This is a genomic window from Hymenobacter metallicola, assembly GCF_004745645.1.
In the GTDB taxonomy this organism is placed as follows: domain Bacteria; phylum Bacteroidota; class Bacteroidia; order Cytophagales; family Hymenobacteraceae; genus Hymenobacter; species Hymenobacter metallicola.
The window spans coordinates 573,452-631,122 of sequence record NZ_SRMB01000003.1; the positions used below are offsets into that span (position 1 = coordinate 573,452).

General features: G+C 59.0%; 40 protein-coding genes (1 of these 40 cut by a window edge). 7 read left to right on the plus strand and 33 right to left on the minus strand.

What is annotated here, in order from left to right; genetic code table 11:
* Positions 1-222 carry the 3' end of a DUF2939 domain-containing protein gene (locus E5K02_RS17670; protein ID WP_135396525.1) on the plus strand. The gene continues 399 nt to the left of window position 1, outside the view, so 222 of the gene's 621 nt are visible here — the last part of the coding sequence; the start codon falls outside the window, past its left edge; it ends in the stop codon at positions 220-222.
* Between the two features lie 97 nt (positions 223-319).
* On the opposite strand, the gene E5K02_RS17675 is transcribed toward E5K02_RS17670, so the two are convergent.
* The 5 genes from E5K02_RS17675 to E5K02_RS17695 all read right to left on the minus strand — a co-directional run bounded on the left by E5K02_RS17675 (position 320) and on the right by E5K02_RS17695 (position 7,652).
* Positions 320-604, minus strand: a complete 285-nt coding sequence (locus E5K02_RS17675; protein WP_135396526.1) for a PLD nuclease N-terminal domain-containing protein — start codon at positions 602-604, stop codon at positions 320-322.
* Between the two features lie 114 nt (positions 605-718).
* Positions 719-1,363, minus strand: a complete 645-nt coding sequence (locus E5K02_RS17680) for a rhomboid family intramembrane serine protease (RefSeq protein WP_135396527.1) — start codon at positions 1,361-1,363, stop codon at positions 719-721.
* A 135-nt stretch (positions 1,364-1,498) separates the two neighbouring features.
* Positions 1,499-2,470 carry a polyprenyl synthetase family protein gene (locus E5K02_RS17685; protein WP_135396528.1) on the minus strand — a complete coding sequence of 324 codons (972 nt, stop codon included), beginning with the start codon at positions 2,468-2,470 and terminating at the stop codon, positions 1,499-1,501.
* Positions 2,471-2,834: 364 nt separating this feature from the next.
* Positions 2,835-5,387, minus strand: coding sequence for a ribonuclease R (gene rnr, locus E5K02_RS17690; RefSeq protein ID WP_135396529.1), 2,553 nt, complete (start codon positions 5,385-5,387; stop codon positions 2,835-2,837).
* Positions 5,388-5,750: 363 nt separating this feature from the next.
* A complete protein-coding gene (locus tag E5K02_RS17695) occupies positions 5,751-7,652 on the minus strand; it encodes an ABC transporter ATP-binding protein (RefSeq protein WP_135396530.1) in 1,902 nt (633 codons plus the stop codon).
* Positions 7,653-7,775: 123 nt separating this feature from the next.
* Here E5K02_RS17695 and E5K02_RS17700 point away from each other — a divergent pair, with 123 nt between their 5' ends.
* Positions 7,776-8,762: an aldo/keto reductase gene (locus tag E5K02_RS17700; RefSeq protein ID WP_135396531.1), complete on the plus strand. Its 987-nt coding sequence runs from the start codon at positions 7,776-7,778 to the stop codon at positions 8,760-8,762.
* Between the two features lie 155 nt (positions 8,763-8,917).
* Here the strand turns inward: E5K02_RS17700 and E5K02_RS17705 are convergent, their stop codons facing one another.
* The 4 genes from E5K02_RS17705 to E5K02_RS17720 form a co-directional block, all read right to left on the minus strand.
* Positions 8,918-9,556 carry a lipoprotein signal peptidase gene (locus E5K02_RS17705; protein ID WP_135396532.1) on the minus strand — a complete coding sequence of 213 codons (639 nt, stop codon included), beginning with the start codon at positions 9,554-9,556 and terminating at the stop codon, positions 8,918-8,920.
* A gap of 264 nt (positions 9,557-9,820) precedes the next feature.
* Positions 9,821-13,327, minus strand: coding sequence for an isoleucine--tRNA ligase (gene ileS / locus E5K02_RS17710; protein ID WP_135396533.1), 3,507 nt, complete (start codon positions 13,325-13,327; stop codon positions 9,821-9,823).
* Between the two features lie 164 nt (positions 13,328-13,491).
* Positions 13,492-15,918, minus strand: a complete 2,427-nt coding sequence (locus tag E5K02_RS17715; protein WP_135396534.1) for an efflux RND transporter permease subunit — start codon at positions 15,916-15,918, stop codon at positions 13,492-13,494.
* Between the two features lie 221 nt (positions 15,919-16,139).
* Positions 16,140-17,663 (minus strand): glycine--tRNA ligase, encoded by a 1,524-nt coding sequence (locus tag E5K02_RS17720; protein ID WP_135396535.1) that lies wholly within the window; start codon positions 17,661-17,663, stop codon positions 16,140-16,142.
* Positions 17,664-18,086: 423 nt separating this feature from the next.
* On the opposite strand from E5K02_RS17720, the gene E5K02_RS17725 reads away from it, so the two are divergent.
* Positions 18,087-19,487: an inorganic phosphate transporter gene (locus E5K02_RS17725; protein WP_135396536.1), complete on the plus strand. Its 1,401-nt coding sequence runs from the start codon at positions 18,087-18,089 to the stop codon at positions 19,485-19,487.
* 199 nt (positions 19,488-19,686) lie between these two features.
* Here the strand turns inward: E5K02_RS17725 and E5K02_RS17730 are convergent, their stop codons facing one another.
* The 17 genes from E5K02_RS17730 to E5K02_RS17800 form a co-directional block, all read right to left on the minus strand.
* Positions 19,687-20,172, minus strand: a complete 486-nt coding sequence (locus E5K02_RS17730; protein ID WP_135396537.1) for a hypothetical protein — start codon at positions 20,170-20,172, stop codon at positions 19,687-19,689.
* 78 nt (positions 20,173-20,250) lie between these two features.
* Entirely contained in the window at positions 20,251-20,742 is a 492-nt protein-coding gene (locus tag E5K02_RS17735) for a DUF4385 domain-containing protein (RefSeq protein WP_135396538.1), read from the minus strand.
* 290 nt (positions 20,743-21,032) lie between these two features.
* The gene (locus tag E5K02_RS25605; protein ID WP_167856473.1) at positions 21,033-21,206 is read right to left on the minus strand and encodes a hypothetical protein; all 174 of its coding nucleotides are present in this window, start codon (positions 21,204-21,206) and stop codon (positions 21,033-21,035) included.
* A gap of 202 nt (positions 21,207-21,408) precedes the next feature.
* Entirely contained in the window at positions 21,409-22,314 is a 906-nt protein-coding gene (locus E5K02_RS17740) for a MauE/DoxX family redox-associated membrane protein (RefSeq protein ID WP_135396539.1), read from the minus strand.
* Positions 22,315-22,540: 226 nt separating this feature from the next.
* Complete coding sequence (locus tag E5K02_RS25610; protein ID WP_167856474.1) at positions 22,541-22,705, minus strand: hypothetical protein; 165 nt, start codon at positions 22,703-22,705, stop codon at positions 22,541-22,543.
* 477 nt (positions 22,706-23,182) lie between these two features.
* Positions 23,183-24,382, minus strand: a complete 1,200-nt coding sequence (locus E5K02_RS17745; RefSeq protein ID WP_135396540.1) for a site-2 protease family protein — start codon at positions 24,380-24,382, stop codon at positions 23,183-23,185.
* A gap of 10 nt (positions 24,383-24,392) precedes the next feature.
* Positions 24,393-25,859 carry a prenyltransferase/squalene oxidase repeat-containing protein gene (locus E5K02_RS17750; RefSeq protein WP_167856475.1) on the minus strand — a complete coding sequence of 489 codons (1,467 nt, stop codon included), beginning with the start codon at positions 25,857-25,859 and terminating at the stop codon, positions 24,393-24,395.
* A gap of 1,820 nt (positions 25,860-27,679) precedes the next feature.
* A complete protein-coding gene (locus tag E5K02_RS17755) occupies positions 27,680-29,314 on the minus strand; it encodes an Ig-like domain-containing domain (RefSeq protein ID WP_135396542.1) in 1,635 nt (544 codons plus the stop codon).
* Positions 29,298-29,609: a hypothetical protein gene (locus E5K02_RS17760; protein WP_135396543.1), complete on the minus strand. Its 312-nt coding sequence runs from the start codon at positions 29,607-29,609 to the stop codon at positions 29,298-29,300. Before E5K02_RS17760 ends, E5K02_RS17755 begins: the two co-directional genes overlap by 17 nt.
* Before the next feature lie 3 nt (positions 29,610-29,612).
* Entirely contained in the window at positions 29,613-30,506 is an 894-nt protein-coding gene (locus E5K02_RS17765; protein ID WP_135396544.1) for a class I SAM-dependent methyltransferase, read from the minus strand.
* A gap of 85 nt (positions 30,507-30,591) precedes the next feature.
* Positions 30,592-31,002, minus strand: coding sequence for a hypothetical protein (locus E5K02_RS17770; protein WP_135396545.1), 411 nt, complete (start codon positions 31,000-31,002; stop codon positions 30,592-30,594).
* 15 nt (positions 31,003-31,017) lie between these two features.
* The gene (mnmG, locus tag E5K02_RS17775; protein WP_135396546.1) at positions 31,018-32,886 is read right to left on the minus strand and encodes a tRNA uridine-5-carboxymethylaminomethyl(34) synthesis enzyme MnmG; all 1,869 of its coding nucleotides are present in this window, start codon (positions 32,884-32,886) and stop codon (positions 31,018-31,020) included.
* A gap of 211 nt (positions 32,887-33,097) precedes the next feature.
* Complete coding sequence (locus E5K02_RS17780) at positions 33,098-33,826, minus strand: GNAT family N-acetyltransferase (protein ID WP_240737339.1); 729 nt, start codon at positions 33,824-33,826, stop codon at positions 33,098-33,100.
* 183 nt (positions 33,827-34,009) lie between these two features.
* Positions 34,010-34,501 (minus strand): rRNA maturation RNase YbeY, encoded by a 492-nt coding sequence (gene ybeY, locus E5K02_RS17785; protein WP_135396547.1) that lies wholly within the window; start codon positions 34,499-34,501, stop codon positions 34,010-34,012.
* Entirely contained in the window at positions 34,498-34,956 is a 459-nt protein-coding gene (locus E5K02_RS17790; RefSeq protein WP_135396548.1) for an ATP-binding protein, read from the minus strand. Before E5K02_RS17790 ends, ybeY begins: the two co-directional genes overlap by 4 nt.
* A 41-nt stretch (positions 34,957-34,997) precedes the next feature.
* Positions 34,998-38,387 carry a DUF4175 family protein gene (locus tag E5K02_RS17795; RefSeq protein WP_240737340.1) on the minus strand — a complete coding sequence of 1,130 codons (3,390 nt, stop codon included), beginning with the start codon at positions 38,385-38,387 and terminating at the stop codon, positions 34,998-35,000.
* 386 nt (positions 38,388-38,773) lie between these two features.
* The gene (locus tag E5K02_RS17800; RefSeq protein ID WP_135396550.1) at positions 38,774-41,815 is read right to left on the minus strand and encodes a M16 family metallopeptidase; all 3,042 of its coding nucleotides are present in this window, start codon (positions 41,813-41,815) and stop codon (positions 38,774-38,776) included.
* A 322-nt stretch (positions 41,816-42,137) separates the two neighbouring features.
* Here E5K02_RS17800 and E5K02_RS17805 point away from each other — a divergent pair, with 322 nt between their 5' ends.
* Positions 42,138-43,859 carry a M28 family metallopeptidase gene (locus tag E5K02_RS17805; protein ID WP_135396551.1) on the plus strand — a complete coding sequence of 574 codons (1,722 nt, stop codon included), beginning with the start codon at positions 42,138-42,140 and terminating at the stop codon, positions 43,857-43,859.
* 158 nt (positions 43,860-44,017) lie between these two features.
* Complete coding sequence (locus tag E5K02_RS17810; protein WP_135396552.1) at positions 44,018-44,425, plus strand: hypothetical protein; 408 nt, start codon at positions 44,018-44,020, stop codon at positions 44,423-44,425.
* A gap of 9 nt (positions 44,426-44,434) precedes the next feature.
* Here E5K02_RS17810 and E5K02_RS17815 read toward each other — a convergent pair whose 3' ends face one another.
* From E5K02_RS17815 to E5K02_RS17845, 7 genes are all read right to left on the minus strand, one after another.
* Positions 44,435-45,532 (minus strand): glycosyltransferase, encoded by a 1,098-nt coding sequence (locus E5K02_RS17815; protein ID WP_135396553.1) that lies wholly within the window; start codon positions 45,530-45,532, stop codon positions 44,435-44,437.
* A gap of 222 nt (positions 45,533-45,754) precedes the next feature.
* A complete protein-coding gene (locus E5K02_RS25945) occupies positions 45,755-47,383 on the minus strand; it encodes an MFS transporter (RefSeq protein ID WP_240737341.1) in 1,629 nt (542 codons plus the stop codon).
* Between the two features lie 52 nt (positions 47,384-47,435).
* Positions 47,436-49,280, minus strand: a complete 1,845-nt coding sequence (locus tag E5K02_RS17825) for an alpha-amylase family glycosyl hydrolase (protein WP_135396554.1) — start codon at positions 49,278-49,280, stop codon at positions 47,436-47,438.
* 119 nt (positions 49,281-49,399) lie between these two features.
* The gene (locus E5K02_RS17830; protein ID WP_135396555.1) at positions 49,400-50,107 is read right to left on the minus strand and encodes an SDR family oxidoreductase; all 708 of its coding nucleotides are present in this window, start codon (positions 50,105-50,107) and stop codon (positions 49,400-49,402) included.
* 50 nt (positions 50,108-50,157) lie between these two features.
* Entirely contained in the window at positions 50,158-50,535 is a 378-nt protein-coding gene (locus E5K02_RS17835; RefSeq protein ID WP_135396556.1) for a GxxExxY protein, read from the minus strand.
* Positions 50,536-50,597: 62 nt separating this feature from the next.
* Positions 50,598-52,535 carry a glycoside hydrolase family 13 protein gene (locus tag E5K02_RS17840; protein ID WP_240737343.1) on the minus strand — a complete coding sequence of 646 codons (1,938 nt, stop codon included), beginning with the start codon at positions 52,533-52,535 and terminating at the stop codon, positions 50,598-50,600.
* Positions 52,536-52,669: 134 nt separating this feature from the next.
* Positions 52,670-54,124: a hydrolase gene (locus E5K02_RS17845; protein ID WP_135396557.1), complete on the minus strand. Its 1,455-nt coding sequence runs from the start codon at positions 54,122-54,124 to the stop codon at positions 52,670-52,672.
* 411 nt (positions 54,125-54,535) lie between these two features.
* On the opposite strand from E5K02_RS17845, the gene glgP reads away from it, so the two are divergent.
* A complete protein-coding gene (glgP, locus tag E5K02_RS17850; RefSeq protein ID WP_135396558.1) occupies positions 54,536-56,185 on the plus strand; it encodes an alpha-glucan family phosphorylase in 1,650 nt (549 codons plus the stop codon).
* A gap of 121 nt (positions 56,186-56,306) precedes the next feature.
* Positions 56,307-57,365, plus strand: coding sequence for an alpha/beta hydrolase (locus E5K02_RS17855; RefSeq protein ID WP_167856476.1), 1,059 nt, complete (start codon positions 56,307-56,309; stop codon positions 57,363-57,365).
* The last annotated feature ends 306 nt before the right edge of the window (positions 57,366-57,671 follow it).

Sequence of the window (57,671 nt, forward strand, 5' to 3'; positions counted from 1 at the left end):
AGCACCGATAGCAAGTTCAAAGACATCAAGTATGTGAACGAGCAGGGCGAGCAAGCCTTGGTGGGCATTGAGATTACTCAGCCCAAATACGACACCACGATGGTGATAGAAGTGAAGATGCAGGACAAAGGCGACTACTGGCAGGTGAAGGAAATCACCAACACTGGCGAGCTGCTCAAGCACGTAGCGCGTCTGGAGAAAGACCGGCTGCTGAAGCGCTAGAAAGAATACCGCACAGCGAGTAGCTACTCAGTACAACAGAAAGCCCCACCACATTGCTGTGGTGGGGCTTTCTGTTGTTGGTATAACAGCGGGGCGGTTAAGCAATATTTGATTTGCCTCGACCAGCCAGCAGGTAATACAGAATCAGGCCAAGTACGGGCAGGAACCAAATGATAGCTACCCAGAGGATTTTCTTACCAAGCGACCAAGGCTGACGGAAGACATCAATCAGGGCCAGCACGTCGAGGACGAGAATGATAATGCCCCAGAGAGAGAGGTTACCATTGCCGTTGAAACGGCTGCAGGCAGTAGTCGTCAGGGTCAGGGCCAGTAGGATGGCCGCAACCGGAATCCGGTTGGCAAGAGCAGCAATCTTATTCATGTGAAGTCAGGTGTTGGAAGAGTGGAACGAGAGTATGCCGCTCTTTACGCACGACTTTCGGAATAGATATAAATAGCAAGATGCTGTTAATACAAAGCTTTGATAATCAATTATTTAAAATACAAACCGTTGGATTTCGCTCCAAAAGTGCGGTGCTGCTTCTGGTAAAAAGATGAGTGTCAGGACAATACCGTAGAGCGCACCGTAGAAATGAGCATCATGGTTGATGTTATCACCACGTCGCCGGCCCATGTAGTAGGAGTAGCCTAGGTACAGGAAGCCGAAGATGAAGGGCTTGATAGGGAAGGGAATTGGGAAAACAATAATACCCTGGCCTTCGCCCCCGACGGGGTTGAACAGGATGCTGGCAAACAACACGGCCGCCACGCCACCTGAAGCGCCCAGACTACGATAATCGGGGTCGTTGCGGTGCCGGAAGTAGGTTGGCAGATCGGAGACAATGATACCGCCCAGGTAGATGGCAAGGAATTGCAAGAGCCCGGTGGTAGTACCGCTGTTGGCTACCAATACGTCCTGCACTACCTGCCCAAACGAGTAGAAGGCAATCATGTTGAAGATAAGGTGCATCCAATCGGCGTGCAGGAAGCCGGAGGTGAGCAGGCGGTACCATTCGCCATGCTTGCGGACCCGCACTGGATTCAGAATCCAACTCTCCATCAGATCTTGGTTAGACCAAGCATAGATGGAAATACCGGCGGTAAGCAGCAGCAGTACAATGGGAACATCGAGGTTGAGCATGAACAGTGAATGCGAAACAAGGGTGAAAAGATGATTTAAAGGCTTCTGACGCTTTTATAGCCCCTAGAACGCACAAAGACTTAGCCTGACCGACTAAGTCTCTGTGAAGGGCTTAAAACGGGCTATTTGGCAGGATTAGTTTTCTCGCTCCATCAGCTGTAAAGCCAACTGTCGCAGCGGCTCTTTGCGCTCAGCTGCTACTGGCACCCGCTCTAGGTGGTGAAGCGCATCTTGGAAGTACTGGTTTATGAGAGCCTCCGTCTGCGGACGGATATGCAATTCGTCGTAGACAGCGCGCACGGCTTGCACTTTGGCCTCAGCATTATCCGTAGGCTGACCAATGTGCCGGGCCAGGGTAGCGCGCTGCTCGGCATTGGCCTGCGCCTGGGCCGTAAGCAGCAAAAAGGTTTTCTTATCGGAAACTATGTCGCCACCGACGCGCTTACCGAAAGTGGCTGCGTCGCCGTACACGTCGAGCAGGTCGTCGCGGAGCTGAAAGGCCAGGCCGATGTCGGTGCCGAACTGGCGCAGGTGGTCGGCAGCCTCGGCCGAAGCCCCGCCGAGCAGGGCGCCCAGCTCCAGGCAGAAGCCCAGCAGTACGGCCGTCTTGAGGCGGATCATATCCAGGTACTGCGCGATGCTGACCTGCTCGTCTTTCTCGAACAGCATGTCCCACTGCTGGCCTTCGCAGACCTCAGCGGCCGTCTGGCTGAACTTGCGCAGCACGGTAGCCAGCAGTTCGGGCCGCACGCCGAGAAACAGCTCGTAGGCCCGCACCAGCATCACGTCGCCGCTGAGAATGGCCACGTTGGCGTTCCACTTTTCGTGCACCGTGGGCTGGCCGCGGCGCAGCGGGGCCTGGTCCATAATGTCGTCGTGGAGCAGGGTGAAATTGTGGAAGACCTCGGTGCCGATGGCCGGCTTCAGGATGGGGTCCAGGTCGTCGGTGAAGAGGTGGGCGCCGAGCAGCGTGAGCAGGGGCCGAATCCGCTTGCCGCCCAGGGCCATGATGTAGCGGATGGGTTCGTAGAGAGCCTCGGGGGCGGCGCCGTAGCGCTGCTGCGCCAGGGCAGCAGTGATTTTATCGGAAAAGAAAGACAGGTTCACAGAGCATCAAAAAGGTGCAGCGGAAAGGTACGCACGGTGAAATTGTGAAAGGGTGAGATGGGGAGTTTTGTTGTGGAGCTTGGGTTGATACACAACGTATCCTGGACCAAGCGCTACCCCTTCGCCAATTCGAAACCAGACTTCGGGGCAGAAGTTGCCAAGTCAAATAGCTAGTCTAGTACCCCTGCTAACGTAGCCAAAGCAAGCTATCTTCTGAAATGTGCTGAGTGCCCTTAACTGAAAAGCCCCTACGTCAGTGCAGACGTAGGGGCTTTCCGGTAACAGCTCAGGTCGTACTTCGCAGAGGACGGATGGCTTCAGCCTTTCGGCTTCGCAATGACATGGCTCTTCCTGCTTGAGCCGCTTAGCGCCGGCGCTTGTCGCCACTGCCGCTGCGGCTGCTGCCACCGGGCCGGCCACCGCCTTTGCCGCCGCGGCCACCGCCGGGCTTCTCGCCGCGCGGGCCCCGGTCAGACCGGTCACCACCGCCGCGGCTGCCCCGGCTGCTGCGCCGCTCTTCCTGCTCCCGGCTTTTCTCGTAGTCGGGGCGGTTGTCGACGACCTCGAAGTCGATGGTGCGGTCGAGCAGGTTGGCGGCTTTGACCACCACCTGGATTTCGTCGCCGAACTGGATGATCTTCTTGTTGCGCTGCCCGATGAGGCGGTAGTTGTCCTTATCGAGCTCGTAGAAGTCGCCGGGCAGGTCGCTCAGGCGGATCATGCCTTCGCACTTGTTCTCCTCGATTTCGACGTAGAGCCCCCACTCGGTGAGGCCCGAGACGACGCCCTTGAACTGCTCGCCAATAACGTCCTGCATGAACTCGACCTGCTTGTACTTGATGCTGGCCCGCTCGGCATTGGCAGCTATTTTCTCCCGCTCGGAGGAGTGCTTGCACTCTTCTTCCACGGGCTCCACCTTCACGTTTTTGCCACCCTGCAGGTAGTGCTCCAGCAGGCGGTGGGCCATCATGTCGGGGTAGCGGCGGATAGGCGAGGTGAAGTGCGAATAGTGCTCGAAGGCCAGGCCGAAGTGCCCCAGCGGCTCGGTGGTATACTTGGCCTTGGACATGGTCCGCACGGCCAGGGTCTGGATGACGTTCTGCTCGGGGCGGCCAATGACTTCCGTGGACAAATCGTTGAGCTCGGTGCTGAGCTTTTTCGGGTTCGTCAGGTCCAGGGTGTGGCCAAACTTCTGGGCGAAGAGGGCGAAGTTCTGGAGGCGGTCGGCGTCGGGCGCGTCGTGGGTGCGGTACACCATCGTGAAGCGCGGCTTGGTCTTCTTGAGCTTATACACGAACTCGGCCACCTTGCGGTTGGCCATGAGCATGAACTCCTCAATCAGCTTGTGGGCATCCTTGCGCTCCTTCACGTACACGCCCAGGGGCTTGCCGTTCTCGTCGAGGCGGAACTTCACTTCCTGGGTTTCGAAGCTGATGGCGCCCTTGCGGAACCGCTCGGCGCAGATCTTCTTGGCAATGTCGTTGAGCAGATTTATTTCCTCGGCATAGTCGCCCTCCTTGGTTTCGATGCGCTCCTGGGCCTCCTCGTAGCTGAAGCGGCGGTCGGAGTGAATGATGGTTTTGCCAAACCAGGAGTCGTAGAGCTTGCCCTTTTCGTCGAGCTCAAACACGGCCGAGAAGGTAAGCTTGTCTTCGTGGGGCCGCAGCGAGCAGACGCCGTTGGAGAGGCGCTCGGGCAGCATCGGAATCACCCGGTCGACGAGGTAGACCGAAGTAGCGCGGTGCTTGGCTTCCTTTTCCAGCATGGTGCCGGGCGTTACGTAGTGGGTCACGTCGGCAATGTGGACGCCGACTTCCCAGTGCCCGTTCTCGAGCTTCTGCACGCTCAGCGCGTCGTCGAAGTCCTTGGCGTCGGCCGGGTCGATGGTGAAGGTCAGGATGGGGCGGAAGTCGCGGCGCTTGGCAATTTCCTCCTGCGGTATCACGTCGGGAATAGCCTCGGACTCTTCCTCCACATCGGCGGGGAATTCGAAGGGCAACCCGAACTCGGCCATGATGGCGTTAATCTCGGCCTCGTTGTGGCCGGCCGGTCCGAAGCTGCGCACGATTTCGCCCACGGGGTGGCGGGTGCTGTCCTCGGGCCACTCAGTGATGCGCACCAACACTTTCTCGCCGTCGTTGGCACCTTGTAGCCCTTCGTAGGGCACGAACACGTCGAAATAGAGCTTGCGGTGGTCGGGCGAGACAAAGCCGAAGCCGCCCTGCACTTTGAGCTGGCCCACGATTTCGGTTTTCACCCGGTTCACCACTTCCACCACGTCTCCCACGGGGCGGCCATCGCGCTGCCCGCGCAAACGGATGCGGACCGTGTCGCCCTGCATGGCAAACTTGAGCTTGTCGGTGAAGACGCGCACGTCGGTTTCACTTTCCTCGCTGATAACGAAAGCGTACTGACTGGTGGCCAGGGCCACGGTGCCGGTGATGGTGTCGCTGCCTTCGTAGCCCCGGTCGCGGTACTGGGGAGCGGGGGTTGGCTGCCCGTCGCCGGGCTCGTCGAAGCCCTGGGTCCGGCGGCGGCGCACGATGGGGTCATTGCCGAATTCGGCCTCCACGGGGCGGCCACCTTTCACCACGGCCTTACCCCGCTCGGGGCGGTCGGCGGCCAGGGGCTGCACCTTCTGGGCTTCGGGGTCGGAGAGGCGGTAGTCGTCGTTTTGGAGGTGGGTTAGCTGGCCGGAGTTGCGCAGGGTTTTGAGGTGAATGAACACGTCTTCGCGCTGCTCCTTGGTAGTCACGCCCAGGCGGCGGGAAAGCTGACGGTAGGAAAATACTTTGCCGGGGTTGTCGGCAAAAATGCGGTACACCAGGCTCTTCGTTACTGGGGCAGGCGCGGCTTTGGGCGCGCGGGAGGCTTTCGCGGAAGCGCGGGGAGCCTCGGTTTCTTCTTTTTTCTTCATTAGAAAATAAGGGTGCCGCCAGTTGTTTTCGGTTTCGCAGGCGGCGCAGGTAAATGGAAATTACGCTTGACGCAATTAGTCAGGCGCGGGGGTGAATGGTGAGTTGAACGCGGCACAGGCGGCCGGGTTATGGTTGTGCTGGAAAAGCAGCTAAGGGATAATACGGAATAAATTCGAGAAGAACTATATGCGGAAAGGTTAAGGAATTGATGTAGGCTGATATGGTAGCAGTTAAAGAATAGTAATGGTCAGTAATGAGTAACGAGATAAACAACGACTGAGCCACCCCGCCCCTCGGGTACCCCTCCTTGAAGAGGGGAACTGACGCCCGACCATTCAATTAGGAACTGGGCAGTCTCCCTCCTACGCCTCCACCGCCCGGCGGGCTACGGCGGCTTGGATGTCGCTGGGCTCGTCTTTGGGAATAGCGGCCAGCAGCTGCTTGGTGTAGTCGTGCCGGGGATTGGCGTAGACTTCGGCCGCGGGCCCGCTTTCCACAATCTGGCCCTGACTCATGACCAGCAGCCGGTCGGACATGAAGCGGGCCACCGACAAGTCGTGGGTGATGAAGAGGTAGGTGATGCCGAAGTCGCGCTTTAGCTGGTTGAGCAAATTCAGCACCTGGGCCTGCACCGACACGTCGAGGGCCGACACGGACTCGTCGCAGACGATGCACTTGGGCTGCAGGGCCAGGGCCCGGGCAATGCAGATGCGCTGCCGTTGACCGCCCGAGAATTCGTGCGGGTACCGCAGGTAGTGCTCTTCCTTCAGGCCCACGGTGCGGAGCAGCTCCAGCACCCGGTCCTTTTGCTGTTGGCGGGTGCCGCCCACGTGGTGCACGCGCATCGGCTCCAGAATGGCCTCGCCCACGGTCAGCATGGGATTGAGGGCCGCGTAGGGGTCTTGGAACACCATCTGGAATTCCTTGCGCCGTTTGCGCAGTTCGCCGGCAGGCAGTGCCGCCAGGTCCGTCTCTTCAAACAGGATGCGGCCGGCCGTTGGTTCCACCAGTCGCAACAAAGCCCGGCCCAGGGTAGTCTTGCCGCAGCCCGACTCGCCCACCAGGCCCACGGTTTCGCCCCGGAAGATGTCGAAGCTGACGCCATCCACGGCCCGCACGAACTCGGGCTTGCGGTTGAAGAAACCCTTGCGGATGGGGAAGTGGACGTTCAGGTTTTCAACGCGTAAGAGCGGGCTGGTGCGGGTAGCGGAAGCGGCGCTTGAAGCCGCGGCAGCCAAGCTTTGGTCGAGCACCTCCCCTTTTGTTTCGCCGGCCAAAACCGCTTCATTTTGTTCCACGGGGAACGTTTTGGTGGTTTCAACAGAAATGTTATCAGAGGTAGTAGTTACGCCCACGGCGGAGCTTTCGGGCGTGGAACGCGTGAGTTTTTCCACGAGGTTGCCCTCGGCGTCCTCGGTCATGAAATCGGCCACGACGGGCAGGCGCTCCTTCCCTACCGACAGCTTGGGCCGGCAGGCCAGCAGGCCCTTGGTGTAGGGGTGCTGGGGGTTGGTGAAGATGTCGAGCACCCGGCCGTGCTCCACTACCCGGCCGCGGTACATGACTAGAATCCGGTCGGCAATTTCGGCCACTACGCCCAGGTCGTGGGTGATGAAGAGCACGGCGGTGTTGTGCTGGCGGCGCAGCTCGTCGATGAGTTGCAGCATGCGGGCCTGCACGGTTACGTCGAGGGCGGTGGTGGGCTCGTCGGCAATGAGGATGGCCGGGTTGCAGGCCATGGCCATGGCTATCATCACGCGCTGCTTCTGCCCCCCGCTGATTTCGTGGGGGTAGCTGCCAAAGATTTTCTCGGGCCGGGGCAGCTGGGCCATCGTGAACAGCTCCACGGTGCGGGCCTCGGCTTCCTTCTGGCTGAGGGTGGTGTGCAGGCGCAGAGCTTCCACTACTTGGCTGCCGCAGGTGTAGACAGGGTTAAGGGACGTCATCGGCTCCTGGAAGATCATGCTGATGTCGTTGCCGCGCACCTGCTGCAGCTGCTGATCGGTGAGCTGGAGCAAATCGACTTCACCCAGGGCCTCGGAGTGAAACTGCGCCGTGCCGGCGGTCATGCGGCCGGGCGGCATGGGAATCAGGCCCATCAGCGCCAGTGAGGTTACCGACTTGCCCGAGCCCGATTCGCCCACGATGGCCACGGTTTCGCCCCGGTGCAGGTCGAAGGACACGTCCTGCACGGCCCGCACGTCGCCGCGGTGGGAACGAAAGTCGATGGTCAGGTTGCGAACGGATAGAATGGGCTGGGGCACGGCAAACGGGAATTCGGGACGATAATCGGTAAAGATAGGCAGGCGGACCGTAGCTTGCCGGCCGGGGCTTGCGTATGCCCTAGTCAGCTTCAGAACCGACGTAAAACCATATTCTACCCACTCATGCAGTACCGTAAGCTAGGCAAAACCGACTTTTCCGTTTCCGAAATCAGCCTGGGCACCTGGCAGGTCGGGGGCAAATGGGGCGACCCGTTCAGCCACGAAAACGCCGACCAGATCCTGAACGCCGCCGTGGACCGGGGCATCAACTTTATCGACACGGCCGACGTGTACGGCGACGGGGAGAGCGAAAAGGCCGTAGGCCGGCTCGTGCGCAGCCGTTCCGAGCAGATCTACGTGGCCACCAAGTGCGGCCGGCAGCTGCAGCCCCACACCAACGACGCTTACCAGCCCGCAGTGCTGCGCCAGTTCGTGGAGCAGAGCCTGCGCAACATGCAGCTCGACACCATCGACCTGATTCAGCTCCACTGCCCCCCTACCGAGGTGTACTACCGGCCCGAAATCTTCGAAGTATTCGACCGGCTCAAGGAGGAAGGCAAGATCCGGCACCTGGGCGTGAGCGTGGAAAAGGTGGAAGAAGGCCTCAAGGCGCTGACCTTCCCGAACGTGTGCTCGATTCAGCTTATCTTCAACATGTTCCGGCAGCGGCCCCAGGAGCTGCTGTTCCGGGAAGCCAAGCGCCACAACGTGGGCCTGATTGTGCGGGTTCCGCTGGCCAGCGGCCTGCTCACGGGCAAGTTTTCCCGCGACACGACCTTCTCGGCCGACGACCACCGCCAATTCAACCGGGAAGGGGCCGCCTTCGACAAGGGCGAGACCTTCTCGGGCGTGGACTACGAAGTCGGCCTGGAGGCCGTAGAAGCGCTTAAAAACGTATTTCCCGACCAGCCCAACCTGGCGCCCGTAGCCCTGCGCTGGGTGCTGATGTTTGACGAGGTCAGCTGCGTGATTCCCGGGGCTTCCAAACCCAGCCAGCTGGATTCGAACCTGCAAGCGGCCGAACTACCTGCTATTACTGCGGAGCAAATGCAACAGGTGCGGGCTATTTACGACGAACGTATCCGGCCGCTGGTGCACTACACGTGGTAAGGAGCTAGTAGCGCGAACTTTGTAGTTCGCGTACCCCGCGCCGATACAACGATTATCGTTCTGGCACGCGAACTACAAAGTTCGCGCTACTATATTCTTCATAAAAAAAGCCCGCTGGATTGCTCCAGCGGGCTTTTTGCTTGCAAGACTTGTCTTTACGCCACTTCCGACGTTTCCGCGTCGCGGCGGGGCACTTCAGGGGCGGCTTCCACGGCCCGCTCTTCGGCGAAAAACTTGTTCTGGTTGAGCAGAATCAGGACCACACCGATGAAAATGGCCGAGTCGGCAATATTGAAGATCGGCCAGAGCGACACATGGCTCCCTCCCACCAGCGGCCAATTGGCAGGCAGAAAGCCTTCGTAGATATCCACGTACAGCATGTCGATAACCTGGCCGTGAAACCAGGGCGTGGGCGCGCCAAACGGGGCGTTGTCGTAGATGATGCCGTAGAAGATCGAGTCAATCAGGTTACCGACGGCCCCGCCCAGAATCAGGGCTACGCAGGCAATAAAGCCGGGTACGGCCCGGCGCTGCCACAGCTTATAGATGTAGTAGCTGATACCGAACATGGCCAGCAGACGAAAGCCCGTGAGCAGGATTTTGCCGTAGGGGGGCGGCAGTTCCACGCCGAAAGCCATACCCGGATTCAGTGTGTAGTGCAGCTTAGCCCAATCCCCGATGAGCAGAATTTCCCCGGGCATGCCAGGCTGCATGTAGGTATGCGTGGCCCACTTCGAGAGTTGGTCGATGAAAATGACCAGCAACGCCAGCAGGTAGTATTTCCAGTACTTCATTTTTTGAGAAGTGAGAGGTTAGAAGTGAGAAGTGAGACTTCGGGCTGACGTAGTGTCAGGTTCGGAACCTCTCCCCTCTCCGGGTACAAAGTGACGAAGAATTTTAGACTTTCCGGCGGGAAACGGCTCAGCCATTCTTCTTCCCTCTGGTATATATTTTTCGGGCGTTTTGTGCCCTTTTGAACCGATTTCGGGGCCTGCCTAAACGCTTTGTGCGCCGGTGTGCCAACCGACCTTTTCACCGGGTCGGTTGGCACCTTAGGCTCAGCCGTTTGCGACTTCCAGCTGCACGGGCACGTTATACTCATCAAATTCGAGCACCGAGCCGCCGCTGATTTCGGGCGCAAAATCCAGGGCCAGGGCCTGAATTTCCTCCCGGATGTAGCTTCCGAACGACTGCACGGCGGCTTCCAGCTCGGGCTGCTGACCTAGCGTCACCCGGATTTTGTCCTGCACTTCCAGGCCGCTGTCCTTGCGCAGGTTTTGCAGGCGGTTCACCAATTCGCGGGCCACGCCTTCCTGGCGCAGCTCCTCGGTCAGGGTCACGTCGAGGGCCACGGTGAGTGGACCATCGGTGGCCACGAGCCAGCCGGGCAAGTCGTCGGTGCGGATTTCCACGTCGTCGGGGGCCAGGGTGTAGGTTTCCCCCTCGATTTCGACGGCCAGCTGCCCGGTTTTTTCGAGCGTGCTGATTTCCTCGGCCGTCATCTGCTGGATGCGGGCCCCTACTACCTTCAGCTTAGGTCCGTATTGCTGGCCCAGACGCTTGAAATTGGGTTTCACCGACTTCACCAGCACCCCGCTGGTGTCGTCGAGGAACTCCACGTGCTTCACGTTCACCTCGGCGCAGATCAAATCCTCGACCTTACCGACCTGTTCGCGCGTGGTGTCGTTCAGCACCGGCACCAGAATGCGCTGCAGGGGCTGGCGTACCTTCAGCACCGACTTCTTGCGCAGGGAGTGGGTGAGCGAAGAAATGCGCTGAGCCAGTTCCATGCGTTCCTCCAGGGCCTTGTCGATGCGGGTTTCGTTGGCTTCTACCAGCAGCGTGAGGTGAATTGATTCGGGCGCCAGCGGCGTGCTCTTCGCTACTGCTTCTTCGCGCATGCCACCGGTCATGTTCTGGTAAAGCCATTCGGCGAAGAAAGGCGCAATAGGAGCCATAAGCTGCGCTACTACTACCAAGCATTCCTGCAGGGTTTCGTAAGCGGCTTTTTTGTCCTGGGTTAGCTCGCCCTTCCAGAAGCGGCGGCGCGAGAGGCGCACGTGCCAGTTGGACAGCTGATCGGTGACGAAGTCCTGGATAGCGCGGGCAGCCTTGGTGGGGTCGTAGGCATCGTAGTAGCCCCGCACTTCGAGGATGAGGGACTGAAGCTTGCTCAGAATCCAGCGGTCCAACTCACCCAAATCCGAATGCGGCACCCGGTCAAACTCGCGGGCCTGGAAACCGTCGAGGTTGGCGTAGAGCGCGTAGAAGGAGTAAGTGTTGAAGAGCGTGCCGAAGAAGCGGCGCTGCACCTCGGTAATACCCGCCAGGTCGAACTTGAGGTTGTCCCAGGGCTGGGCATTGGCAATCATGTACCAGCGCGTCGCGTCGGGGCCGTACTGGCTGATGGTGCTGAACGGGTCGATGGCGTTGCCGAGGCGCTTGCTCATCTTGTTGCCGTTCTTGTCCAGCACCAGGCCGTTGGCCATGACGTTTTTGTAAGCCACCGAGTCTTCCAGCATCACCCCCAGGGCGTGCAGAGTGAAGAACCAGCCGCGGGTTTGGTCTACGCCTTCGGCAATGAAGTCGGCGGGGAAATTCTGCTTGAACTTCTCACCATTTTCCAGCGGGTAGTGCCACTGGGCGTAGGGCATGGCGCCGCTGTCGAACCACACGTCGATGAGGTCGGTTTCGCGGTACATGGCCTGGCCGCTGGGGCTCACCAGGAAAATATCGTCCACGTAGGGGCGGTGCAGGTCGATTTTCTTGGTCGACTCTTCTGCGCTGCCATCGGCCATGACCCAGTTGCCATCCACCTTGCGGTAGGGGTTGTGGGTCATGATTTCGGCGGCCACGGCCTTGTCGATTTCGGCGCTGAGCTCCTCGATGGAGCCGATGCAGATTTCCTCGGAGCCGTCCTGGGTGCGCCAGATGGGCAGGGGCGTGCCCCAGTAGCGGGAGCGGCTCAGGTTCCAGTCCACGAGGTTTTCGAGCCAGTTGCCGAAGCGGCCGGAGCCGGTGCTGGCGGGCTGCCAGTTGATGGTTTTGTTGAGCTCGATGAGCCGGTCTTTCACCGCCGTGGTTTTGATAAACCAGGAGTCGAGCGGGTAGTAGAGCACGGGCTTGTCGGTGCGCCAGCAGTGGGGGTAGGTGTGCTCGTACTTCTCCACTTTGAAGGCCGTACCGTCGCCCTTCATGCGGATGGCAATGCTTTCGTCGAGGGTCTTGTAGTCGGCCCCGCTCTGGTCGTGGCCGTCGTAGTTTTTCACCCAGCGGCCACCGAATTCGCCCATTTGGGTTACGTAGCGGCCGGTGCGGTCCACGATGGGACCCAGCTTGCCTTCGTCGTCGGCTACCAGCAGGGCGGGCACGTCGGCCAGGGCCGCGGCGCGGAAGTCATCGGCGCCGAAGGTGGGCGAAATGTGCACGATGCCGGTACCGTCTTCGGTCGTTACGAAGTCGCCGTTGATAACGCGGAAAGCGCGCTCCTCCCCTTCAAAGGCCGGAAAGCCCTTGTCGTGGCCGAAGAGCCGCTCGTAGCGGATGCCGATGAGGTCGGAACCGGTGAATTCACCTGCAACAAACCATTTAGTGATGCGGCCTTTTTTGTCAACTAAAGGCAATTCACCTTTCGATTCACCAGTGCTAGAAACGTATTCCGACTCCTTGCCTTCCAAAGCGTGAACGAAATATTTTTCGAACAATGCCTTTGCTACAACTACCGAAATTTCCTCTTTGGTGTAAGGATTAACCGTATCAACCAAGTAGTAAACGATGTTCTTACCAACTGCCAAGGCTGTATTGGCTGGCAGAGTCCAAGGTGTGGTTGTCCAAGCCAAGATGTATATGGCACCACCGTTTGGTCGGCGAGACACCTGCTCAGCCGCGGCAAACAGCTTCTCCGACTTCTCGTCGCGCTGCACCTTGAACTGGGCCACGATGGTCGTGTCCTTTACGTCGCGGTAGGTGCCGGGCTGGTTGAGCTCGTGCGAGCTGAGGCCCGTGCCAGCGGCCGGGGAGTAGGGCTGGATGGTGTAGCCCTTGTAGAGCAGGCCTTTGTCGTAGAGCTTTTTGAGCAGAGCCCAGCAGCTTTCGATGTACTCGGGCTCGAAGGTGATGTAGGGGTCGTCGAGGTCCACCCAGTAGCCCATTTTCTCGGTGAGGTCGTCCCACTGGGCCTTGAAGCGCATCACGGTTTCGCGGCAGCGCTGGTTGTAGTCCTCGATGCTGATTTTCTTGCCGATGTCCTCCTTGGTGATGCCCAGCTCTTTTTCCACCTGCAGCTCGATGGGCAGGCCGTGGGTATCCCAGCCGCCTTTCCGGCTCACCTGCTTGCCCAGCAGCGTCTGGTAGCGGCAGAAGATGTCCTTCACGGTGCGGGCCATGACGTGGTGAATGCCGGGGGCGCCGTTGGCCGAAGGCGGACCTTCATAAAACACGAAGGTGGGCTGCCCGTCGCGGGTGCTCACGCTTTTCTCAAAGATGCCGTTCTGCTTCCACCACGCCAGGATATCGGTACCGACCTGGCCGTAGTTGAGCGGCTGCTTGTATTCGGGGTAGTTCATTGTTTAAGACTTAGTATCTAGCCGTAGCCGCCTCACCCCTAGCCCCTCTCCGAAAAAGGAGAGGGGACTAGAAATAGAAACAACAGACTAGTTAAGAGAACTAGAATTTTAGATTTTAAAAGCTAGTTCCCCTCTCTTTTCGGAGAGGGGCTAGGGGTGAGGCCTTACGAATCCAGCTTCTTCTGCAGCGGGATGCGGCGCAGGTTGATTTCCGCGTCGTCATCCTCTTCGTGGTAGGTGTGGTCGAAGTGCTGGATGAAGGATTCGTTGATGTTTTCATCCTTGCCGTGCTCGAAGGTAACGAGCAGGGAAGGCAGCAGGATCAGGTTGGAGAAGTTGGTAATCAGCAGGGAGGCCGACATGAGCAGGCCCAGGGCTTTGGTGCCCCCAAACTCGGAAAAGGCAAACACCGAAAAGCCCAGAAACAGCACAATGCTGGTGTAAATCATGCTGGTACCGGCCTCCGAGAGCGTGGTGCTGATGGCAGCCTTCACCCGGTGGCCGTTGGCGGCCAGCTCCTGCCGGAACTTGGCCAGCAAATGGATGCTGTTGTCGCCGTCGATGCCCAGGGCAATGCTGAAAATAAGCGCCGTGCTGGGCTTGAGCGGGATGCCGAAATAGCCCATAATGCCGCCGGTGAGCAGCAGGGTCACGAAGTTGGGCAGCAGGGTAAAGAACACGGCCCGGATGCTGCGGAACAGAATCAGCACCACCAGACCCACCAGCACGAAGGCAATAACGAGGCTTTCCTTGAGGCTGTTAATCAGGTACTCGTTGCCCTTGGTGAAGAGAATCGTGGTGCCGGTGAGCTTCACGTCCATGCCCGTGCCGTTGAAAATCTGCTTGATCTGGGGCCGGATCTGGTTCGAGAGCAGCGTGTCGAGGTTGCGGGAGCCGATGTCGGCAATTTTCAGCGAAATCCGGGCACTCTGGCCAGTGGAGTCGGTGAAGGAGCGGATCAGCTTGCTGTCCATCCCCCCGCCCTTGCCCTGGGAATGGGCCAGGTAACTCAAAATAAAGTTCTTCTCCGAGTTGTCGGGCAGGCGGTAGTAGTCGGGGTTGTCGTTGTAGAAGGCCTGGGTCGAAGCCTTGAGGAAGGTCACGATGCTGACGGGCGTGGTCAGCACGGGCTGGGTGCGCAGAAACTTCTCGAACCGGTCGATTTTTTCCAGGTTCTTCAGTTTCATGATGCCCCGCTTCGAGCCGGTATTCACCACGATTTCCAGGGGCATGACGCCGTTGAAATGCTGCTCGAAGAACTTCAAATCGGAGTTGACCGAGCTGTCTTTGGGCAAGTCATCCACCATGTACGACACCGATTTCACCTTCAGTATTCCACCAATCGACAAGGCCACCATCGCCAGAGCCGCCAAGTAGACCGTGCCCCGGCGCTCCAGCACGAGGTGCTCGAAAAACTCCAGCAGCTTGGTCAGCGGCGTGGCGTCGAGGTGCTCGAGCTGCTTGGGCGTGGGCGGGGGCAGGATGGTGAAGACAATCGGAATTAGGATAAACGAGACCAAAAAGGCCACGAAAATATTGATGGTGGCCACGGCCCCAAACTGGAACAGAATGGCAATGTTGGTGAAGCAGAACACCACAAAGCCGATGGCCGTGGTGGTGTTGTTCATCAAGGTCACCAGGCCGATTTTGCTCACTACGCGCGTCATGGCCAGCACCTGGTTGCCGGATTTGCGGTAGTCGTAGTGGTAGCGGCTGAGCAGGTAGGTACAGTTCGGAATGCCGATAACGATGATAATGCTCGGTATCAGGCCCGTGAGCAGGTTGATTTTGTAGCCCATGAGCACCATCGAGCCAATGCACCACACCACCACGATGAGCACAATCAGGATGGGAAACACCACGGCAGCCCAGGTCCGGAAGAACAGGAAGAGCGTTATGGCCATCATGACCACCGTCAGGGCCACGAAGAGCTTCATTTCTCCGGCTACCTTGGTCGTCATCGTGGCCCGCACGTAGGGCAGGCCGGCGTAGTGCATCCGGATGCCGGTTTTCTGCTGAAAACGCTCGGCGTGGCCCAGAATGACCTTCATTACCCCTTCCCGCTTCGAGGAGTTCAGAAACTTGGGGTCCATGGTGAGGGCCAGCAGGGTGGCGCCCGTGGTGGGCGAAATCAGCTGGCCTTTGTAGAATTCCTGCTGGTTCACGACCCGCATCAGGGAGTCCAGCTCGGCCTGGCTTTGGGGGGCCTGCTTGAAGATGGGACTGGCCCGGAAGCTTTGGTTGCTGGTGTCCTTTTCGAGCTTGATGAGCTTGGTCACCGACAGCACGCCGTTGACGCCCTGCACCTTGGCCAGGGTGTCAGTCAGGGCGCGCAGCTCGTTGAAGTTGCCGAGCTTGTACACGCTGCTGTCCTGCAAGCCGAGCACCAGCACGTTGCCGTCTTCGCCGAAGGTCTTCTTGAACTGCTGGAAATAGACCATGTCCGGGTCGTCGGGGCTGACGACCTGGGCAAAGTCGTAGGTCATTTCGACGTTGCGGGCGTGCCAGCCCATAAACACCGTAATAGCGGCCAGGAGCAGAATCAGAATCCGCCGGTGCTTGATATTGAATAAGGTGAGTTTACTCCACATAGGCCGCTAAAATTTAGCAAAGGTACGCAATGACTGACTGGTAGAAAGATGAGGCCGTTGGGGCTGCCGGCCCCGCCAAGCGGCAAACCTAGCCGGTACTAGCCCCGCCGACCGCCCTTACTCGACGCCCGGCCCGCTTTAGCCGACCGAAAACGAAAACGGGGCCGCCATGCTCAGCATGACGGCCCCGTTCTACTAGCACTGGGCAGCTGCTGAACTTTCTAGAGGTTCTCGAAAATTCGCGACAAACTCACGGCCTCGCCGATGTAGGCGCGCAGCTCACTGATGGGCATGCGGGTCTGCTCGCGCGAGTCGCGGTGGCGCACCGTTACCGTGTCGTCTTCCAGCGTTTGGCCGTCGACGACGATGCAGAAGGGCGTGCCGATGAGGTCCTGGCGGGTGTAGCGCTTGCCAATGGCGTCCTTCTCCTCGATGATGATGCGGAAGTCGTGCCGCAGGGAGTTGAAGATTTCGGTAGCTTTTTCGGGCATGCCATCCTTTTTCACCAGCGGGAAAATAGCGGCCTTCACCGGCGCTACGGCCGGGTGCAGCTTCAGGAAGGTGCGCGTCTTGGTCGTCTGCTGCTCGCCTTCACCCTCCGTGATGGTTTCCTCGGTGTAGGCGTTGCAGAGCGTGGCCAGGAACAGCCGGTCGGCCCCCACCGAGGTTTCGACCACGAAGGGCACGTAGTTGCCGTAGGCCTTGCCGGTTGCCGGGTCAATGTCGGCGTCGAAGTAGTTCTGCTTTTTCTTGCTGTACTGCTGGTGCTGGGTCAAGTCAAAGTCGGAGCGGGAGTGGATACCCTCGATTTCCTTGAAGCCGAAGGGAAACTCGTACTCGATGTCGACGGCGGCCTTGGCGTAGTGGGCCAGCTTCTCGTGGTCGTGGAAGCGCAGCTTGTCGGCGGGCAGGCCCATTACCTCGTGCCAGCGGCGGCGGGCGGCTTTCCAGTGCTGATACCACTCCTCCTCGGTGCCGGGGCGCACGAAGAACTGCATTTCCATTTGCTCAAACTCCCGCATGCGGAAGATGAACTGCCGGGCTACAATTTCGTTGCGGAAGGCCTTGCCGATCTGGGCAATGCCAAACGGCACCTTCTGGCGGGCCGACTTCTGCACGTTCAGGAAGTTGACGAAAATGCCCTGGGCCGTTTCGGGGCGCAGGTAGATTTCATTGGAGCCCTCGGCCACGGCGCCCATCTGGGTCGAGAACATCAGGTTGAACTGGCGCACGTCGGTCCAGTTGCCGGTCTTGCTGATCGGGCACAGGATTTTCTCGTCGATGATGAGCTGCTTGACGCCGGCCAGATCCTCGGCCGTGAGCAGGCGGCCCATTTCGGCCAGCAGGGTTTCGGCCCGGGCTAGTTCGCCGTTCTTCTCGTACTCGGCGGCCTTTTCTTCGAGCAGCACGTCGGCGCGGTAGCGCTTCTTGCTGTCGAGGTTGTCAATCATGGGGTCCGAAAAGCCGTCGACGTGGCCGGAGGCTTTCCAGGTGGTCGGGTGCATGAAGATGGCCGCGTCGATGCCCACCACGTTCTGGTTGAGCTGGGTCATGGCCTTCCACCAGAGCTGCTTGAGGTTGTTTTTCAGCTCCACGCCGTTGGGGCCGTAGTCGTACACGGCCGCCAGGCCGTCGTAGATTTCGGAGGAAGGAAACACGAAGCCGTATTCCTTGGCGTGCGACACGATTTCGGCCAAAGTGCCTTCGGTGGTAGTGGCGGCCGGTTTCTGCGGGGCGTTGCTCATAATGTAGTAGTGAGTAGTAGGTATTGAGTAGTGAGCTGGAGAGTGGCGGGATAGTGAGCCAGCCGGTTTTGGAGTAGCCTGCCTGACTTACCGCCACCAGCAGAACGACCCCTGTATCCTTTACTCGCTACCCCATACTAAATACTCACTACTGAATACTTATTCGGGCAAAAGTAGCAGAAACCGCCGGAGGCGCGGCAGAATGCAGCTTGGGAAAAGCCAGTATTTTCCACCTTCCGCCTCCTCTGCCGGCTTCTACCTCAGCCGATTACCCCGGCGCCCAACCCCAAATCGGTTCCTGCGTTAAGCGCATGCAAACGGGCGTTGTACCATTTTGGCGTAACAATTTCATAATCTTGCCCCGCCTAAAGGTCCCTCTACCTTTGGAACGATGAAAACCGATTTCCCATTAATTCCCCTTTTATGTTTGGCTTAGAGCCTCATGTGCTTTTGCTGCTACTAGCCTGTCTGATAGCAGCTTGCGCCTTCGAATTTGTCAACGGTTTCCACGATACGGCCAACGCCGTGGCTACCGTGATTTACACCAACGCCCTGCGGCCCTGGGTAGCGGTAGTGTGGTCGGCCTTCTGGAACTTCATCGGCGTGTTTACCGGCGGCATCGGCGTGGCCATGGGTATTGTCTACCTGCTGCCCGTCGAAAGCCTCGTGGATCAGAACGTGTACCACGGCATTGCCATGGTGGGCGCCCTCATTATCGGGGCCATTATCTGGAACGTGGGCACTTGGTACTACGGTCTGCCCTCGTCGTCGTCGCACGCCCTGATTGGCTCGATTCTGGGCGTCGGTATTGCCTTCAGCTTCCTGCCCGATTCGCCCAACGCGGCTGTCAACTGGAGCAAGGCCGGCCAAAGTGGCGTAGCCCTGCTGGTAGGCCCGCTGTTCGGCTTCTCGCTGACCATCATCATGATGTTCCTGCTCAAGCGCTTCGTGCGCACCAAGGCCATTTTCCGGGAGCCCCACAAACGCAAGCCCCCACCCATCTGGATTCGCCTGATTTTGATTGGTACCTGCACGCTGGTAAGCTTTTTCCACGGCTCCAACGACGGGCAGAAGGGCGTGGGCCTGATTATGCTGATCCTGATTGGTATTGTGCCCACCTACTTCGCCCTCGACCATACCAAGAACCCCCTGGATATGCGCGACTCGCTGGTGAAGATTGAGCAGGTGATGAGCAAGGTGAATCCCGCCGAACTGAGCCCCGCCGACCAGAAAGCCCTGGCCGAAATCAAAACCCAGACCGATGCCCTCGACGTTATTTTCGCCGGCAAGACCAGCGTGAAAGAGCTGCCCCAGGACGCCCGCTTCCAGATCCGCAAAGGCATTCTGCTGACGGCCAACCGCGCCAAGAAACTGCTCGGCAGCGAGAAGGTAAGCTTGAGCTCCGCCGACCGGGCCACCTACGATGCCGCCATGAAAAACATGACCTCCTTCACCGATTACGCCCCTTTCTGGGTGTTGCTTATCGTGGCCACCTCGCTGGGCGTTGGGACGATGGTGGGCTGGCAGCGCATTGTGAAAACTATTGGGGAGCGGATTGGCAAGGAGCACCTGACGTATGCCCAGGGCGCTTCTTCGGAACTGGTAGCCGCCACCATGATTGGCTTGTCGACGGCCTACGACCTACCCTCCTCCACTACCCACGTACTGTCGTCGGCCATTGCTGGCTCGATGGTCGCCAACCGTGGTATCAAGAACCTGAACCCGCAGATGGTCCGCAACATTGCCCTGGCCTGGGTGCTTACCCTGCCCGTCACAATGTTCCTCTCCGGAGGCCTATTCCTGCTGTTCCGCGCCCTGCTGTAACGGCGGGCTTTCCCCGAATCATACAAAAAAAGCCGGCCCATTACGGGCCGGCTTTTTTATTGCCGTAAGTTTTCGTAGGTCCGTGCCAACAATGGGAATAAGTCAAGAGCCCTGGCTTTATCCACTAAAATGGCGGGCTACTAAGCACTTATCAACTTATCCACAGGCAAAAGCCATAATTTTGTGGATAACTCTGACCCTAGCTGGGCCATTGCACCTCCAGGTCGTCGCTGATGAAGACGCCGAAATTGACGAACTGCAACTGGTCCTCATCAAAGTAAAGGTCAATCATTTCCTTTTCGTAGGACAGGCGGGTTTCGCCGGTATCCATGCGCTCTACCTCCGTCGACTCAAGGCCGTTCTGGCGCATAATCTCCTGAATCTCATCTACCGACTTGCCGTGAATGGGCTGGCCGAAGATGCGCAGACCCGGGTGGTCGGTTTCGATGCAGCTCAGGCGGAAATCGTCTTCCCGGTCGAAGTACAGGGAGTAGCCTTCCTCGAGGTAATTCCAGGCCTGGTGCTCAAACTCGTCGTCGTCCTCCGACTCTTCAATTTCCTCCGGCTCACCCATCAGGGCACGTACCTCGTCCTGAGTGGCGCCGAATTTCAGCGGGCCCATGCCGGTGCCCAGAATGATTTCGTTTTCTTCGGTGCTGCTGGGTTGTGGTTGGATGGTCTGCATAGCGGGTTTGTTTCGGTGGTTGAATGCCTGAATTCGGTTGGGTTGCTGAATTCGGATTTAAAGGTAGGTATTCGGGAATCACTTGCCGTAACGAGCCTCAAATTCGGCCCGCTGCTGCACGTAATCGGGGTGGCGCTTGGCCTCGTCCCACTTCTGCTTGAAGATGGCCGCAGCGGCCGCCTTTTCGGGGTCCTCGGGCGAGCGGGGTAATTCCTCCCTCCCATGCGCTCCACTCTGGCCTTTCTTATCGGCCGGTACGGGGCCGTCGTACTTCTTGCCGCCACGGTGGTTGGCATAGCGCCGGGCCCGGGTAAAGCCCATCTGGATGAATTTGCGGGCCATGTCGGCCCCCACGAAATCGTGGGCTTTCAGGTAGTTCAGAAACAACTGGTAGATCTGCTCCGACGATTCGCGGGCTACTTCGGGGGTACGGAAACGCCAGTAGGGCAGAATTTCCGATTTGTAGGGTTCTACCAGCAGCACGCCCTGCTCGCCCTTGCCCACGCGGTAGAGTTCCGGGTGCTGGCGGAAATCGGTGGTTTTGAAGTCGAGGGTATAATCGAAGGGCATGGGCAGCAAACGGTGGGAAAAAGCATATACGGCCAAACCCGGGCCGCGGACCAATACGGCCGCTTTTCCACGAGCTTGGGCTATGCAAGAACCTGCTTAGAGAACCTGAATGAGCAAGATGAACCGAGCCGAAGTTGCTACGTGCACGCGGTAGAACGAAGCAGGCGCTGAGGTGCGAACCGACAAGAAAATAGCCCCGCCGGAGAATCCGACGAGGCTACGTGGTAGTGGTAGAGCCACAGGACGAGCGGGTGAGAAGAGTACTACAACCGCTATTCTGCAGGCTACACTTACTCGGATACTTCTACTTCCATGGGGCAATTTGTCCGGCCGGCGTAGTTGCCACAGCCCCACATATCCAGATCGGACAGGGTTTCGAGGCGCTGCTCCAGCTCCTCTACTTCGAACAAGCTAGTAACCTGTTCGTTAGCGACGTTAGTCGTGGTTAGAAAAGAATTTTCCATAAGTAGGAATAAGAATGAAGATGGTATGGGTTGGACAAGAAATAACCGTCGACTAACCCAATTTAAGTGGACGGCAACAAAAGCACTACCTACCTCCACGTCCACGTGGGTAGGTGGTTTTATGACTGCACCCCGCCCAATACGCTCCTAGCGGCCGTCAGCGCATAGATCTGAGCAGCCCCAAGCCTGCTAAGGCACCACGTTAGCGGGGGGTGCCTACGGCTACTTCACGCAGCCGCAAGGCTTTCGAGAGGGCGTCGTCCAAGGGCTCAGCCGAGTTCAGCACTGCCCTGATGGTATCCTGTTTAACCACAACAACGGTGGGAACCTGGTTGGTAAGCTGCCGCATTTCTGCATCAGGCACCGTATGAATAGCAAATGACGGCGCAAAGTGGCGCATATACTTTTGCTGCTCCTCGGCCGGGCCGCGGGGGCTAAGGGCAACAATCTTGCTCACCAAACCAGTCTTTTGGTAGTTGAGCAGGGTGGGAGTTGCCGCCCAGCAGTGCGGGCAGGTGGGCCGGAAAATAAAGACCAAATACGTAGCTTGATGGGGGGAGCAATACGGGGCAAGCGCCGTGGCCCGCACAGCTTGGCCGGGCGCTAAGAATACCTGGGGAGTGTAGCGGGACCCGACTGCCAGAAATGAGCCGAGCGTGACGCCGCTCACTACCAGCAGCTGCCAGCGGGCGGGTGGAGAAGCTGGCTCCGGGGCGGCCCGGTAGAGGCCAGCAGCCAGCAGCAGCAGCAGGCCATTACGCCCAAATGCCAGCCAAGGCGGCATTTGCAGGGCCGTGAAAGCCCCAAAACACCCGCAGTCCGTAACTCCGTGCCCCAGGTAGCCATAGGCAAAGAATAGAGTGAACATAACTAGCAGGGCCAGGGCCGCTGCCGCTAAAAGCCGAACGTGTATCCGTAGCAGCAAGCCTACGCCCAGAGCCAGCTCGACAGTCGTGAGCAAGGGAGCCGCAAAGCGTAGCTTGGGAAGCCCATAGGCAACAATAGTATCCGCAAACTGGGCCTGATCTAAAGCCTTGCCTACCCCCGAAACCAGAAAGAAGACACCGATTATTCCTGCGGTCAGGACCACTGGCCTGGAGTACTTCATAGAGGAAGAAGTAAATAACAGATAGCAAAACAGGCGGATCGGGGATGCGCCCTATTGCCCCACCACAACCCATTAATCTTTATTGAACTAAGGCTGCCGGTAGCTCATCTGCTTGTCAGACTCGGCGCCTTGGGGCGAAAGAGGAATGAATCAGGCGGCAGCTCTGCCACCTCAGGACTGAGAGCAAAGCTGCCGCCGATTCTACCTCACAGAAGGTGACTCAGTGCTACTGCACGCAGCCATTACCGCCGTTAGAAACGTCGTTGCAGTCAGTTACCTGCCACATTTGAACGGTTTCAAGACGCTGCTCGAGTTCTTCGGTTTCGAAGAGGTTCGTCAGTTGAGCATCGGCCAGGCGGCCTTCCGAGAGGGTGTTGGGGGTGGTTTGCATAAAAAAATAAAAAAGAAATGATGAATAAGCAGGTAGAAAGAACACCGGATTTCCCTGCATTAAAAATGCCGGTGGTAATAGCTAACATGAATTCTGGACGGAGTCAGAGCATGCCCCCACTCGTTATCGGGCACTAGGTTGTAACAGCTTGCAGCCCCTGAGGTACCCCGCAACTATTGTTTTACTGGGCCCACTCGTCATAGTAATTATCCCGTGCGCTAACCAGTACAAGGCGCTGCTCCAGCTCTACGGTTGCAAAAAGATGAGGCAACGGGGCAGAGGCCACGCGGCCTTTTTATAAAAGTGTTGCTAGCAGTTGCCATAAAAATTAAAATAGAATGATAAAAACGACTACATAGAACGCTGGCACTGCTTTACGCTGAGCGACCAGCCAGGAAATAATATCCAGAAGCAAGGACTCCTGTTTTAGACAGATAAGCTGTAGTAACCCTGAGCGCCCAAACAGAAGTAGAACTTTTAGGCCTCTATAGCCGCCTTCTTTTGACTGCTCTGCCAAGTAGTAAGCGTGATAAATAAATAGCGCATTGCCAGCACGTAAAAAGAGGCAATAATGATCGGGATTTGTTTTAAATCAGCTAACGACAACATACCGACGGTTAGCTTACCTAATAGCGCGGTTACAAGCAGCGGAAATTGTACGAACTGGTCACCGTAGCGCACGGCAGTAAAGGCAGCAAAGGCAATAAATAATAAGCTGTTGGCTGCACCATACAGGAATAAAAAGAACTGTTTGCCGACTAGCACTCGGCCCCGGCTGCTCCACACGAGCTCCAATCCGCGTAGCGAAAGGCTACGTTTCACAACTTGCGCGGCCTTCTGCTGCAGATTAGGCGTGTTCAGCAGGTCGGAAAGCAACCAGTAGCCGTCGTGACGAACGAAAGGATTGAATTGCCACAGTGCGACGGCCATCGTAGCCGTAGCCGCTAGTAGCAGAGGGGAAAAAGAGGTGGCTAAATACCCGACGGCCAACAGACCGGCATACAGGGTCTGGCTGAAGATTCCTCCCAGGTTGACAATAATGCGGCGTTGTCTGTTCGTCTGCCACACGTTGGTAACGTCGGCGTACAGGGCCGGAATAATGAATAAATAAAATCCGAAGCCTATGCCCCCGTGCCGAATACCGAAGCGCCGGCAGGCGGCAATATGCCCCAGTTCGTGGATGAAAAAGGAGAAGTAGAGCAGGGGTAAGATAATCCAGTAGCGGGAGCCACTAGGTAGGAGAGCAGATGAGTTGCCCAGATAAACTATTAGCAGGAAAGCCAGCAGCAGGAAAAAAATAGGCCAGAACAGCTGGGGCGCGTAGAATACTCGCAGCGGGGCGGCACATATTGCTGCTATCTTAGCCGACAGCAGCTCCATTTTCAACCGGATGTAGTTAGAGCCGGCTACCGCTTTGTCTTCCTTCTGATCGTGGGTTAAAATGCCGTAGCCGCCAAAACGGGCCTGTAGCAGGGTAGCAAACTCCCCACCGGAGAGGTTAGCCCGAAACCGGACATTAAACCGGGCACAGGCTTGATCCATCGACTCGGCAGTACGCAGCAAGCTGAACAACTCCTCGGTATCCTTATTCACCAGCAGGTTGTGCCCCGTGTCCGTATTGATCAGCCAGCGCTGCTCATCAAATGGCATGAGCTGAACATTTTCTCGCAAAAGCATGGCAGGTTGATTAAGCATATGCGGGAAGAGCCACCATCGTTTTGGCGTATGTACTCAAGGCATTGAGGGCAGTACTGGTGGTGAAAATCCGGTTGTGGTCATCCACCTCGATGTCAGTGCCAAAGGAGCTCAAACGCCACCGCTTCACGGTAGCCGGGTCGGCCACATCGGTAGCGGGCACCCGCAGAATGCGCGTGGTCAGCCAGCTACCATCACTCATCTGCTGGCTTAGCAGCCACTGGGCACCCCGCTCCACGGCGGCCGAGTAGTCTTGGCTGGAATTCACCAGTAGCGCCTTAAGGGCTAGTGCGGTGAAAAAAGCGCTGGGCTGCTGGGCGTTGGTTTGCCCGTACCATGCCCCATTATCGGACTGCTGGGCTGCCAGCCAGCGCAATCCGGCTTCCCGACACGCGTCGTGCTCGGCTACCGGGGCCAGGGCCAGGATGGCGAAAGCAGTAGCATAGATGGGGCTGGTCCACCAATAAGAGTTCCAATAGCCCGCGGGGTGCTGGTGACGAGCCAGGTAGCGGCAGCTCAGCTGATACTGCGGCTCGAGCTCCTTGTAGAGCCGCAGAACATAGGCGGCGGCGGCCGTAACACAGAGCTTGGGAGTAAGCCAAGCGGCCACGCTTACGTGCTTGGGCAGCTTCATGATGTTGCGCAGGCGGGTCTCATCCCGGTACGTCACCCATCCCCCGTCCGCATCCATAAATTCCAGCCAGGTGCTGATTTGCTGAGGAGAGGTTTCGCCCCAGACTTTACGGCGCAGCCCCATACTAAAATTGGTCGAGTCGCCGTCCTGCATGATGCCCTCATTGTAGGAAGGAGGCAGCAAAAAGGAGGCATCGAAAGCTTCGTGCGCCGCGGTGAGGCCGATTTTGGTTTCGGCAAGCAGCAGGCCCGCATAGGCGGTGGTCCACATCTTGCTTTGTCCGGCACTGGTCAAAAAGTCCAGCCAGCACCCCTGAGCGTCGCGGCTGGCCTGCAAATGCCGCAGGGCCATTGCCGCGGCGGTCTGTACTGTTGGTAGCGTCAGGTCTGGGTGCTCAGCATGGAAGGGAGTAAAGCTTTTACGGGCCTTCACCCGCGTTTTTTCCAACAACTGTGCTACCTCATGCTGGTAAATATTGCAGCCATCGAGTTGCTGCTGCACATAAAGCGCCAACTCCGTGAGGCCGAGCGAGTGAGCTATAGCCACACTCTGACCGAAGTGCTGACTGCTGCGGTCCAGCAAATGCTGGGCAATGCCTGACGTAAAACAGTGCTGATAAAGTTCTCCCACCGAAAGCCGACTTCCTTCGAGCTGCTTATCTCTCAGATACTTTTCAACCAGGAAATGAGCATACGTAAACTGCCCATCCAGCCAGTCCTGTTTGAAATCCTGGATATCATCCAAGTACTGAATTGCAATGTGCAAATGCTGCAAGCAGCGCTGCACCTCTTCTACCGGCCCGGTATTGTTGTTCAGTCTGCACATAGCATGCGCCATGGCATAGCAAATAGCGGATTTGTCACCAGCTATTTCTTCAAATAGACTTTCGGAGAAAACCGCACGCGCAGCCGACATTTCCTTCTCGCGCATAGTAGCTGCTACGTACTGCTTTTTACACAGCGCAAAGGCGGCCCAGAAAGTGTCGTCGTTCGGAAAAAGTTGCGTTAAGCCACGCACGGCCTGCTCATGCACGGCCAAGCAAGTGAATAACTGCTCAGCATACGCGGCGGTTGTACACGGCTTGTCTACTAACTGATCGACTAATAAAGTAAACCGGAAATACAGATAACTGTACCCGGTTAGATTCCGAAAGACTTCTTCTTGAACACGGGGAAATACAGGAGATAAAAAATGGGGTAACTGCAAATAAAAAGCATGCTTATCCAGTAGGCTTTCCGCGGCTAATAGGCTCCCAATCTCGTGCTGTATCTGTAATGAAGAAATAAAGTCCTTTATAAGCTCTTTATAATGTTTCAATGTTAAAATAATAATACATATGCTTATATAATCTCGGATGAAATATATGGAATGAATTCCCAATATCTTCTTACTGCCACATATATATTTATTTTCAACAGGACCATATTTTATCTGTATTGGGCACCTGTTATGTATAAAATACTGTTTATCAAACAATTAATCAACCGACACCTCCAACCGAGAAGATATTCCCTGCTCAGGACTTCCTGTGCAGGTTAAAATGAGCAGACCGGGCAAGGGCTCTGTAGCTGGCGATACGCTCAAGTGGTGGGTGCCTTGCCTGTGTTGCAGCTCCGCCCTGGGTGGCCCGTAGTTCGGCAGTAGCAGCCTTGGCCGGAGCTTGCTCACCTGAAGTGGATAACTAAGAGTAGGGGTACTGGCTGGGGTGAAATCGACAACCCCGACGGTCCAATGCCAGCACTGCCTACAGATGGTCCGAACGTAACCGGCCGAGTCCGGACACATGAGCCGCTTGGCCAGAAGCGCTGCCCAGACTGGTATGTGCAGACAGAAACGGAACTCTTCGAACGCAGAGCATTCCCAACCTTTTCCTTTTTGAAAGTGGCCCGAGCTTTTCCACAGGGTTAATAACTTTTGAATTAAATTTTTTAAAAGATTTCTCTTTGTCCCCAGTCGTTAGGGGTGTTTATAAGTGGATAAGAAAATATAGTTATACACAGGGCGGATAACTTGTGAACAAGAACGGGTTTATACACCGTCTGTCAACAGGGTGTGTGGATAGTAAAGTATACATTTTCAATGCGTTGTGATAATTATTCACAATTCACAGCGTTATCCACGAATCCACAATTCACAGGTTTCGCCCTGTGTGGATTAGAGCATTTTTCGAGGAAAGTTATCCACCCTTATCCACGTCGGGAGTGTAGATAGAAGCCTCTGTGCTGGCTCCGGAACCGGCAAAAAAACTTTTCCGCAACTTCTCCACGGGTTATCCCCACGTTTCCCCAGCATTATCCACAGATTATTCCCCGAAGCACGAAATGCGCCTGAATGGCTGTGGAAAAAAATGTGGAAAGCACGTAGAATCCTGATCCTGAAAGCGCCCAATGTGGATAGCTTCTTCGGGCTGTTTAGCAGGCCTCCCGTTTGCCACTGGCCAGCAGATAAAGGTGCAGGCCACCCGCAACGGGTGGAACCAGCCCTGCCAGTAGGCTGGGCAGCCACGGAAACTCAGCACGTAGTCTTGGCTGGCGACCCTAACAAAGAAAATCAGCTAGTAACTCTGACGGGCTTAAACGCCAGCTGGCCCCGAACACGCAGGGTGTTCGGGGCCAGTTGGCGTTTGACAGCAGAATGGTTTAGGGCTAGAAGGCTAGCTTAACGTCTTCCACTTCCCAGTTGGCGCGCACCTGAATCGGCTGAGGGGCCATGTAAACTGGTTCGGGCGGGAGAATGAACTTGGGGTCACCGCCGCGCCAGACGCCGTTATTGTCCGCGTCGATCAGCACCCGCAGCCGGTAGCTGCCCGGGGCCAGATTATCGAAGCGGAAAGTGTTTTTGGGACTTTCCAACACGGCTGCTACCTGCCCGCTGCCATCGAGCAGCTGCAGCTGAAAGCGGGTATATTTGGTTTGCACAGTACCCGCTAGGCTACCCACCGGCGACTGGTCCGTGACGGCCAGCTTCAGGGGGCGCAGGCCCAGGCGCTGATCCGTAATACTGGTTACTGCCGTCGAATCCAGCAGAAGAGTAACCGACTTTTTGGCCTTGGTATTTAGATTCACCGTGAGCTGGGTCCGGTCGGGACTGAGCGTCGCTTCCTGGGGTACCCGAATGGGCTTACGGCTGGTCGAGTCTTCCAGAAGCGTGCCAATGGGCTGCTTGGTAAAGGGCTTCAGCGGCTCCAGGAACTGAAACCGCACCTGCCCCTGCCGGTACACGTCGCGCGGATTGCCGGCTACGCTATACTGCGGCCCGCGCCGGGCCGTGGCCGGAGTGGTACCCGGGAATTTGACGTTGATGGTGTCGCGGCCCACGTTGCCCACGCTGTCGGTAGCGGCCAGCACATAGCGGCCTTCCGCCACAGCCGGCGTGCGAAATAGACTGACGTTGCGCCCCTTTTCGCTGAGCAGTAAAGCCTCGTTGAGCGGCGCGTTGGGAGTGCCGGCCGGGGCACCCAGGGCTGATAAACTGGCCTGGGCCAGGCCCTCGTTAAATACGATTCGAAACTGAGTGGGGGTGCCTTGCTGGCTGGTAATAATGGGCCGGCGGGCATCGGGGCGTACCAGCACTAGGCGCAGGGAATCGAGGCCGGGGCGCACGGTTATCGGCTGGGGCAAGTAGCCGATCTGCTCCCCTTCCTCGTAGCGGCCACTGTTATTCTTATCGGCCAGGGCGAAGAGGCGGTAGCGGCCTACTTTCAGGCTTTGCAGCGAAAAGCCGCCCGACTTATCGGTCCGGTTCAGGTAGTAGGGCTTGCCCCGGCGGATGTTGAGCGTATCGGTTTCCGGGTATAGCATCACCGATACTTCGGCGGCCGGCGAACCGCTGAGCAGCTGGGTAACGGTGCCTTTCACCGAGCCCGAGTCGAGGCGGGCGCCGGTGCTGAAGGTAACGCTGACATTCTGGGCCGGCAGGTTCTCGGTAATGTCGGTGACGGCCTCGCGAAAGTTGAAAGTATAGGTTGTATTGGGCTGAAAGGGCTTTTCGAAAATCAGGGAAATGGCCGCCCGTTCTTCCTTGATTTTATACTTGTCGTCTTCGCCCAGCACCGGCGCCACAATCAGGTTTTTGGTGAGGTCCTTGAGCTGCACGCTTTCCGAAAACTCGAGGCGTACGGTTTGCTGCTGCACGTTGCGGGCCCCGTTTGCGGGCGAGGTGCTGACGAGCTTGGGCGGGGTGGTGTCGCGCGGGCCCCCCTGCGGCGAGCTGATGGAGGCGCACCCACTCAGAGCAGCGCCGGCGGAAAGCAGGAATAGCAGGTTAGCGCGAACGGACATTATACAGCAAAAGCGTGATGACAGTAAGTAAAGCAATGGCCGCAACAATGCGGATACTGGTTTTGCGCGTGGGCTTGTCGTCTTCTGCCGCCGGCAACACTGGCGTGGCAGTAGCCACCACCGAGTCGGGCTGCAGGGCTTTGCGGCTGGTATCGGGCTGAAAACCCGGCCGGAGCGGCGTCGTAACAGAAGCCGTTGACGATAAGATGCTTGGCCCCTCCCCTGCCCTACCGGCGTTGGCCCCGTTCAGGCAGAACAGGCTCCCAACCACCAGCAGAAGCAGCGTAGCGCGCATGGCTCAGCGTTTGTGGGCCACGTAGATAACGCTCGAGTACAAGCCTTCGTGTTCCTCGGCGTACTTATTGGACTTGTAGCCGGCCTTGAGCACATTCATCAGCCCGCCGCCCCGCTCTGCCCGGTGCTTCTCGCTGAGCATGCTTACGTAGTAGGCATCCAGGGGCATGGGCAAGGTTTCAGGCACCGTGAGCTTATGCTTTTTAAGCAGCAGCTTCATGGTTTTGGGACTGAAATGGTACAGGTGCCGGGGCACGTCGTAGGCAGCCCAGTCCTGGCGGTAGTGCTGGGCGTCGAGGCTGTCGACGTTGGGAACGGCAATGATGAGTACGCCGTCGGGCTTGAGCAGGCGCACCAGCTGCTGCAGGGTTTCGTTCAGGTTGTGGACGTGTTCGAGCACGTGCCACAGGGTAATGGCGTCGAACGTGCCCGACTCAAACGTGACCAGGTTTTCGTTGCCGATGGGCTGCCCTACCCGCTCGGAGGCTTCCTGCTGGGCCCGGGCATTAGGTTCTACGCCTACTACCTGCCAGCCACCGGCGCGGGCCGTGGCCAGAAAGTGGCCCGTGCCACAGCCGTAATCCAGCAGCTTGCCCTTGCGTGGGGCCAGCTTGTTGACCAAAGCCACTTTGCGGCGCATCGTGAAAAAGCGCGCCACTTTATAGGCCTGGTTGATAACCCCGGTCGCCGTGCTGTTGTGCGAAACGTAGTCGTCCGACTCGTAGTAGCGCCCGATGGCCTCGATGCCGGGCCGTGGGTTGGTAAACTGGAAGGTGCAGTGCTGGCACTGCACGATGGCAAAGCTTTCCTTGCTCACCGACTTATCCTCGACTACCAGCTTGTTGCGAAACTCGGTTTTGCCGCAAACCGGGCAGGATTCTAATCGTTCGTAGGACACAGGTTCAGACTATAAGCGAAGCAGCCTGACTTGGAGCAGGCTGCCATTTGTGTTGTACTAGCAAAAATAGGCTTTTGAAGCAACACTAAGGCAGCCGCCTAGATTCATGCAAACGGTCAAGGCTGTCAGCCTCTATCCGCTCCCGGGCTTCCATACGCGCGGCTTCTGCCGGGCCTGGGTCGCCCATGAAACCCATTAGAATGAACATAGTGGCACTCCAGAAGAAAAGCCCTAAGCCCAGGCCCGGCAGCGCTACCAAAAGCCATTTCAGAGCCTGCCCCGGCCGCTTGCGCCACAGACACAGCAGCAACAGCAAAAAACCGATAGCAAAGCTGGTTAACAGGACGAGGATGGCCGCGTACCAGCTTTGCTGAAGCGCGTCTGGATGCCGAAGGAGAAAATCGAACCGTTTCGGCAACAGCACCGCCAGCAAGTACACAATGCATACAAAGCTGGCTAGCAATTGTAGCAGTATGAAGTAGCGTTTGCGCAGCACGAGGCCTACGCTGCCCTAGCGGCCCAAATACACCATCAGCACCGACACGTCGGCCGGCGACACGCCGCTGATGCGGGCGGCCTGCCCCAGGGTTTCGGGCTGCACCTTGAGCAGCTTTTCCCGAGCCTCGTGCGAGAGGGCCGGCATCTGCTTATAATCGAGGCGGCCCTGAATCACGAAGTTTTCCAGCTCGGCCACGCGGGCGGCCTGCTGGTTTTCCTTCTCGATGTAGGACTCGTACTTGATGGCAATAATGGCCTGCTCCAGGCTGTCGGGCTGGTACTGGCCCAGGGCCAGCGTGAGGGCCGGCAGGGTGCGCGTGAGGTGCTCCAGCTCCAGGTTGGGCCGGCGCAGCAGGTTGACGGCGCGGGTTTTCTCGTGAATCGTGGCCGAGCTCAGCTCCTCCAGCAAACCGTTGATTTCGGTGGGCTCGATGCTGAAGTTTTTCAGCAGCTTCACCACTTCAGCGGTTTCCTGCTGCTTGCGCTGCACCCGCTCCATCCGCTCATCCGAAGCCAGCCCCAGGGCGTGGCCCAGGGGCGTGAGGCGCAGGTCGGCATTGTCCTGGCGCAGTAGAATGCGGTATTCGGCACGGCTGGTGAACATGCGGTAGGGCTCGTCGGTGCCTTTGTTCACCAGGTCGTCGATGAGCACGCCGATGTAGGCCTCGCTCCGTTTCAGGATGAAAGGCTCCTTGCCGTGCACCCGGTTGTGGGCGTTGATACCGGCCATCAGGCCCTGGCAGGCGGCTTCCTCGTAGCCCGTGGTGCCGTTGATCTGGCCGGCGAAGTACAGGTTCTTTACCCGCTTGGTTTCCAGGGTCAGGTTAAGCTGGGTCGGCGGGAAGAAGTCGTACTCGATGGCGTAGCCGGGGCGGAACATCTTGGCATTCTCGAAGCCGGCAATCTTGCGCAGGGCCCGGTACTGCACGTCTTCGGGCAGGGAGCTGCTAAAGCCGTTGATGTACATTTCCACGGTGCTGCTACCCTCGGGCTCCACGAAGATCTGGTGGCGGTCCTTGTCGGCGAAGCGGTTGATTTTGTCCTCCACGCTCGGGCAGTAGCGCGGCCCCAGACCCTTGATGCGGCCCTGGAACATCGGCGACTTCTCGAACCCTTCGCGCAGGATGTCGTGCACCTCCTGGTTGGTGTAGGTGATGTAGCACGGGCGCTGCTTGACCAGGGCGGGTGTGTCGAGGTAGCTGAACTTGCTGGGCACGTCGTCGCCGGCCTGTTCTTCCATTTTGGAGTAGTCCAGGCTGCGGCCGTCCACGCGGGGCGGGGTGCCGGTTTTCATGCGGCCCGTCTCGAAGCCTAGCTCCTGGAGCTGCTCGGTGATGCCCGTGCTTTTCTTCTCGGCAGCGCGGCCCCCGCCGAAGTTTTTCTCCCCGATGTGAATTAACCCGTTCAGGAAGGTGCCGTTGGTAAGCACCACGGCCTTGCCCCGGAACTCGATGCCGAGCTGGGTTTTGACGCCCACCACGGTGTCGTTTTCCACCACGATGCCCGTCACCGATTCCTGCCAGAAGTCCACGTTCGGGGTTTGCTCCAGCGTGTTGCGCCACTCTTCGGCAAAGCGCATCCGGTCTGACTGCGCCCGGGGGCTCCACATGGCGGGGCCTTTCGAGCGGTTCAGCATCCGGAACTGAATCATGGTCTTGTCGGTGATGATGCCGCTTTGGCCACCCAGGGCGTCCACTTCGCGCACGATCTGGCCCTTGGCCACCCCACCCATGGCCGGATTGCACGACATCTGGGCAATGGTGTTCATGTTCATCGTAACCAGCAGGACTTTAGAGCCCAGGTTGGCCGCAGCCGCAGCCGCTTCGCACCCGGCGTGGCCGGCACCTACTACAATAACATCGTATTCTTCCTGCTGAAACATGGCAGTGGGGGTTGAAAGCTAAGGACTGTTCGGATGAACAGCGCTGATGGCCATTTTGTGCCGTTGGGATAAAAACTGAAAAAACCGCCTCCGTTTCCAGCGAAACAGCCTGCGGTTCTTTAGCTCTTGGCGGAGCGGAGTGGCCTAACGCAACGTGCTCAGAACGTGCGCAAAGATAGGCAGGAATCCTGTTTTTTGCGCAGGTGTTGATTTAGTCCTGCTCGTCGGCCGTCAGGTCTTCGTCCTGCCAGGCCGCCAGCAGCTCAGCAGATTGCCGCGCTACTACTTCCCACGAAAAAGGCATCCAGCAACTATTCAGGGCATCAAATACTTCGGTGGCCTCCCGGCAGGCAAACAGCTTGTAGTCGAACTTGGGGTAGTTGTGGACCAGGTAGCCGGGGTAGTAATAGTCGTGGTGCTGGCGCTGGGCGTATTCCATTTTAAGCAGCATCAGGTACTTGCCCAGGCTGTACTTGCGGTAGTCGGGGTGGTAGAAGTTCATGATGCCGGCTAAGCTGCGGGCCCCGCTGTCGAAAATACCGGCGGCAATGAGGCGGCCATCGTCGCGCACTTCCAGCACGCCCGTGCTAAACACATTGTGGTCGGAGCCGGCCAGGATGAACGACTCCACGGTGGGCGGAGCATCGAAGGTAATGGAGCCGCGGTAGGCCGCGTAGAGTTCTTCCAGTTCCTGGGTTAGCCGAAACTCCCGTAGCGTCACGGAGAACCGCTCGTTGAGGCGCAGCAGCCGGCGCTGCTCGGGGCCGTAGCGCACGTTGGCCAGCACCAAGCGCAGCCAATGCACGCTGTATAATTCTCCTTCGATAGGCAGAATGCGGCAGGTGAATAAGTCCTGGTGCATTCGGTAATATCCTTGGCTCAGGTAATAATCCAGGGCGTAGCCAGGAATGATAAGATTGGGCGAGGAATTGGCAGACATGAAACAGTAAGCTAAGGCAGAACGGCAGCGGCGGAGCGAGCCTGGCTAAGAGCACCCTACAACCGGAACAAAGACTTGGTAAAACGTCCCTGGTGGGTTCCGGGCACCTGTCAAGAAACAAAAAACGCCCGCAGTGGTGCGGGCGTTTCGAGAAAATAACGTGAGAAGCAGGTAGCCGGAGCTTTAGAACGTGCGCAGCGAAAGGCAGTAGTCCTCTTTTTTGCGCATGGCCGTCTGGCTCAGCAGGTCTTTATCGGCGTAGCCCAGCAGGTGGAGCACCCCGTGAATCATCACGCGGTGTAGCTCGTCGTGGAAGGTGACGCCCAGACTTTGGGCATTTTCCCGCACCCGGTCGACGCTGATGAAAATGTCGCCCTCAATGATATCCGCATCGTCGGCGTTATCAAAGGTAATAACGTCGGTGTACGTGTCGTGGTCGAGGTACTCGACGTTGACGCGGTGCAGATACTCGTCGGAACAGAAAATATAGGTCAGCTGCACGATTTTGTGTTCGTGCACCTGGGCAATTTTCTCAATCCACGAAGTCAGGGCCTCGGCTTCAGCCAGTTCAAAGTCGACATCTTCGACCAGGAACTCGATGCCGTGCGACTCGTGCGACTCTTCCGGCAAGCCGGCGTTCATTTCACTTTCCGTTCCGGGAGGGTGCTGATTCATGCCGCGTTTTCGCTGGAAACGGTGTCGGTTGCGGAAGATTCGTCGGTTTCGGCCGGCGAGAGCATAAAGGTGAGCTGCACGTTGCGGCCATCCTTGGTGAACTCTACTTCATCGGCCAAGTGGCGAATGAGGAAGATGCCGCGGCCGCCGGGGTTTTCCAGGTTTTCGGGCGCCGTGGGGTCGAGCAGGTCGGTATAATCAAAACCTTCCCCTTCGTCTTCCACTTCAAACTTCACCCGATCCTTATCAACATAGAGCGACAGGTAGACGTTGCGGTCCTTGTCGAACTTGTTGCCGTGGCGGATAGCATTGTTCACGGCCTCCGTCACGGCGACCATGATGTTGCCATAGATATCATCCTCGATGTGAAACGTATCCTTGGAGTTGTCGATAAAGCTTTCTACGACACGGATATTCTCAACGAGCGAAGGAATCTGAATTTTAACCTGTTTCATAGGTATGTAAAGGGGAGCAGGGCGGTAAAATTAGCGGAACACTATTTCATTTTCTGAAAATATTCACTCACCTCCCGCTGGTAGTACGGCGTGAGGGCCGGTGGAACGGTCCGCAGCAGCTCCGTTTGGCGGTTTTTCTGCTGCTTATATTTCTCAAAAGCAGGTGGAAATACCGGTGTCCGGTTCTGTGCGGTCTGCGCTTCGCGCTTGTCATCCTGGTCCCGTTCCCGAGCCGATTTCTCGACTTCCAGCAAACGAGTCATGATTTGACGCTGACGCAAAATGGTTTGCTCCGTTAGCCGCTTGTTTACGAGGTCGGTTTCGGTTTGTTCCATTAATTTCTTCAACTCGCCGGTGCCGCCGGCGCCGTTCTGGCCTTTGCCTTCTTTGCTGCCTTGTTGCAGCTTATCAAGCTCTTTGAGGGCCTGGCGAAGCATTTGCTGTTGAGCTGCGAGTTTAGCTAAATCTTCTGACAACGCCCGTCCGGTTTTGCCGCTTTGCTGCAGCTGCTGAATCTGCTGGTTGAGCTGCTGCTGCATCTTGCCCAGCTGCCCCTCGCCGGCGGCGCTGCCTTTCTTCTTTTTCTTGCCGCCGGGCTTGCCCCCACCCTGCTGGGCCTGCTGCCCTTCGCGCTGCTCCTGCTGCATCTGCTGCAGGGCGTCGTTGAGCATCAGGGCCAGGTTGTTCATGCTGGTCATGGCCAGCTGCTGGCTGCTGGTGGCCCGGCCCACGTTGCGCTGCCGGATCTGGTTCAGCGACTCGTCCATCTGCCCGTTCATCTCCCCTACTTCCCGGGTCACGAACGACTTGATCTGGAATACTTTTTTGGCCAGGGCATACAGGGAGTCCTGGATGATGGCTGCGTCGTCCTTGAGCTTGCGCTGGTTCTGGCCCAGCTGCACGAAGCGCGGGTCGGTCTGGTCGACGGTGCGGAACTGCTTCATCAGGTTTTCCTGGTCGAAGCTGAGCGTGATGAGGTTGTCGAGGATGTCGCGCAGGTCGTCGATGTTCTGCTGCTGCTGCTCGTCCTGGTCCTCTTCCTGCTGCTGCTTCATTTTCTGGGCCATCTGCTGCATCTTCTGGGCGGCCTGCTTCTGGCTCTGGCTGGCTTTCTTGTTTTGGTTCTTGCCGAGCTGCTCCTGGCTGTCCTGCTGCTGCTGGTCCACGTCCTGCTGGTCCTGCTTCATGTCGTCGGCGCCGTTCTGGTTGTCCAGCTGCTCGTCCATCTTCTTGAGTTCGTCGAGCTCCTTTTTCACGTCCTGGAACTGCTGCTGCTTCTCAGCCTGCTGCTGCTTGAGTTGCTCCTGCTTCTGCTGCTGGTCCTGCTTCGAGTCGCCTTTCTGCTGGTTGTCCTTGTCGTTTTTCTCGGTTTGCTCGGCCAGCTTTTCCTGCTCCTGGGCCAGCTGCTCGAGCTTCTCGGTGGCCTGCTCCATCTTCTGCTCAAACTGCAGCTGCTTGAACATTTCCAGGGCCCGCTCCAGCTCTTTTTGCAGGGTGTTTTCCTTGTTTTCGAGCTGCTGCAGCATCTTTTGCAGCTGGGCGTCGGGCGTTTTCTGCTCTTCCAGCAGCTTCTGCAGTTGGTCGTAGAGCTTCTTGGTTTCGGGGTCGAGCAAGGAGTCCATCAGCTTCTTAAGCTCCTCGGCCTTGTCGCGCAGCTCCTCGCTCTTGGGGTCGAGCTGGTCCTGCTTCTGGGTCAGCTCCTCAAACATCTTCTTCATGTCGGCAATCTGCTGGTCCATCTGCTGCTTCTGCTCGAGCATGTCCTGGAGCTGCTTTTTGTCCTGGAAGTTGAGGCTGCGCTTGGTTTTGAGCTTGTCCTCAGTCTTGGCCATTTCGCGCTCCAGCTTTTTGGACTTCTCGGCCGCCTGGCTCAGCTGGTTCTGCACCGACTGCGACTGGGCGTTCATCTGCTCCCGCAGTTCCTTGGTAGAAGGCAGCTTGAACTCGGCCGCCCGCGTCCGGGCCGCTTTGGGGCCGTGCACGCCGTCGTTATCCCACACCTGCAGGAAGTATTCCACCCGGTCGCCGGGCTTCAGGTTCAGGGGCGCCAGGTCCCACTGGTAGGCGTAGCTCTGGGTCGGGCCGCTTTGCAGGGCAATGGCGCGGGCCTTGTAGTCGCCGTTGGGCCGGGCTTTGGAAGTCACGCGGTAGTGGAGCTGCAGGCGGCTCAGGCCGTAGTCGTCGCGCACCGAACCGCCCAAAGCCAGGTAGCGCAGGGAGGTGGTATCGGCGAAGCTCTCGACCGTAATTTCCGGCACCAGGTCCGGAATGGCGGTAATCTGGTACTGAATCGGGTCCCGGTTGAGGCTGGCCGCGTTGCGCAGGCGCACGGCGTATTCCTGGCTTTTCAGGACGCGGCGCGTCGTTGCAAACCCCTCCCCCGCCTCGGTGGCTGTCACGGTTTCCTCGGGGTTGGTGAACAGCAACTGCAGCTCGTCGGTGGCGGCGGTGGCGAATTCCCAGCGTACGGTGCTGCCCTCGGGCACCGTGAGGTTGCCGGTATTGCGGATGGTTTCGGCGGGCTTGCCGATATAGGTCGGGTAGGTGACGTGCACGGCGAAGTCGCGCAGGTTGGGCCGCTCGCGCACCAGCAGGTCGTAGTCGTCGGAGGTGAAGCCGGCGGCCGAGAGCTGGAACTCCACGTTGCGCTGCAGCTGCCGGAACTCGTAGGTGTAGCGGTTGCCGCTCTGCTTCGTCAGGCGCCGCTCCCGGCCCCCGTACACGATGCTGATTTCGTTGGGCAGGGCCTCGCCTTCCACCGTCACGGCCAGCTCGTAGTTTTCGCCCTTAAAGGCCTTCAGGTCCTTGTTCTCAACAATAAACGTAAATGGAGCTGGTGGCGAATAGGCCCGGTTGTAGTGGAAAATCCGCTCGGTACCCTGCACGAACAGGGCGGGGTACACCAGCAGCAAGAGCAGCATGATGCCGGCCGGTACGGCCACGTATTTCCACAGCGGCCGGGTCTGGTTCCTGATATTGATGCCCTGACTGAACTCCAACCCGGTGAGCTGACCGGCGCGCTGTTCCAGGCTGGCGGCAATCAGCTCATTCTCCCGGGCCTGGCCCTGGAGCTGCAAGGCGTTGAGCAGCTTGTCCTGGACCTGGGGAAATAATTCGCCGACGCGCTGGGCGGCCTGTTCGTCGCTGAGCAGGCGGCGTAGGTTGGTCAGGGCCGCCAGGGGCTGCCAGATCCAGCGCCCGAAGGCATAGACGGTAAGGGCCAGAAAGCCGAACAGCAGCCCGCCCCGCACCCAGGTGGGCAGGTAAAGGAAGTATTCCAGGGTGTTGAATACCAGAAACAGCGTCAGCAGCAACCCGCCCGCCACCAGCGCGCCGCGCACCAGCAGGTTGAGGTAAAACTTCCGCTTAAAGGCATCTAGTTGCGCCAGAACCTGCTCCAGGGCCGGCGCATTCGTAGTCGTTACAGGCACAGATTCTTTCTCCAAGAAACCAAAAGAGCCCAGTGCAGGCCCTCGGAAAGATACGCATAATGGCGGCGAAGGCTGCATGCAGCCCACCGGACTAAACGACAACAGCTCAGGGGTAAATTGTTCCGGAGCGGGGCGGGCCGGTGTGGATATTCCAAGTCAGGCTTGCCTAGCAGCTGCGCAACAAAAGCCTCGGCGCTGCGTGCCGAAAGCAGAACATTCTCCTGAGCAACGTTGAGGCCCCTCGCGGCCCAGTAGCACTACCCTGGTCCGCGAGGGGCCTCCCCGGCTCGACGTGACCTTCAAGAAAAGCACGGAAAAGCCCGAAAAGTAAAAAGCCCGGCTTCGAGCAGAAACCGGGCTTTTTACTTTTCGAAAGGGGGGCTGGATTACTCGGCCTTTTCCTTCACTTTGGTGCCGTCCTCGTCCTTTTTCAGCTTGCGCTTGGCTTTGCGGCCGTCTTCGTCTTTGGTCTTGGACTTAGCCTTTTTCACGTCGCCGCCGGTGGGGGCGGCGGGCACGGCCGTTACGGTGCTGGCGGCCGGAATAGCGGCGGTGAGGCGGTTGCCCTCGGCATCCATTTCCACGATTTCGTAGCCCAGGGTAGTGATGCTGGGGAACACCTTGTTCCGGTCGCCGACCACCACGATGTACATGTTGTCAATCGGCAGGTACTTCTGGGCCACGGCCTGCACGTCTTCCTTCTTCAGGTTGCGCAGAATCTCGTTTTGCTGCTGCACGAAGTTGGGCGTAAGGTCGTATTCGAGCAGGCGGGCCAGGAAAGCGGCCCGCTGCAGGCCGGTTTCGTACTTCAGCGCGTCGCTCTGGCCTACCGAGGTCTTGAGCAGTTGCAGCTCCTCGTCGGAAATACCCTGCTGGTAGCTTTTCAGCTCTTTGCCAAACTCGACCAGGGCCGGAGTAGTAGCGTCGGCGCGCACCCCGGCCTGGGCCGTGAAAGGCCCAATGTAGCGGCTGCCCTGGAAGCCCGAGTAAGCGCCGTAGGTATAGCCTTTCTGCTCGCGCAGGTTCTGGTTGATACGGCTGGTAAAGGAGCCGCCCAGCAGGTAGTTGGCCAAATAGGCCCGGTAATAGTCGCCGGTGGCGTCGTAGGGCAGGGCCAGGTAGCCCATGCGGATTTCCGACTGGGCCGCATCGGGTTTGTTGACGAAGTAAATGCGGGTTTTATCGGGCTGCTTGCCGGGGTTGCCGGCGGGCAGGATCTGGCCCTTGCGGCCCCAGTTTTGCAAAAAGCCCAGCTTGCCGACCACTTCCTTCTGCTCGACGTCACCCACGATAACCAGGTGCGACAAATCGGGGCCGTAGTAAAGCTGGTAAAACTGCTTGACGTCGTCCAGGGTGAGGCCCTGCACGGTGCTGGCCGTGCCGAAAACGGGCACGCTCATGATGTCGCCGGGGCCGTAGAGCAGGGAGGCGTAGGTCTTGTCGGCAATGACCGTGGGCTGGGTGCTCTGGTTGGCAATGGCTTCGAGGGTTTGCTTTTTGAGGCGGGCAAAGTCGGCCGCATCAAAGCGGGGGCGCAGCAGCAGCTCTTCCAGCAAGGCCAGCGTGGCGGGCAGGTTCTTGGTCAGACTCTGCACTTCCACCAGGGTATTGTCGGCGCCGGGCCGTACCCGAATCGAGCTGCCCAGCCGCTCGAGGGCATCGGCCAGCTGCTCACCCGTGTACTTCTGGGTACCTTCGCTGAGCATCGAAGCCGTTAGGGCCGCTACGCCCGCCTTGCCGGGGGTGAGCTGCTCCAGGCGGTGGCCGCCGCGGATGGTAAGCAGCATGTTCACGGTCGGAACTTCGGTGTTGCGGCTGCCCATCACGCGCAGGCCGTTCTGAAACTGCTCCTGCCACAGGGCGGGCACCTTCACCACGGGGTTGGCGCCCGCGCCGGGCATTTTGCTCCGGTCGAAAGAGTCTTTGGCCTTCACGTAGGTCAGGCCCTTATACTCATCGGCCGGGGCCTTGTAGGCTTCCTTGGTAATGGTGTAATTGTCGGGCTTGGCCGGCGCCGTAGGAGCCGACTTAGGCAGCACGCTCAGCACCACGGCCTTTTTGCCTTTGATGTACTGGCCATACACCCGCTGCACGTCGGCTTTGGTTAGGGCGCGCAGGCGTTGGAGTTCTACGGTCAGGTAGTTGGGGTTGCCTGTAAAGGTCTGGTTGGCGGCCAGGCGCGCTACCTTGCCGGTCACGCTGCCCAGGCTGTTGATCAGGTCGGCCTCGTGGCTGGCCTTGAAGCGCTGCAAATCCTCGTCCTTCACGCCCCGCCGCTCAAACTGCGTCAGATTCTGCCGCACCAGGTATTCCAGACTGTCGAGGCCCTTGCCGGGGAAAGCCCGGGCCGTAATGGTGAATTCACCGCCCAGCTCCGAAGTAGGATGGTAAGCCTGGGCTCCGAGGGCCTTCTGCGTTTTCGTAAGGTTCTGGTACAGCAGCGAGTTTTTGCCGCCCCCGATAATCTCGGCCAGAGCGTCCAGGGCTACTTCATCGGGGTGGTTCTGCGGAACCGTAGGGAATACCATTTGCAGCTGCGGGAAGCGCACGTTGTCCTGGTAGCTCACGTAGCGGTCCTGGGTGAGCTTAGGCGCGGGCAGCTTCATGTTCTGCACGGCCGGTCCGCGGTTGATGGGGCCAAAGTACTTCTCCGCCATAGCCACCACCTCAGCCGGCTTCACGTCGCCGCCCACCGTGAGCGTGGCGTTGTTGGGGCCGTACCAGCGCAGGAAAAACTGCTTCAGGTCGTTGACGTCGGAGCGGTCCAGGTCTTCGAGGTAGCCAATGGTGAGCCAGCTGTACGGGTGGCCGTAGGGGTACAAGGTCTTGGCTACGTACTCGCCGACCAGGCCGTAGGGGCGGTTGTCGTAGTTCTGGCCCCGCTCATTTTTCACCGTGGCCCGCTGCACTTCAAAGCGCTTCTGGGTTACGGCGTCGAGCAAAAAGCCCATGCGGTCGGCTTCCAGCCACAGGGCCCGTTCGAGCTGGTTGCTCGGAATGGTTTCGTAGTAGTTGGTCCGGTCGCGGTTGGTGCTGCCGTTGTTGGTACCCCCCGAGCCGATGATGACCTTGTCGAACATGCCCTGCGGGGCGTGGTCGGAGCCCTCAAACATCATGTGCTCAAAGAAGTGGGCAAAGCCCGACTTGCCGATCTGCTCCCGGGCCGAGCCGACGTGGTAGGTCACGTCCACGTGCACCAGCGGGTCGGAGTGGTCCTCGGTTACGATGAGGGTGAGGCCGTTGGGCAGTACGTACTTTTCGTAGGGAATCACCACCTCCCCGGGCTTGCGGGTTACTTTTTCGACGAGGCGGGTGCCGGTGGCGGAAGCAGCCGTCGTGGCGGCGGCCGGCTTGTTCTGCTGGGCAGTGGCCGGAGCCGTAACCAGAGCGGCCCCGAGGCCCAGCAGGAGAAGGGAGTGTTTACGCATAGAAAGGAAATACTGGAAGAAGGCAGGAAGGTAAGCGGTTCAAAGACAAACGCCCAAAACGCATGTTGCGTGCCGGGACCTGAACGGGAGAAGCCCGGCGGGAAGTTCGTTTTCGGCTGCGAGAGGTAAGGTAACGCCGCATGCCATTCCGAGCCAAGCGAGGAATCCCGCTTGGCTGAAGCTGTTTTCTGTTTCAGCCAAGCGGTAACGATGCTTCGGCCGGCTTAGCGTAGCAATACCGGTTTGGGCCAAGCCGCCTGCTGGTGCTGTGCCCGTTTTTCGGCATCTTCAGCCCACCAAACAACCACAACCACAACCCTTCATGCGCTTCTTCTCCTCTTTCCTGCTGCTTGGCGGGGCTCTGGCTCTGGGCAGCCTACCCGGTTGCCAGAGCCGCAGCTCCGACTCGGCCACCGCCGGGCAGCCCGCGGCCGGTACCCAGGCTTCGGCCGATACCCTCGTGCCGGCCTCGCCCAACGACGGAATTACGGCCCAGCTGATCGGCAACCACATCAAGGTGCTGGCTTCGGATGAGTATCAGGGCCGCAAGCCGTTCACCGTGGGCGAGCAGAAAGCCACCACTTACCTGGCCAACGAGTTTAAAAAGCTGGGCCTCCAGCCGGGCCCCGACGGCAGCTACTTCCAGAAAGTGCCCCTGGTCGAAATAACCGGCACGCCCGCGCCCACCATGCAGATAACGGGCGGCAAGCAGCCGTTGGCCCTGAACTACAAGACCGACTACATGGCCTTTACCGAGCAGGAAAAGGAAAAAGTAGCCCTCCAGAACTCCCCACTAGTGTTTGCCGGCTACGGGGTGGTGGCCCCCGAGTACGGCTGGAACGACTACGCGGGCCTCGACGTGAAAGGCAAAACGGTGGTCGTGCTCGTCAATGACCCCGGCAACGCGGGCACCGACACGACCTTGTTCAAGGGCAAGGCCATGACCTACTACGGCCGCTGGATGTACAAATACGAGGAAGCCGCCCGCCAAGGCGCCGCCGGCCTGCTCATCATTCACGATACCAAGCCCGCCGCCTACCCCTGGAGTGTAGTGCAAAGCAGCTATTCGGGCGCCAAGCTCCGCAACCAAACGGCCGACAGAGGCGCCAGCAAGTGCACTGTCGAGGGCTGGATAACGTTGGACGCGGCTAAAAAGCTGTTCTCGGCCGCCGGCCAGGACTACGAGGAAGCCTACACTGCCGCCAACCAAAAAGGCTTTAAAGCCCGGCCGCTGAATCTGCAGGTTAGCACCAGCATTACCAACAAGCTGCGCCGCCAGGAGTCCAAGAACGTGGTGGCCGTGCTGCCCGGCACCACCCGGCCCGACGAGTACATCATCTACTCGGCCCACTGGGACCACCTCGGCATCGGGGCACCCGTGGCCGGCGACTCTATCTACAACGGCGCAGCCGATAATGCCAGCGGCTGCGCGGCCTTGCTGGCCATTGCGGGGGCCTTCCGGCAGGCCAAGGAAAAGCCCGGGCGCAGCATCGTGTTCCTGGCCGTGACGGGCGAAGAACAAGGCCTGTTGGGCTCGATGTACTACGCCAACCACCCGCTGTTCCCGGTGAGCAAGACCGTGGCCGACCTGAACATGGATGACTTGCCCAACACCGGCCCCATGCGGGATCTGACGGTTATCGGCTACGGGCAGTCGGAGCTGGATGAGTACGCCCGCGCCGCGGCCCAGGAGCAGGGGCGCTACATTCAGCCCGACCAGAACGCCGATAAGGGTTATTTCTTCCGCTCCGACCACTTCAGTTTTGCCCACGTGGGCGTGCCTTCCCTCTACGCCAGCGGCACCGCCGACAGCTGGACCAAGGGACGGGCTTACATGCAAAAGATGAGTGAGGAGTTTGAGGCCAAGCACTACCACCAGCCCTCCGACGAGTACAATGCCCAGGCCGACTACCGCGGCATGGAGTGGGATGCCCGCCTGCTCTACCGCGTGGGCCGCAAGCTGGCCGGTGAGACGACCTTCCCCAAGTGGAAGCCCGGCTCCGAATTCAAAGCTATCCGCGACAAAAGCCTGGCCCGGCAGTAAGGCCTTAGCTACCAGCTGAATTCCTAGAAAAGCCTCCGCTGGATAGCGGGGGCTTTTTGGCGTTAAAATAACGTTAAAACAATAGGTACTGGGTTCACTGTTACTTATCTGGCAAGCCGAATCCTACGCCTGCCTGTTCCCTCTTAGCGTCGCCTTTCGTGTCTGTACCTTCTACCGAGCTTGACTTCGTACGTCTGTCTTACCGCTCCGACCTGCGCATTTTCTTTATGCGCTGGACGCGGCTGGTATCGTCGCAGGAACACCGGGCGGGCTATAAGGCGGCCCTGGAGTTTGCCCGGCAGCACGAGGCGGCCCACTGGCTGATTGATCTGCGTATCCGCGGGCTGGCCGAGGCGGAAGACTTCACCTGGATTATTCAGGAGTTTCGCCAGATGATGCAGCGGGCCTTGCCGGGCGCCGTGTTCCGGGTGGCCTACCTGGTTACCCCCTACCACCAAGAGCTGATTGACAGTCGGCTGCCAGCCCACGAGGCGACGTTTCGCACCTTTATCGAGGAGCAAACGGCTTACCAGTGGCTCGGGGTGCCCTTGTCGGCGGCCCGCTAGGCTGCTGGCCTAGCCCTCGGCCCAGCGGTAGCGCCGCTCCTTCCACAAAATCAGGCTGGGCCAGGCCGTGTAGCCCAGCACCGCCAGCGACATAGCCAGCAGGTACACGTCGTAGAGCAGCAGTACGCCCAGGTTTTCGCGGTGCCCGGCCTGCCGCAGCGTAATAGCCAGGAATAACGTCTGGCACAACAGCTTCGCCCCGTACAAAGCCCCGATTAGTTCCAGGGGCAGCAGGCCTGGCCAGCCCAGCACGGTGTAGAAAAAGCCGTAGGAGCTAAACAACAGGCCCAACTGCCAGGGCAGGCGCACGGCGCCCTTCATCCACCGTTTGCGCTGGTGCAGCAAGTGGCGCACCGTGGGCTGCGGTACCGATATGCCCAGGGCCTTGGGCGTAATGATGTTGCGGTAGCCCCAGCCCTGATTGACAATCTGCTCAAAGAGCTGCAAGTCTTCCGTGATGCTGAAAGCCAGCGCCTCGTAGCCGCCAATCGACTCGTAGGCCGCCCGCGTCACAAGCATATTGTTGCCGACGGCCGTAATGGGCAGGCCCCGGTCGGTGAGGACCCGAATGACGTTGAGGCCGAAAAGCCAGTCGAGGCCCTGCAGGCGGCCAAACAGGTTGCCGCCGGCCGTGGTAATGCCCGTCACGACGCCCACGCCTTCGGGAGCCGCCGCCAGCATGGTTTGCACCCAGTCGGGGGCCAGGGCCATGTCGGCGTCGGTGATGAGGAAGGTATCGGCGGTGGCGGCCCGGCACAGGTGGGCCAGCACGTTGCTTTTGCCCCGGGCCGTGCCCAGCTTCTGCCGGATGGGCAAAAGCCGGAACTGGGGCTTGTCGGCAATGAAGCGCTGCACGACGGCCATGGTATTGTCGGTGGAAGCGTCGTCGCCGATCAGGATTTCGAGCTGCTCGGCCGGGTAGTTAAGTTTAGACAAGGCCCGCAGGCACCGTTCGATGGTGGCTTCCTCGTTGCGGGCCGCAATCAGAATACTAACCCGGGGGAAAGAAGTGAGCGTCGGTAGGGCGGGGCGGGGCCAGATCAGCAGCAACAACATCAGGAGGTAGATACCGAAGAAGGCGCTGAAGAAAATGGCGGCAAACAGCATAGAGAAACCCGTGAATGAAATAAGAACGACCGGGCCAAGAGTCAGCAAGCCTGCCCGCAACAGTAGGTTATTGCATACGGCGGGGGATAGGTGCAACGTTGCACCGATAAGTGCTGATTCGTGCGGCGCAAATACGGATTCATGCCGGATAGCTTGACGGGAACGGGCATGAAAAAAGCCTCCCCCGTTCCCGAGAGAGGCTTCTTGCGGTAGCTCCGGATGTTAGGTGCGCGGCACCGAGGCGGTGGGCGTGTCGTAGCCCGGCGAGTTCTCCACGTGGACGCTGGGGTGCACGTCGTCGTTGTCTTTCACCCAGAGGGTAAACAAGCCGGCGGCTATCATGGAAGCCCCGCCCAAGGCAATCGTATTCAGAGTATTGCCCTGAAACAAGTGCATGGTAGCCCAGCCCAGAATGGTGGCGGCTACAATCTGGGGAATCACGATAAAGAAATTGAACACGCCCATGTAGTAGCCCATGCGGTTGGCCGGCAACGACCCGGCCAGGATGGCGTAGGGCATACTCAGGATGCTGGCCCAGGCCACGCCCACCATGGCCATCGACACCATGATGAAACTGGGGTCGGAGATAAACTTCAAGGAGAGCAGGCCCAGACCCCCAATCAGCAAGCACAGCATGTGGGTGCGGCGGCGGCTGGTGCGGGCCGCAATCAGCGGGATGATGAAGGCAAAGACGGCCGCCACCCCGTTGCGCACCGACGAGGCCAGGCTCAGCCAGTCGGCTCCGTCGTTGTACTGCTGCTGCACCCGCTGCAGCTCCACTTTGTCTTCGTATTCGGGCTGGGCATGGCTCAGGTAGTAGTTGGCCATGTTGATGGTGATGATCTTGTCGGCTTGGTTGGTCTGGAACTGATTGATTTCCTTGATGTCGCTTTGCAGGGCGGTCAGTTCCTTTTTCGCCTTCTCGTCGGTGGCCCGGCCGGCTTCGGCCCCGATAAACCCGGCTACCCGGCTATAGAGGCCGCTATCCACCTTCATGTTGTAGATGTTGCTGGTCACGGCGTTGGTGGAATAAATCCACATCGAGAACAAGGCAAACCAGGTGAAGAACTGCACGATGGCCAGCTGCCGCATGGCCGTGGGCATGTGGAAAATACCCATAAACGACTCCTTGATACCGTCCAGAATGCCGACCTGGGCATTCTCGCGCCGGAACTCCTCCATATCGGCGGGCGGCGTTTCGGTGGAGGTGAATACGGTGTAGAGCACGGCCAGAATAAAGGCCACCCCGCCGGCGTAGAAAGCCCACTTCACCGACGGCGGAATCTCGCCGCTCGGGGCCGTATTGCTCAGATGAAACCAGTTGTTGAAAATCCAGGGCAGGGCCGCCGCAATGACCGAGCCCACCCCGATGAAGAAGCTCTGCATGGCAAAGCCGCTGGTGCGCTGTTCGCTGGGCAGCTTGTCGCCAACGAAGGCCCGGAACGGCTCCATGCTAATGTTGATGCTGGCGTCCAGGATCCAGAGCATGCCGCCGGCCATCCACAAGGCCGAGGAGTTGGGCATTACAAACAAGGCCAGCGTGGCGAGAATAGCCCCGATGGCGAAGAACGGCCGCCGCCGGCCCCAGCGCGGGTGCCAGGTCCGGTCGGAGAAGTAGCCGATGATGGGCTGCACCACGAGGCCGGTAAGCGGCGCGGCAATCCACAGAATCGGAATATCGTCCTTGTTGGCGCCCAGCGTTTCGAAGATGCGGCTCACGTTGGAGTTCTGCAGCTCAAAGCCAAACTGAATGCCCAGAAAGCCGAAGCTCATGTTCCAGATTTGCCAGAAGCTCAGGCGGGGTTTTTGGCGGGTGTCGGTGGTCGACGAAGCCGCTACGCTGGTTGCCATCAGAAGGGGAATTTTAAGGGGGGAGAAAAGGAGTAGGCTGGGCGGTTTGGGGTTATTCCTTGGCCTTGATTTCGAACACGTAGGCGCTTAGGGGCGTGAGCGTGATGGTCAGGTTTTCGGTGGCCGGAGCGTTGTTGAGCAGGTCGGTATAGGTATACACCCGGTTGGGGTCGAGGCTCATGGCCTTCATGGCTTCCTTGGAAATCGTGATTTTGGGCGTCAGGGTCACGTCCTTGCTGAAGTTGGCCACGATGAGGAGCTTCTGCTTGTCGGTGTAGCGCAGGTAGGTGTACACGCGGCGCTGGTCGTAGTTTTTGCCCAGGTTGTTGGCGTCCTGCAGCTCGTAGAACTTACCCCGCCGGATGGCCTCGCTCGTGCTGGTCAGGTTGAGCAGGCGGGAGTAGAAGTCGCGCAGCTGCTTCTGGCCGCCGTCGAGCTTGCCGCCGTCAAACTTGCCCCCGTTCATCCATTTCTGATGCTCGGGCACGCCCCAGTAGTCGAAAATAGTAGTGCGGCCGTCGGCCCCGCTGAAGCCCTCCGAGCCATTGGCCGGCTCGCCTACCTCCTGCCCAAAGTACACCATTACCGGGCCCGAGCCCAGCGTGGCCGACACCGTCATGGCCGGAATAGCGGTGCGCGGGTCGCCGGCAAAGTCCTTGGAGGCAATGCGCTGCTCGTCGTGGTTTTCCAGGAAGCGCAGCATGCGGGAGCCAAAGCCCCGGCTTTCCTCGCTCCAGACCTTGGTAATGTCCTCGGTGTTGCCGCCCCCGGTCATCAGGCGGCGCAGGCCGTCGTAGAGGCCCACTTTGTCGTAGAGGTAGTCGAACTTGCCCTTCTCCAGGTAGTTGCGGTATTCCTTGGGATTGTAGGCTTCGCCCATGAAGATGATGCTGGGCTTGACCTTTTTCACCTCCGGAATCACCCAGGCCCAGAACTCGGTGGGCACCATCTCGACCATGTCGCAGCGGAAGCCGTCGACGTCCTTCTGGGCCCAGTACACCAGGATGTCGCGCATCTTAAGCCAGGTGTCGGGCATGGGCTCGAAGTAGGTTTTGCGGCCGTTCTGGTAGTCCACGCCGTAGTTGAGCTTCACGGTTTCGTACCAGTCGTCCACCTTGGGCGCTTCCGAAAACACGTCGTTGCCGCTGGCTTTGGCGGGGGTTTCCGTGAACTTGCCGTCTTCCTTGGGGCCCAGGGCCGCGCCCAGCGGGTTGCCGGCTTTGGGTACCACCAGGCTCTTGCCGGGCAGGTAGTAGAAGTTGTTGTTGGGGGCAAAGGCCTTGGTCAAGTCGTCCTTCTCGCCCAAGTCCACCACGCCGGCGGGCTTGGCATTCGACTTATAGCTGCGGGCTACGTGGTTGGGAATGAAGTCGATGATGACCTTGAGGCCGTTGGCGTGGGTGCGTTTTACCAGGGCTTCAAACTCCTGCTTGCGGGCTTTCACGTCCACGGCCAGGTCGGGGGCAATGTCGTAGTAGTCCTTGATGGCGTAGGGCGAGCCGGCCCGGCCCTTCACTACGTCGGCATCATCGGGGCCGGGGCCGCCTACCTTGCTGAAGTCGCTCATCGTGGCGTGCTCCAATACGCCGGTGTACCACACGTGGCTCACGCCCATCTTCTTGAGGGCCTGCAGAGCTAAGTCATTGATGTCGTTGAACTTGCCTACACCATTTTCGGCGTTGGTGCCGTAGGGCTTGTTCAAAGTCGTTTTGTTGCCAAACAGCCGCGTCATCACCTGGTAAATTACCAGCTTATGGTCCTGGGGCACCTCGTCGGTGGTATTGGGGTCAGCAACTATAGTCGGCTCGGACACGGCAGAGAAAGAACTCGGGAGTGGAAGAGAAAAGGAAGCCAAAGCCAGACTAGCGGCCACGGCGGGTACTAACAGTTTTTTCATAGGACGGGGAAGATAGGCAAGGGGAAATTGTGAAGTGGTGAAATGGTGAGTTATAGTTCTGTTTCGAGCCGCTTAGTGCCAGCGGAACGACAAACTCACCACTTCACAATCTCACCGTCTCACCACTCCTGAGTCAGCGGGTGAATCATGAGCTCGTCGACGACGACGTGGGGCGGGGCTTCCAGAATGTAGCGCACGGCCTGGGCAATGTCGGCGGGCTTGAGGTGGGTTTTCTCCGAGTCGGGGCTGCCGGGCTTGGATTCGTTGAAGTAAGTATCGACCAAACCCGGATAAATCGTGCTGACCTTGATGCCGTGGGGCCGCACTTCCTTGCGCAGGGAGCCCAGCAGGGCATCCTGGGCAAACTTGCTGGCCCCGTACACGGTGCCGTGCTCGAAAGTGCGCCGGGCCACGTCGGAGGTAATGCCCACGATGTGGCCGGTTTTACGGTCCTTGAAGTGGGGCACCAGAAACTTGCAGAACAAGAAGGTGCCCTTCACATTCACGTCGAATATCCGGTCCCACTCGTCGGAAGCGTTGTTTTCGAGCAGGTTAAAGGAGCCCACCCCGGCATTGCAGACCAGGATATCGACTTTGCCGTAGTGGCGGATGGCTTCGTCGACGACATTCTGCACGTCGGCTTCGTCGGAGACGTCGGCGGGAATGGCCAGGCCGTTGGTTTTGTGCACCAGCTCGTCCAGTTCCTCCGTCGAGCGGGCTACGGATACCACGTTGGCGCCCTGCATGGCCAGCAGCAGGGACACCGCCTTGCCGATGCCGCGGGAGGCTCCGGTGACAATAGCGACTTTATCGGTGAGGTCGTTCATAGCTGTTTGTTTTCTCGCAGAGGTCCGCAGAGGTTAAGGAGGGTAGTTCTTTAGAGGCCGTTGGCTAAGCGGACGATGCCGTCTTTGACATGCGGAACGTTGAAATTAATGAGCAGGCCGAGCTTCCGTTTTGAGAGCCGCAGGTAGGTCAGCAGCTGCCTGTAATGCACGTCGAGCAGTGACTCTACCGACTTAATTTCCACAATTACTTTGTCTTCTACCAGTAAGTCGAGCCGAAAGCCCAGCTCCAGTTTCACCGCATCGTAGTAGGCCGGCAGCCCAACTTGCGTCGCCACCAGAAGTCCTTGCTTACGAATCTCGTGAGCCATAGCCGCCTCGTACACCGATTCCAGAAGGCCCGGCCCCCAAGCGGTATGCACCTTAAAGGCGGCTCCACGCACGTCGTAGGCAACATCGTTCTCGCTCATTTTTACCTCATTTTACCTCTGCGCATCTCTCTGCGGACCTCTGCAAGAAATCAAGGTAAAGCTTACTTCCGCAACTCCACTACCCAGGCCGTGCGTGCCGGAATCCGGGCCGTTTTCAGATCGGCCAGCGTGGCCCCCGAAGTCACCTCCACCCCCGACGAAAACCCGTTGAGGCGCTCGGCAAACCGGCTCAGGTCCACGGCTTTTTCGTCTTTGTTGGAGTTCATCAGCACCATCACCGTGCCCGCGTCGGAGTGGCGGAAGTAGGTGTAGATGCCGTCCTGGGGGATAAACTGGGTGAGCTTACCCGAGTGCAGGGCCGGGTGGGTTTTGCGGTAGTTGGCCAGCTTGCTTACGTAGGTAAAGGCCTCTCCGGCCTGCCCCGTGCGGCCCGCGGCGGTGAAGTAGTTCTTTTTGTCGCCGGCCCAGCCGCCGGGGAAATCCTCGCGCACCAGTCCGTCGGGGTTGCTGAAGTTTTTCATCAGCACCTCGGTGCCGTAGTAGAGCTGCGGGATGCCGCGGGTAGTCAGCAGCCAGGCCAGGCCCATCTTGTACTTGGCAAAGTCTTCGCCGATAACCGAGTAGAAGCGGCTCAAATCGTGGTTGTCGAGGAACACCACGTTGCGCATCGGGTCCTCGTACAGCCAGTCGCCCTGCAGGGCGTAGTAGAGCTTGGCAATGCCGTCGGTCCAGCCCGCATCCTTGGTCATAGCCTCGTTGATGGCGTAGTAGCTCTGGAAGTCCGTTACACCCGGCAGGTTCGACTTAAACCCGTTGACGGGCGGCAGAATGTTGCGGGCGAAGAAGGCCTGCTGCCCGTTGCCCTGCACCCAGGTTTCGCCGAACATGCCCAGCTGCGGAAACTCGTTCAGCACGGCCTCGCCCCACTGCATCAGGAAGTTGCGGTCCGAGTACGGGTAGGTGTCGATGCGGTAGCCATCCAGGCCGGTGTATTCCACCCACCAGATAAAGTTCTGAATCACGTAGGTGGCCACCAGCGGATTGCTCTGGTTCAAGTCCGGCATGGTCGTGTCGAACCAGCCTTCCCCGTAGAGCTTGCGGTCCACGTCGGCGGCGTAGGGGTCGTTGAAGGCCGCGTCGCGGAAGTTGGAGCGCGTGAAGCTAGGCCACTGGTGAAACCAGTCGGCGGCGGGCTGCTCCAGAAACAGGTAATTCTTGCTGCCCATGTGGTTGAGCACCACGTCGTGAATCACCTTCAGGCCGCTTTGGTGGGCCCGCTGCACGAAGCGCACGTAGTCCTCATTGGAGCCGTAGCGCCGGTCCACGGTGTAGTAGTCGGTCAGGGCGTAGCCGTGGTAGCTGGCCTTGGGCATGTCGTTTTCGACCACCGGCGTGGGCCAGATGGCCGTGACACCCAGCTCCTTGAGGTAGTCGAAGTGCTGCTCCACGCCCTTCAGGTCGCCGCCGTGGCGGGCGTACATCGAGTCGCGGGCCACGCGGGAAGCATTCATGCCTTTCACCACGTCATTCTTCGGGTCGCCGTTGGCAAAGCGGTCCGGCATGAGCAGGTACACGAAATCGGCGCTGGTTACGCCCTGCACCTTGGTTTTGTCGGTGGGCGTGGTGCGCTGCCGCAGCTCGTAGCTGTACGTCACCTTCTTGCCGCCCCGAAACTCCAGGTTCAGCTTGCCCGGCTTGGCTTCGGGCGCAATCGTGAGGTTGACTAGCAGGTAGTCGGGGTTTTCGAGCTTCTGGGTGCCGTCCAGGGTTACACCGGGGTAGCTCAGGGCCACCGTGCTGCCCCCGATGCCCGGGCCGTGTACGAGTAGCTGCAGCTTGGGATTTTTCATGCCCACCCACCAGAAGGTCGGGTCGATGCGGCTGATGGCAGCCTTGGCGGGAGCCGCCATACTACTGGCCGGCGCTTCGGCAGCCGTGACGGCCAGCGGGGAAGCAACCAGCAGAGCCCCGGCGAGCAGGGGCAGAAAGGAGGGGAATTTCATGCGCGAAATCAGGTCAGCGGGAAAGAGAAGCAGCAAGGTAACTTTAGCAGTTTGGGTCTGCAATACGAGCTCCGCATTAAACTCGCAAAACCCTGTTTCTGGCTTGTTTTAACACAAAAAAGCCCTGCCGTTACGAAACAGCAGGGCTTTTTTCTTGCGTAATTTATTTGCTACAGCTTAGCCAGCCAGAGCGAGGCGTTCAGGTGGAGGCGGGCGTGGCTCACATTTTCATTCCAGCCGTCGTACACCGTGTTGCCGGGCGAGCCGGTGCCGTCGTCGGCCGGCGACGAGTCGCCGACAATTACCACCCGACCAGTGCCGAAGGTGGAGCTGGCGGCCATAGCCAGATTATTGCCCTTGGTGGCCGAGCTGCGCCACACCAGCCCTTGCACAGTGCCGTTGGCCGAGGGGTTCAGGGTCATGGTGGCCCCGTTGTGGAAAGACAGCTGCGACACCGTGCCCAGCGGCCCGTTCATGATGGGGTTGGTGGAGCTAACCAGCGCGTTGGTGCTGTTCTCCACAATGTTGTCGGAGTTAACGGAGAAGCCGAACGGATTGGTTTGCACCGAGTTGTTGCTCATCAGGTCGTTCCAGATTTCGGGCGAGTCCCAACCGTCGTTGTTGCGGTCCGAGATGATGTGGTCCGTAATCATGAACAAGCCGCCCCCATTCTGGACAAAGCGCAGGATGGCGGTTTTCTCAGCGGCGGTAAACACCACGTTGGGCTCATCAACCACAAACACGCTGTAGTTGGCCAGGTCCTGGGTATTGGAGGCGTCGCCGTAGGTGATGCGGCCCCCGGCGGGCAGCTGCTCCACGGTGTGGCCCCGCTTCACCAGCGCTACGCCCCAAGCCGAAATGGCCCCGGTCCAGTAGGTTTCCGGGGTGGTGCTGGTAATACCCGACTGGGCCGGAGTAGGGATGGAAGAAGCCACCCCGCTGTTCACGTCGAGCACCCAGTCGGCATTGCCGGCCAGCTCCCCGTGGGAGCCGTCGAACAGGAATTTCTTGCCCGTGCCGGTGGGTGGTGGGGTGCCTCCGCCCCCGTCGGTGCTGCCATACTGTTCGATGGTCACATTGTCGAAGTTCAGGCGGTTGGTGCCGCCCGAGGTCTTGCGGATCTGCAGGCGCACGGTGCCGGCCAGGTTCACCGTGAACGAGGCCGTGCTCAGGCTGGTGCTGCTGGTCGTGATGGTGCTGCCCACTTTGGCGTAGGTGCTACCGCTGTTGCCCGAGGCCCACAGCTCCCAGGAGGAAGCCGCGTCGGTACCGTACACGGCGTGCTGCACCGTGACGAGGCCCGCGCCGGTGGTAGTGTTGAAGTTCATGGTCAGGGAGCCCACGTTGCGCATCCGCACCGACTGAGTGCCGGTTTTCGGGTCGGCGGTGGTGTTGCCCAGCAGCGCGTCGTTCAGCGTCCAGGAGCCCGAGCCCAGGGTAACCGAGCCCGTGGTGTAGGCCGTCTTGGTGCCCGAGTCGAACGTTTCCGGGAAGCCGGCCGCGGCTACGTTGGCCGTGCCGACAGCCGTTACGGGAGCCGCGCTGGGCTCCAATTCCGGCTTAGCGCAGGAAAACACGGAAAAGCTCAGCAGCGAGGCTGCCAGCCAGCGGAAGGAATGCGTCATACAGAAAGGGGATTGGGAGTGGGAAAGGAAACCGGAACTGCGGGCAAAGCTAGCCTCGACGGCTCCCCTGTAACGTGTGCCAGAGGTTATGGTTTTGTTACCAAACCTTAGAATATGAATAGGTTATCTAAGACATTCAAATCCTGCCGCAGCCTTGTAAAACCGCAACTTTCATGGCTTTCTGCGCGTGGGCAGCGGAGCGGAACATACGGGCCGGTTTGCTTTTTCGGAGTTGGAGCTGACTTACCCGGAAATCCAAAAAATGCAATCTGTAGCGCAAACGTTTGCTCTTCAAATCTTGGAATCGCCGCTTTTTTTTAGCCAAGAATGTACTGACCTTGGCCCAGGGTTACCGGGTGCTGCACTCGATTTTTGCCTGCTTGCCTTCTCCTCTTCTCACCAAACCTTCCCATGTCCTTCCAGTTTTTACCATACACACCGGCCGCTGAATTTTCCACCCAGGCTGCGTATTTCTCCATGGAGTTTGCCCTCGACCAGGCCCTGAAAACCTACTCGGGTGGCCTGGGCTTTCTGGCCGGCTCCCATATGCGCTCAGCCTACGAGCTCAAGCAGAACCTCATCGGCATCGGCATGCTGTGGAGCTACGGCTACTACGACCAGGGCCGCAACGAAGACCAGACCATGCGGGCCGACTTCCGTCTGAAGTCTTACTCCTTCCTCGAAGACACCGGCCTGGTGTTCCCCATCACCATTCACGGAGCCGAGGTGAAAGTGAAGGCTATGTACCTGGCCCCCGACACGTTCGGCACGGCTCCGATGTTCTTCCTGACCACCGACATTCCCGAAAACGACTATATCTCCCGCACCATCACCCACTACCTCTACGACGCCGACACGGCCGCCCGCGTGGCTCAGTCGATGGTGCTGGGCATTGGCGGCGGCAAGCTGCTCGACTTGCTGGGCGTGCCGATGGACACCTACCACCTCAACGAAGGCCACGGCCTGCCGCTGGCGTTTTACCTCTACGAAAAGCACGGCCGTAGCCTGGCCGAAGTGCAGAAGCGCCTGGTATTCACGACCCACACGCCCGAGCTGGCCGGCAACGAGGAGCACCCCATGCAGCTGCTCACCGACATGACCTTCTTCGGCACCGTGCCCGCCGACGAAATCCGCCGGGTGGCCCGGGTGGAGAACGAGACGCTGAATTACACGCTCACCGCCCTGCGCTTCTCGCGCAAAGCCAACGCCGTATCGAAAGTGCACGGGCAGGTAGCTAACGACATGTGGGGCCACTACGAAGGCATTTGTCCCATTATCCCGATTACCAACTCCCAAAACGGCACCTACTGGCGCGACGCCGAGCTGCACGCGGCCCTGGAAGCCAACGACGACGTGGCCCTGAAAGCCCGGAAGCGGGAACTCAAAAAGCAGCTCTTCGACTTCGTGGCCGACCAGACCGGCACCCTGCTCGACCCGGACGTGCTGACCGTGGTGTGGGCCCGCCGCTTTGCCGGCTACAAGCGCGCCAACCTGATTCTGCATCACTTCGAGCGGTTTGCCCAGATGGTGAGCAAGCAGGACCGCCCCGTGCAGGTTATCTGGGCTGGCAAGCCCTACCCCAAGGACTACGGCGCCATCGGCATGTTCAACGACATCATCCAGCGTACCAAGCAGTTCAAGAACTGCGCCGTGCTGACGGGCTACGAGCTGGGCCTCTCGGCGCTGCTCAAGAAAGGCTCCGACATCTGGCTCAATACGCCCCGCTTTCCCCGCGAAGCTTCCGGCACCAGCGGCATGACGGCCGCCATGAACGCCAGCCTGAGCCTGAGCATCCCCGACGGCTGGATTCCGGAATTTGTGCGCCACGGCGAAAACGGCTTCCTGCTGCCCCTGGCCAACCTCACCGAGCCCGACAACGTGAAGGACGACGTGGAAGCCCGCGGCGTGCTCGACGTGCTGGAAAACGAGATTCTGCCGCTCTACTACGACGAGCCGGCCAAGTACCTCGAAATTGCTAAAACGGCTATGCGCGAAGTCGAGCCCGAGTTCGAGTCGCACCGCATGGCTACGCAGTACTACCGGGAGATGTACACGGCCTAGTGTCGCCTGGCTAGCGCCTGGGAAGCCCGGTTTCTGCGGAAGCCGGGCTTTTTAGCGTCTACCCAAATACCGTCCTGCTTCCGCAGCAGCTCCCAACGTCATGTGCTACCTTGCCCGCCGCATGAAACGCTTGATTCTTCTTTGGCTGCTGCTGGGCTACTATCCGCTGCTGGCCCAGCCCGCCGTCCCGGCCGGGCGCACCGTCGTTACCTACCTCAATTCGAAGCTGCTGGCCCGCAACCCGGGCGGCGAAAACCCGCGGCGGCGCGTGAGCGTGTACCTGCCCCCGGGCTACGATGCCAACCCGCAACGCCGCTACCCGGTGCTCTACTACCTGCACGGCTATGCCTGGAGCGACAGTCTGGTGTTTAACCAGGACGGCCTTCCCGCCTTGCTCGACCAGGCTATTGCCGCCGGCCAGATTCGACCCGTAATTGTGGTGACGCCCAACGAAAAAACGCTATTTGGCGGCAGCATGTACACCAATTCGGCCACCAACGGCCCCTGGGCCGACTTCACCGCCCAGGAGTTGATCCGCTTTATTGATGGGCAGTTTCGCACCCTGGCCCAACCGGGCAGCCGCGGCCTGGCCGGTCACTCGATGGGCGGCAACGGCACCCTGCGCCTGAGCATGCGGTATCCTGGCACTTGGGCTGCCGCTTACGCCTTGAGCCCAGCCTTTGTGGGGCCCCACCCCGAATACATGGCTAGTGCGGCGGGCTTGCAAGCGGCCCTGCGCGCACCCAACCAGGGCGCTTTGGCCGGTAATTTCTCGGGGCAAATAACAGTAGCTTTGGCCCGGGCCTTTTCCGCCGAACCGCAGGCCAGACCTCTCGGCGCGGCTCTACCCAGCTCCCTCGGCCCCGACAGCCTGACGCGGCGCGATGCTGTGCTACCACGTTGGGTAGCTGCCACGCCTACTTATCTACTGCCCGCTCATGCAGCTGGGCTGCGGCAGTTGCGCGCCCTGGCTTTCGACTGGGGCGGACAGGATGAATTTCGCCATATTCCACCCACTTGCCGCTCCTTCAGCATCTTACTCAGTACTTTCGGCATTCGGCACTCGGCCCAGGAGTACGAGGGCACGCACGGCAGTGGCATTATGGGGCGCAACGGGCGCATCTACCAGCACCTGCTGCCCTTCTTCAACCAGCATCTGGATTTTGCTCCCCAGCAGTAGCTGAAATTTTCCAAAACTGCCTAGCCCAAAGTCGAGCCTGAGTTCAAGCTGCCCCGCACGGTTATACGGTAGTCCCAGGAAATGTGCAATGCTTGAGCTTCGGTTGCTTTAAGCAGAACAGTAGTTTTTGGCTGAGAGGCGGTACGGCAGTTAAGTCGGCCCGCCTTTCTGCTTTTTCACGGCAATAGCGCCGAGGTTTTAACCGGTAGTTCTACTGTTTAGTCTGGCCCAGAAGCAAGTTAAACCGTAATAATGGCCGAGCTTACGCTAAAAGCAAGAATTTGTTTAACAATTTTATTATCAAAC

Bases quoted from the DNA above. Each gene is read 5' to 3' on its own strand.
- E5K02_RS17675 (WP_135396526.1), bottom strand. From the start codon at position 604: ATGAATAAGATTGCTGCTCTTGCCAACCGGATTCCGGTTGCGGCCATC.
- E5K02_RS17680 (WP_135396527.1), bottom strand. From the start codon at position 1,363: ATGCTCAACCTCGATGTTCCCATTGTACTGCTGCTGCTTACCGCCGGT.
- rnr (WP_135396529.1), bottom strand. From the start codon at position 5,387: ATGAAGAAAAAAGAAGAAACCGAGGCTCCCCGCGCTTCCGCGAAAGCC.
- E5K02_RS17700 (WP_135396531.1), top strand. From the start codon at position 7,776: ATGCAGTACCGTAAGCTAGGCAAAACCGACTTTTCCGTTTCCGAAATC.
- E5K02_RS17705 (WP_135396532.1), bottom strand. From the start codon at position 9,556: ATGAAGTACTGGAAATACTACCTGCTGGCGTTGCTGGTCATTTTCATC.
- ileS (WP_135396533.1), bottom strand. From the start codon at position 13,327: ATGAACTACCCCGAATACAAGCAGCCGCTCAACTACGGCCAGGTCGGT.
- E5K02_RS17715 (WP_135396534.1), bottom strand. From the start codon at position 15,918: ATGTGGAGTAAACTCACCTTATTCAATATCAAGCACCGGCGGATTCTG.
- E5K02_RS17720 (WP_135396535.1), bottom strand. From the start codon at position 17,663: ATGAGCAACGCCCCGCAGAAACCGGCCGCCACTACCACCGAAGGCACT.
- E5K02_RS17725 (WP_135396536.1), top strand. From the start codon at position 18,087: ATGTTTGGCTTAGAGCCTCATGTGCTTTTGCTGCTACTAGCCTGTCTG.
- E5K02_RS17730 (WP_135396537.1), bottom strand. From the start codon at position 20,172: ATGCAGACCATCCAACCACAACCCAGCAGCACCGAAGAAAACGAAATC.
- E5K02_RS17735 (WP_135396538.1), bottom strand. From the start codon at position 20,742: ATGCCCTTCGATTATACCCTCGACTTCAAAACCACCGATTTCCGCCAG.
- E5K02_RS25605 (WP_167856473.1), bottom strand. From the start codon at position 21,206: ATGGAAAATTCTTTTCTAACCACGACTAACGTCGCTAACGAACAGGTT.
- E5K02_RS17740 (WP_135396539.1), bottom strand. From the start codon at position 22,314: ATGAAGTACTCCAGGCCAGTGGTCCTGACCGCAGGAATAATCGGTGTC.
- E5K02_RS25610 (WP_167856474.1), bottom strand. From the start codon at position 22,705: ATGCAAACCACCCCCAACACCCTCTCGGAAGGCCGCCTGGCCGATGCT.
- E5K02_RS17745 (WP_135396540.1), bottom strand. From the start codon at position 24,382: ATGCTTTTGCGAGAAAATGTTCAGCTCATGCCATTTGATGAGCAGCGC.
- E5K02_RS17750 (WP_167856475.1), bottom strand. From the start codon at position 25,859: ATGTGCAGACTGAACAACAATACCGGGCCGGTAGAAGAGGTGCAGCGC.
- E5K02_RS17755 (WP_135396542.1), bottom strand. From the start codon at position 29,314: ATGTCCGTTCGCGCTAACCTGCTATTCCTGCTTTCCGCCGGCGCTGCT.
- E5K02_RS17760 (WP_135396543.1), bottom strand. From the start codon at position 29,609: ATGCGCGCTACGCTGCTTCTGCTGGTGGTTGGGAGCCTGTTCTGCCTG.
- mnmG (WP_135396546.1), bottom strand. From the start codon at position 32,886: ATGTTTCAGCAGGAAGAATACGATGTTATTGTAGTAGGTGCCGGCCAC.
- E5K02_RS17780 (WP_240737339.1), bottom strand. From the start codon at position 33,826: ATGTCTGCCAATTCCTCGCCCAATCTTATCATTCCTGGCTACGCCCTG.
- ybeY (WP_135396547.1), bottom strand. From the start codon at position 34,501: ATGAATCAGCACCCTCCCGGAACGGAAAGTGAAATGAACGCCGGCTTG.
- E5K02_RS17790 (WP_135396548.1), bottom strand. From the start codon at position 34,956: ATGAAACAGGTTAAAATTCAGATTCCTTCGCTCGTTGAGAATATCCGT.
- E5K02_RS17800 (WP_135396550.1), bottom strand. From the start codon at position 41,815: ATGCGTAAACACTCCCTTCTCCTGCTGGGCCTCGGGGCCGCTCTGGTT.
- E5K02_RS17805 (WP_135396551.1), top strand. From the start codon at position 42,138: ATGCGCTTCTTCTCCTCTTTCCTGCTGCTTGGCGGGGCTCTGGCTCTG.
- E5K02_RS17815 (WP_135396553.1), bottom strand. From the start codon at position 45,532: ATGCTGTTTGCCGCCATTTTCTTCAGCGCCTTCTTCGGTATCTACCTC.
- E5K02_RS25945 (WP_240737341.1), bottom strand. From the start codon at position 47,383: ATGGCAACCAGCGTAGCGGCTTCGTCGACCACCGACACCCGCCAAAAA.
- E5K02_RS17825 (WP_135396554.1), bottom strand. From the start codon at position 49,280: ATGAAAAAACTGTTAGTACCCGCCGTGGCCGCTAGTCTGGCTTTGGCT.
- E5K02_RS17830 (WP_135396555.1), bottom strand. From the start codon at position 50,107: ATGAACGACCTCACCGATAAAGTCGCTATTGTCACCGGAGCCTCCCGC.
- E5K02_RS17835 (WP_135396556.1), bottom strand. From the start codon at position 50,535: ATGAGCGAGAACGATGTTGCCTACGACGTGCGTGGAGCCGCCTTTAAG.
- E5K02_RS17845 (WP_135396557.1), bottom strand. From the start codon at position 54,124: ATGACGCATTCCTTCCGCTGGCTGGCAGCCTCGCTGCTGAGCTTTTCC.
- glgP (WP_135396558.1), top strand. From the start codon at position 54,536: ATGTCCTTCCAGTTTTTACCATACACACCGGCCGCTGAATTTTCCACC.
- E5K02_RS17855 (WP_167856476.1), top strand. From the start codon at position 56,307: ATGAAACGCTTGATTCTTCTTTGGCTGCTGCTGGGCTACTATCCGCTG.